51 protein-coding genes (1 of these 51 only partly in view) are annotated in these 57,671 nt (G+C 48.1%); 25 read left to right on the top strand and 26 right to left on the bottom strand.

Going from position 1 to position 57,671, the window contains the following annotated elements:
* Both BZG76_RS07590 and BZG76_RS07585 read right to left on the bottom strand, forming a co-directional pair.
* Positions 1-1,263 carry the 5' portion of a TldD/PmbA family protein gene (locus BZG76_RS07590; RefSeq protein WP_077460785.1) on the bottom strand. Its footprint begins 90 nt before the window's first position, so 1,263 of the gene's 1,353 nt are visible here — the first part of the coding sequence; it begins with the start codon at positions 1,261-1,263; its stop codon lies off the left edge, out of view.
* On the bottom strand, positions 1,260-2,648 hold the full coding sequence (locus BZG76_RS07585) for a TldD/PmbA family protein (protein WP_077460784.1): 1,389 nt from the start codon (positions 2,646-2,648) through the stop codon (positions 1,260-1,262). Before BZG76_RS07585 ends, BZG76_RS07590 begins: the two co-directional genes overlap by 4 nt.
* A 214-nt stretch (positions 2,649-2,862) precedes the next feature.
* Between BZG76_RS07585 and BZG76_RS07580 the strand changes: the two genes are divergently transcribed.
* Positions 2,863-3,840 (top strand): CobW family GTP-binding protein, encoded by a 978-nt coding sequence (locus BZG76_RS07580; RefSeq protein ID WP_077460783.1) that lies wholly within the window; start codon positions 2,863-2,865, stop codon positions 3,838-3,840.
* Between the two features lie 80 nt (positions 3,841-3,920).
* On the opposite strand, the gene BZG76_RS07575 is transcribed toward BZG76_RS07580, so the two are convergent.
* The gene (locus tag BZG76_RS07575) at positions 3,921-5,069 is read right to left on the bottom strand and encodes a fatty acid desaturase (protein WP_077460782.1); all 1,149 of its coding nucleotides are present in this window, start codon (positions 5,067-5,069) and stop codon (positions 3,921-3,923) included.
* A gap of 287 nt (positions 5,070-5,356) precedes the next feature.
* On the opposite strand from BZG76_RS07575, the gene BZG76_RS07570 reads away from it, so the two are divergent.
* From BZG76_RS07570 to BZG76_RS07560, 3 genes are all read left to right on the top strand, one after another.
* Positions 5,357-6,943, top strand: coding sequence for a hypothetical protein (locus BZG76_RS07570; protein WP_077460781.1), 1,587 nt, complete (start codon positions 5,357-5,359; stop codon positions 6,941-6,943).
* 119 nt (positions 6,944-7,062) lie between these two features.
* Positions 7,063-8,064, top strand: coding sequence for a response regulator (locus BZG76_RS07565; protein ID WP_108743658.1), 1,002 nt, complete (start codon positions 7,063-7,065; stop codon positions 8,062-8,064).
* A gap of 4 nt (positions 8,065-8,068) precedes the next feature.
* Positions 8,069-8,518 (top strand): PAS domain-containing protein, encoded by a 450-nt coding sequence (locus BZG76_RS07560; protein ID WP_021023812.1) that lies wholly within the window; start codon positions 8,069-8,071, stop codon positions 8,516-8,518.
* Between the two features lie 98 nt (positions 8,519-8,616).
* Here BZG76_RS07560 and BZG76_RS07555 read toward each other — a convergent pair whose 3' ends face one another.
* Positions 8,617-10,140 carry a sensor domain-containing diguanylate cyclase gene (locus BZG76_RS07555; RefSeq protein ID WP_077460780.1) on the bottom strand — a complete coding sequence of 508 codons (1,524 nt, stop codon included), beginning with the start codon at positions 10,138-10,140 and terminating at the stop codon, positions 8,617-8,619.
* Positions 10,141-10,298: 158 nt separating this feature from the next.
* Positions 10,299-11,099, bottom strand: coding sequence for a M48 family metallopeptidase (locus BZG76_RS07550; RefSeq protein ID WP_077460779.1), 801 nt, complete (start codon positions 11,097-11,099; stop codon positions 10,299-10,301).
* A 193-nt stretch (positions 11,100-11,292) separates the two neighbouring features.
* Here BZG76_RS07550 and BZG76_RS07545 point away from each other — a divergent pair, with 193 nt between their 5' ends.
* Positions 11,293-11,724, top strand: a complete 432-nt coding sequence (locus BZG76_RS07545) for a hotdog fold thioesterase (protein ID WP_025744795.1) — start codon at positions 11,293-11,295, stop codon at positions 11,722-11,724.
* A gap of 63 nt (positions 11,725-11,787) precedes the next feature.
* Here BZG76_RS07545 and BZG76_RS07540 read toward each other — a convergent pair whose 3' ends face one another.
* The 4 genes from BZG76_RS07540 to BZG76_RS07530 all read right to left on the bottom strand — a co-directional run bounded on the left by BZG76_RS07540 (position 11,788) and on the right by BZG76_RS07530 (position 14,315).
* A complete protein-coding gene (locus BZG76_RS07540) occupies positions 11,788-12,582 on the bottom strand; it encodes a DUF2797 domain-containing protein (RefSeq protein ID WP_077460957.1) in 795 nt (264 codons plus the stop codon).
* 132 nt (positions 12,583-12,714) lie between these two features.
* Positions 12,715-13,032, bottom strand: a complete 318-nt coding sequence (locus BZG76_RS07535; RefSeq protein WP_077460778.1) for a hypothetical protein — start codon at positions 13,030-13,032, stop codon at positions 12,715-12,717.
* A 95-nt stretch (positions 13,033-13,127) separates the two neighbouring features.
* Positions 13,128-13,271, bottom strand: a complete 144-nt coding sequence (locus tag BZG76_RS15355; RefSeq protein WP_158009982.1) for a hypothetical protein — start codon at positions 13,269-13,271, stop codon at positions 13,128-13,130.
* A gap of 120 nt (positions 13,272-13,391) precedes the next feature.
* Positions 13,392-14,315, bottom strand: coding sequence for an endonuclease/exonuclease/phosphatase family protein (locus BZG76_RS07530; RefSeq protein WP_158011334.1), 924 nt, complete (start codon positions 14,313-14,315; stop codon positions 13,392-13,394).
* A gap of 284 nt (positions 14,316-14,599) precedes the next feature.
* On the opposite strand from BZG76_RS07530, the gene nrdD reads away from it, so the two are divergent.
* From nrdD to BZG76_RS07510, 4 genes are all read left to right on the top strand, one after another.
* On the top strand, positions 14,600-16,741 hold the full coding sequence (nrdD, locus tag BZG76_RS07525; protein ID WP_077460776.1) for an anaerobic ribonucleoside-triphosphate reductase: 2,142 nt from the start codon (positions 14,600-14,602) through the stop codon (positions 16,739-16,741).
* A gap of 10 nt (positions 16,742-16,751) precedes the next feature.
* Positions 16,752-17,249, top strand: a complete 498-nt coding sequence (nrdG, locus tag BZG76_RS07520) for an anaerobic ribonucleoside-triphosphate reductase-activating protein (protein WP_077460775.1) — start codon at positions 16,752-16,754, stop codon at positions 17,247-17,249.
* A 74-nt stretch (positions 17,250-17,323) separates the two neighbouring features.
* Positions 17,324-18,508, top strand: coding sequence for an amino acid aminotransferase (locus tag BZG76_RS07515; protein ID WP_077460774.1), 1,185 nt, complete (start codon positions 17,324-17,326; stop codon positions 18,506-18,508).
* A gap of 169 nt (positions 18,509-18,677) precedes the next feature.
* Complete coding sequence (locus BZG76_RS07510) at positions 18,678-20,669, top strand: methyl-accepting chemotaxis protein (RefSeq protein ID WP_077460773.1); 1,992 nt, start codon at positions 18,678-18,680, stop codon at positions 20,667-20,669.
* A 67-nt stretch (positions 20,670-20,736) separates the two neighbouring features.
* Here BZG76_RS07510 and ylqF read toward each other — a convergent pair whose 3' ends face one another.
* Both ylqF and BZG76_RS07500 read right to left on the bottom strand, forming a co-directional pair.
* Entirely contained in the window at positions 20,737-21,681 is a 945-nt protein-coding gene (ylqF, locus tag BZG76_RS07505; RefSeq protein WP_025744796.1) for a ribosome biogenesis GTPase YlqF, read from the bottom strand.
* A gap of 330 nt (positions 21,682-22,011) precedes the next feature.
* Positions 22,012-22,908, bottom strand: coding sequence for an NAD(P)-dependent oxidoreductase (locus BZG76_RS07500; protein WP_025744797.1), 897 nt, complete (start codon positions 22,906-22,908; stop codon positions 22,012-22,014).
* Between the two features lie 121 nt (positions 22,909-23,029).
* Here BZG76_RS07500 and BZG76_RS07495 point away from each other — a divergent pair, with 121 nt between their 5' ends.
* Complete coding sequence (locus BZG76_RS07495) at positions 23,030-24,778, top strand: bifunctional metallophosphatase/5'-nucleotidase (protein ID WP_077460772.1); 1,749 nt, start codon at positions 23,030-23,032, stop codon at positions 24,776-24,778.
* A gap of 237 nt (positions 24,779-25,015) precedes the next feature.
* Here BZG76_RS07495 and BZG76_RS07490 read toward each other — a convergent pair whose 3' ends face one another.
* On the bottom strand, positions 25,016-25,945 hold the full coding sequence (locus BZG76_RS07490) for a hypothetical protein (RefSeq protein WP_198532309.1): 930 nt from the start codon (positions 25,943-25,945) through the stop codon (positions 25,016-25,018).
* 349 nt (positions 25,946-26,294) lie between these two features.
* On the opposite strand from BZG76_RS07490, the gene BZG76_RS15425 reads away from it, so the two are divergent.
* From BZG76_RS15425 to BZG76_RS07445, 10 genes are all read left to right on the top strand, one after another.
* The gene (locus BZG76_RS15425) at positions 26,295-26,468 is read left to right on the top strand and encodes a hypothetical protein (protein WP_021023852.1); all 174 of its coding nucleotides are present in this window, start codon (positions 26,295-26,297) and stop codon (positions 26,466-26,468) included.
* Positions 26,469-26,611: 143 nt separating this feature from the next.
* Positions 26,612-26,902 (top strand): HlyU family transcriptional regulator, encoded by a 291-nt coding sequence (locus BZG76_RS07485; protein ID WP_021023851.1) that lies wholly within the window; start codon positions 26,612-26,614, stop codon positions 26,900-26,902.
* Positions 26,903-27,196: 294 nt separating this feature from the next.
* The gene (locus BZG76_RS07480) at positions 27,197-28,750 is read left to right on the top strand and encodes a Re/Si-specific NAD(P)(+) transhydrogenase subunit alpha (RefSeq protein ID WP_077460771.1); all 1,554 of its coding nucleotides are present in this window, start codon (positions 27,197-27,199) and stop codon (positions 28,748-28,750) included.
* Positions 28,751-28,759: 9 nt separating this feature from the next.
* Positions 28,760-30,136: a Re/Si-specific NAD(P)(+) transhydrogenase subunit beta gene (pntB, locus tag BZG76_RS07475; protein WP_077460770.1), complete on the top strand. Its 1,377-nt coding sequence runs from the start codon at positions 28,760-28,762 to the stop codon at positions 30,134-30,136.
* A 251-nt stretch (positions 30,137-30,387) separates the two neighbouring features.
* The gene (locus BZG76_RS07470) at positions 30,388-31,827 is read left to right on the top strand and encodes an ATP-binding protein (protein WP_077460769.1); all 1,440 of its coding nucleotides are present in this window, start codon (positions 30,388-30,390) and stop codon (positions 31,825-31,827) included.
* Complete coding sequence (locus tag BZG76_RS07465; RefSeq protein ID WP_077460768.1) at positions 31,799-32,464, top strand: response regulator transcription factor; 666 nt, start codon at positions 31,799-31,801, stop codon at positions 32,462-32,464. Before BZG76_RS07470 ends, BZG76_RS07465 begins: the two co-directional genes overlap by 29 nt.
* A complete protein-coding gene (locus BZG76_RS07460; protein ID WP_241824060.1) occupies positions 32,464-33,378 on the top strand; it encodes a DUF2861 family protein in 915 nt (304 codons plus the stop codon). The genes BZG76_RS07465 and BZG76_RS07460 overlap by 1 nt, the downstream gene beginning before the upstream one ends.
* A gap of 124 nt (positions 33,379-33,502) precedes the next feature.
* Positions 33,503-34,642: a conjugal transfer protein TraF gene (gene traF, locus BZG76_RS07455; RefSeq protein ID WP_077460766.1), complete on the top strand. Its 1,140-nt coding sequence runs from the start codon at positions 33,503-33,505 to the stop codon at positions 34,640-34,642.
* Between the two features lie 97 nt (positions 34,643-34,739).
* Positions 34,740-34,907 carry a YoaH family protein gene (locus BZG76_RS07450; protein WP_077460953.1) on the top strand — a complete coding sequence of 56 codons (168 nt, stop codon included), beginning with the start codon at positions 34,740-34,742 and terminating at the stop codon, positions 34,905-34,907.
* An 84-nt stretch (positions 34,908-34,991) separates the two neighbouring features.
* Positions 34,992-35,546, top strand: a complete 555-nt coding sequence (locus BZG76_RS07445) for an HD domain-containing protein (RefSeq protein ID WP_021023844.1) — start codon at positions 34,992-34,994, stop codon at positions 35,544-35,546.
* Between the two features lie 35 nt (positions 35,547-35,581).
* Here the strand turns inward: BZG76_RS07445 and nadE are convergent, their stop codons facing one another.
* Positions 35,582-36,421 (bottom strand): ammonia-dependent NAD(+) synthetase, encoded by an 840-nt coding sequence (gene nadE / locus BZG76_RS07440; protein ID WP_077460765.1) that lies wholly within the window; start codon positions 36,419-36,421, stop codon positions 35,582-35,584.
* 215 nt (positions 36,422-36,636) lie between these two features.
* On the opposite strand from nadE, the gene BZG76_RS07435 reads away from it, so the two are divergent.
* Positions 36,637-37,158: a nicotinate-nicotinamide nucleotide adenylyltransferase gene (locus BZG76_RS07435; protein ID WP_021023841.1), complete on the top strand. Its 522-nt coding sequence runs from the start codon at positions 36,637-36,639 to the stop codon at positions 37,156-37,158.
* Between the two features lie 28 nt (positions 37,159-37,186).
* On the opposite strand, the gene BZG76_RS07430 is transcribed toward BZG76_RS07435, so the two are convergent.
* A complete protein-coding gene (locus BZG76_RS07430) occupies positions 37,187-37,858 on the bottom strand; it encodes a hypothetical protein (protein ID WP_077460764.1) in 672 nt (223 codons plus the stop codon).
* 194 nt (positions 37,859-38,052) lie between these two features.
* Between BZG76_RS07430 and BZG76_RS07425 the strand changes: the two genes are divergently transcribed.
* Positions 38,053-39,222, top strand: a complete 1,170-nt coding sequence (locus BZG76_RS07425) for a 1-acyl-sn-glycerol-3-phosphate acyltransferase (protein WP_077460763.1) — start codon at positions 38,053-38,055, stop codon at positions 39,220-39,222.
* A 10-nt stretch (positions 39,223-39,232) separates the two neighbouring features.
* Here BZG76_RS07425 and BZG76_RS07420 read toward each other — a convergent pair whose 3' ends face one another.
* On the bottom strand, positions 39,233-40,147 hold the full coding sequence (locus BZG76_RS07420; protein WP_077460762.1) for a LysR family transcriptional regulator: 915 nt from the start codon (positions 40,145-40,147) through the stop codon (positions 39,233-39,235).
* Positions 40,148-40,494: 347 nt separating this feature from the next.
* On the opposite strand from BZG76_RS07420, the gene chrA reads away from it, so the two are divergent.
* Complete coding sequence (chrA, locus tag BZG76_RS07415) at positions 40,495-41,640, top strand: chromate efflux transporter (RefSeq protein ID WP_077460761.1); 1,146 nt, start codon at positions 40,495-40,497, stop codon at positions 41,638-41,640.
* Between the two features lie 142 nt (positions 41,641-41,782).
* On the opposite strand, the gene BZG76_RS07410 is transcribed toward chrA, so the two are convergent.
* On the bottom strand, positions 41,783-42,811 hold the full coding sequence (locus tag BZG76_RS07410) for a Gfo/Idh/MocA family oxidoreductase (RefSeq protein ID WP_077460760.1): 1,029 nt from the start codon (positions 42,809-42,811) through the stop codon (positions 41,783-41,785).
* Between the two features lie 151 nt (positions 42,812-42,962).
* On the opposite strand from BZG76_RS07410, the gene BZG76_RS07405 reads away from it, so the two are divergent.
* Positions 42,963-43,367, top strand: coding sequence for an antitoxin Xre-like helix-turn-helix domain-containing protein (locus BZG76_RS07405; protein ID WP_025744909.1), 405 nt, complete (start codon positions 42,963-42,965; stop codon positions 43,365-43,367).
* Between the two features lies 1 nt (position 43,368).
* Positions 43,369-44,064 (top strand): RES family NAD+ phosphorylase, encoded by a 696-nt coding sequence (locus BZG76_RS07400; RefSeq protein WP_077460759.1) that lies wholly within the window; start codon positions 43,369-43,371, stop codon positions 44,062-44,064.
* Positions 44,065-44,363: 299 nt separating this feature from the next.
* On the opposite strand, the gene BZG76_RS07395 is transcribed toward BZG76_RS07400, so the two are convergent.
* From BZG76_RS07395 to BZG76_RS07350, 10 genes are all read right to left on the bottom strand, one after another.
* A complete protein-coding gene (locus tag BZG76_RS07395) occupies positions 44,364-44,993 on the bottom strand; it encodes a hypothetical protein (protein ID WP_077460758.1) in 630 nt (209 codons plus the stop codon).
* Positions 44,993-46,084, bottom strand: a complete 1,092-nt coding sequence (locus BZG76_RS07390; RefSeq protein WP_077460757.1) for a ComEC/Rec2 family competence protein — start codon at positions 46,082-46,084, stop codon at positions 44,993-44,995. Before BZG76_RS07390 ends, BZG76_RS07395 begins: the two co-directional genes overlap by 1 nt.
* Positions 46,085-46,292: 208 nt before the next feature.
* Positions 46,293-47,183 carry a hypothetical protein gene (locus BZG76_RS07385; RefSeq protein WP_077460756.1) on the bottom strand — a complete coding sequence of 297 codons (891 nt, stop codon included), beginning with the start codon at positions 47,181-47,183 and terminating at the stop codon, positions 46,293-46,295.
* The gene (locus tag BZG76_RS07380) at positions 47,183-48,649 is read right to left on the bottom strand and encodes an AAA family ATPase (RefSeq protein WP_077460755.1); all 1,467 of its coding nucleotides are present in this window, start codon (positions 48,647-48,649) and stop codon (positions 47,183-47,185) included. The genes BZG76_RS07385 and BZG76_RS07380 overlap by 1 nt, the downstream gene beginning before the upstream one ends.
* Before the next feature lie 50 nt (positions 48,650-48,699).
* The gene (locus BZG76_RS07375) at positions 48,700-49,902 is read right to left on the bottom strand and encodes a restriction endonuclease subunit S (protein WP_077460754.1); all 1,203 of its coding nucleotides are present in this window, start codon (positions 49,900-49,902) and stop codon (positions 48,700-48,702) included.
* Positions 49,899-51,476 (bottom strand): type I restriction-modification system subunit M, encoded by a 1,578-nt coding sequence (locus BZG76_RS07370; RefSeq protein ID WP_077460753.1) that lies wholly within the window; start codon positions 51,474-51,476, stop codon positions 49,899-49,901. The genes BZG76_RS07375 and BZG76_RS07370 overlap by 4 nt, the downstream gene beginning before the upstream one ends.
* A gap of 105 nt (positions 51,477-51,581) precedes the next feature.
* On the bottom strand, positions 51,582-55,031 hold the full coding sequence (locus tag BZG76_RS07365; protein WP_077460752.1) for a DEAD/DEAH box helicase family protein: 3,450 nt from the start codon (positions 55,029-55,031) through the stop codon (positions 51,582-51,584).
* Between the two features lie 61 nt (positions 55,032-55,092).
* Positions 55,093-56,577 (bottom strand): sigma-54 interaction domain-containing protein, encoded by a 1,485-nt coding sequence (locus tag BZG76_RS07360; protein ID WP_077460751.1) that lies wholly within the window; start codon positions 56,575-56,577, stop codon positions 55,093-55,095.
* A 161-nt stretch (positions 56,578-56,738) separates the two neighbouring features.
* Positions 56,739-57,278 (bottom strand): RES family NAD+ phosphorylase, encoded by a 540-nt coding sequence (locus BZG76_RS07355; RefSeq protein WP_077460750.1) that lies wholly within the window; start codon positions 57,276-57,278, stop codon positions 56,739-56,741.
* Positions 57,271-57,633: a hypothetical protein gene (locus tag BZG76_RS07350; RefSeq protein ID WP_077460749.1), complete on the bottom strand. Its 363-nt coding sequence runs from the start codon at positions 57,631-57,633 to the stop codon at positions 57,271-57,273. The genes BZG76_RS07355 and BZG76_RS07350 overlap by 8 nt, the downstream gene beginning before the upstream one ends.
* Positions 57,634-57,671: the final 38 nt, after the last annotated feature.

Genomic DNA, 57,671 nt, shown 5'->3' with positions numbered 1-57,671 from the left:
ATCAATCTCATTGAGCATGGTATAGAAATTACCTGCCACTGTGATGCCACGCACGGGGCGAACACGTTTACCGTCACGGCACAAGAAGCCACTGGCTCCAAACGAGAAGTCGCCACTGATAGCATTCGCGCCAGAATGCACCCCTTGCAGCGAAACCAGTTCGAGATACTCGCCTCCATGCACTTCGGCACCACTTTGTTTGCCGGCGCCAATGAGGTCGTGACGTGAAGTGACATCTAAGCCGCCTTTCGGGCTGCGGCCGGCGTTGGCAGTGTGACGGACGCCAAAATGATGGGCCGTAGCGCTATTATGTAACAACCCAACCAATATGCCATTTTCAATTAGCGGCGTGTCGGTTGTAGCAAAGCCCTCGCTGTCAAAGGCTTTGCTGCGCATCCCGCCATCGATACGTGCGATATCGGTAATGGTCAGGGCTGGATCGGCAATCGGTTTTCCGATTTTTTCGCGCCATGGATTGGTACCCCGTTTGGCCGCATCCCCGGAAAAACAACTGCCAAATGCGCCCAGCAATTCGCTTAAACAATTATGTTCAAACACTACCGCATATTGACCGGTTTTGACTGGCCCACCCTCTAACAATGCATCAGCCGTGTCATAGGCCAAGCGGGTTGCAAATGCTTGGTCGAGATCGGCAAAGCGGCGTGACACTGACGCCCCCAAATGCATCGATTGCTTGCCGTCGTGATTGAGCAGTGCTGCCGTGTAGCAGCTAAAACTCCGTTCGCGATGATAGCAGCGTGTGCCCAGGGTATTAGCCAGCAGCTGATACTGGGTTTGCTCACCGTAGCCATTGTAGGGCGCCCCCGTTGCCCGTGGTTGATTGACCACGTCTTGCTCCATCGCGAGTGCCAATGCAATCTTATCTTCAATCGGCGTATTATCCGCTTGAAACAAAGTGGGATCTTGGCTATCGATCTGCTGCCCTTCGGCGCGAATTTTCTGGTCAGGGTCGGCTTTGGTAAAGCTCGCATTCGTTAGCGCGGCGTTGACCATGCTGGCAAGGCTGTCGCTATCTAGCGATTCGGAATAACTGGTGGCAACTTGGTCACCTTTGATCACACGTACGCCGATCACTTGGCCCGCGGTGACTTTGTGCTCGGACAGATCGCCTTGATCCGCCTTCAATGACAAACTTTCACTGGCGTTGGCAATGACGTCTGCGTGGGCCCCTTTTGCCTGAACGAGTGTTAATACCTGATCGACGGCATCGCTTAGGGTTGCTTTCACGTTTTGCTCACTCATGCGTTACCGCCTCCTACTAGGATGTTGTCGACTTTAAGTGCGGGCTGACCCACAGTCGTCGGTACGGCACCACTCACAGAGCCACACATACCCGCGGCGAGGGCGAGATCCTTACCAACCATGCTAATTTCTTTAAGTACTTTCGGACCGGTGCTGATTAACGTTGCGGACTTGAGTGGTGCGGTGATTTGGCCATCTTCTACCAAATAGGCTTCTTGCACCGCGAAGTTAAACTCGCCGGTGCCGGGCTGTACTGAACCACCACCCATTTTTTTAGCATAAATGCCGCGCTCCATGGAGCCAATCATCTTATCAAGATCATCATTACCCGGCTCGATAAAGGTGTTCCGCATCCGCGAGGTCGGCGCGAACTTGTAAGACTCACGACGGCCTGAGCCGGTGCGTGCATAACCGGTTTTCAGGCTGCCCATATGATCGACCATAAACGAGGTGAGCTTACCGTCTTTGATAAGCTGGGTATGCTGAGTCTCCATACCTTCATCATCGATGTTAATTGAGCCCCATGCGTTGGCTAAGGTGCCATCATCGACGGCGCTAACCACTGGGCTAGCAATCATCTCACCCATTTGATCATGAAACACCGAGGCTTGTTTGGCTACCGAGGTGGTTTCTAGTAAATGGCCACAGGCTTCGTGGAAAATGACCCCACCGAATCCATTTCCAATGACCACGGGCATTTCACCAGAAGGACAGGTTTGGGCGCCGAGTTTGGTTAATGCTTGACGTGCAACGCGTTCGCCCATCGCCACGGGATCAATATCGTGATGAAATTCCCAGCCAGTGAGTGCGCCAGGGGCATCAAAGCCGGTCGATTGCTCTTTTCCATCGGTGGCAACCGCGGTTGCAGCAATCCGAGTGTAATGACGTGTATCGCTAACGTGCAACCCGCGAGAGTTAAAGATCTCAATCTGTTGTTCACGTTGGCCGACGCGACCAATAATTTGTGTGATTTTTTCACTTTCGGCGCGTATACGTTGGTCTACGTGGCGTAAAAAATCGACTTTATCTGCCACATGCTGGTCACGAGATAGAGGTTCAGACACAGGATGTTTGTCATTTAAATGCGACAAATTAAGGGGGCCAGCAGCGGCAATTTGGTCACGCTTATCACGCGCGCAAAGTAAACTGGTCACTTTTTTAAGCTGTTCTTCATCGCGACTATTGGTATAGCCATAAAGGACCTTATGGCCGAAAAACAAACGGATACCAATTCCAAAATCAATCCCTGAACTGACTTTATCCACCTCACCAGACAATAACTCGACGTTGCCCGAGTGGTGGTGCTCGACAAAGAGCTCGGCGAAATCTGCGCCCATAAACATGGCGTGATCAATCACCGATTTTGCCGTTGATGGATTCAGCATACTTCCTCCTAAGAAGTGTGTTAGCGAATCTTTTATTCTACCAAGCTTTTATCAGCAATGATCACCACGTTCAGTGAGTGCATGATATTTCATCACTTTCTGTGTAATTGACTGGATGGGAAATGGGGCTTTTCAGTGCATGATTACCAATAGGCGACGACTTTTTCGCGATCCGTTACACTACGTCGATGCAGATAACGAGCAGGATAAAGCAATGAGTCACGTAGCAGCCAACATCATCACTGGCTTTCTTGGAGTGGGCAAAACGACTGCCATTCGTCATTTGCTGGCGAATAAACCTGAGCAAGAGCGCTGGGCGGTATTGGTCAATGAGTTTGGTGAAGTGGGTGTCGATGGTGCGATCCTCTCTGAGCAAGGTGCGCTGGTGAAGGAAGTGCCGGGGGGATGCATGTGCTGTGTCGCTGGGTTGCCTATGACGGTAGGCTTGAATACGCTATTAGCGCAAAAGCCGGATCGAATTTTAATTGAGCCGACAGGGCTGGGTCATCCTAAGGATATTATCGGTAAGCTTACCCAGCCGCCTTTCGATACCCATTTGTCGCTACGCGCGACGATGACCTTGGTGGACCCGCGTTGCATTGACGATGTGCGTTATCGTGAAAATCAGAATTTTCACGATCAAATCGCGTTAGCGGATGTGGTGGTCGCCAACAAGCTCGATCAGTGTACTGAAGGGCAAATCGCAACGTTTTATGATTATGTCGCGGCGTTTGATGGCAAGAAAAGCTTGGTGACTGGCGTTGAACACGGCGCGCTCGAGACGGCATGGCTTTCGCTACCTCGGCAAGATCGCACAGCGCATTATCACCATCATCACAGCAATGCTGAGCCGATGACCACGCTTGCGTTGGGTCCAGATGACATTTTTACCCGCAAAGAAAATCAGGGGCAGGGCTATGTCAGTTGTGGTTGGTTATTTGCCGCGCACTGTTGTTTTCCCTTTGATGCCTTGTATGGGTTATTTAGCAATCTCAATGCTCAGCGAATCAAGGCGGTGGTAAACACCGAAGAGGGATTTTTTGCGTTTAACGTTGCCAATCAGGTTGTCACCGTCACACCCATGTCGATTGAAACGGCAGAGTCACGGATTGAGGTGATTGATATCCAACCCTTACCGTGGGATGAGTTAGAAACCATCTTGCTTTCGTTTCTCGAGCCGCCGGCCGAATAAATCACGCCGTTATAGAAAATGACAATAAAACCGGTCAGTATCACTGACCGATTTTTATCGACGTTGACGATGACGTTGGGTTAGCTGGCGTATTTCGCTGTGAGTACTTGCCAGCTGCGTTTTTGTTGATGAAAACGCAGTTTCAAATCTTGATATTGCTGACTTAACTCGGCCTTTTCTACTTTTTCGCGGAATTTATCGCGTTCAAATGCCAGTAATTGTTTTTTGAGCGTGTAGTAATCAGCCATCTTCGCCACCAAGGTATCGTATTCTTGTTGTAGAATTTGCAAGCGATGCGCGGCATTGGGCTTATTGCTTAGCTTTTGCGTTGCACGCTGAAGCTGCATTGTCGCCCGTGCTTTTTCTATCTTTTCTTCCGGCGTAACACGCAGCTTTTCAGCCAACCCAAGCCAAGAGGCCGTTTTAATTAACCACTTCGTTGGATCAAATTGCCACCAGCGAATGCCGTTGCGGTAATCATTCTCAAAGATGTGATGGAAATTATGGTACCCCTCACCAAAGGTCATAAAGGCTAAAACACCATTATCGCGGGCTGTATTCTTCTCGGTGTACGGTTGACTTCCCCATACGTGGGCCAAGGAGTTAATGAAAAACGTTGTATGGTGGCTGAGCACTAATCGTGTGAAGCCGACCAGTAAAATGGCCCCCCACACATCGCCGTGAATCACGCCAAACGCGATAGGAAAACCAAAGTTGGTTGCCAGTGTCAGGGCCAAGTAGTGCTTGTGCTGCCACATCACGATCTTGTCTTTTTGCAAGTCACGACAATTGCTGTAATCACCATAACGGTCGGGATGATATTCACGTAACATCCAGCCTAGGTGTGAGAACCAAAAGCCGCGTTTCGCCGAGTAAGGGTCGACATCGTTGTCATCTACGTGACGATGGTGAATACGGTGATCGGATGACCAATGAAGGGCACTGTTTTGGAGTGCAAACGCGCCCCCAATGGCAAAAATAAACCGCAGGACCGGATGGGCTTGATAAGTTTTGTGGGCCCATAAGCGGTGATAGCCTGCCGTTATCGACAGCCCACAAAAACTAAAGGCGACAATCAGTGCGGTGATCTGCATCCAATCGAAACCATGGTGCCAAGCCCAAAGCGGGGTGCCAATGACTGCGATGAAAAACGTGAGCGTAAATACGCTGATATTTAGCCAAATCAAACGTGGTTTTTGTGGCGGTGAGGTTGTCGTTTTGGTTTCCATAACTCTTATCTTTATTTAAGCGTACACTTGTACGCTAGAATAGATGGGGGTCATCAATTGGTCAAGGCCTCGTCATCCCCTTTGTGCGCAAAATTGTTTCTGGGTTTGTCATCGAAAGATTAATGATTGAAATGGCTATACTTAGGTAAACATGGGAAAGCGTTGGGAGGATGCCATAGCCTATTCGCTCGTTGGCGTTGTTGGTTTGACGCCTTTTTGATTTTTATAGTTTTGAGGATGTGTGCCGATATGTATACGTGTTCCTTATTCACGAAAGGTTAGGAAGTATGATGTCCTATCCGGCCATACCGCACTTTGTGAAGGCGATGGGCCACCGTGTGGTGAGTTACATCTTGAATGTCACAGAGGCCGAAGGCCGCTTAATTTTAATGCAGAAACTCGGACTAAGCCGGATCCAGCGAGACACGCTGAACCAGTATATCGAGCTGTGCCGTCAGCTACGGGTATCCGCGGTTGACCAGGGAGAGAGTGAACAATCTTTTTTTTATCGCCTCCCCCATGTGATGCAAAATGGTCGTCATGTCTTTAATGTGTGGCGGGCACAACAAGGGGGAGAGCTCGCCACGCGGATCACCACCGCCGACCCCTTGACCAGTGCATTTTGCCAACTGGCCGGTGAGTTGTATCCCTTGTTTCTGATTAAGGCGGGACAACGCCCGCACCTTTTTTATCGGGGAGCAGGTTACCTGACCGCAGCTATTGAGCAATTCCCTATTAGTAAGTTGGTGCAAAAGCGGATGGCGGCCGATCCTGCCTTATCAAGATTATTCACCACCACTGGCAAAGAGCCACAACAAACGTGTGGTGACTATAAAGATGCCACCGGACATCGCGGCATGGTGAGTTTAGCCAGTCTCCCTGTCTCCATTTTGGTCAATAGTTATGACTTAATGCGGATACGTGGCGTGGTCAGTGCTGACCGTTTCGTGACTACCGTCCAAGAGATGTTAGACATGGCACGCAGCCTTGCCGATGGTGAGATCGCGCATATTCCCATGTTTGTAGGATTTCGTAATGCGGCGCTCACGAATTTGGCCGAACTCGATACCAAATGGGGCAGTGTACGGCGCTACACCCCGGGTATTGCTGAATATGTCTTACAAGCGGCGGGGCTGATGGCGAAGCGCCGGAATAATGGCTTTATGTTAGAGTCTGGCTACGCATTTGCGATCAACTTTGGCGACTTTCTTGAAGACGATGATTGGCCCGAGGAGGTTCTGGATGCTGAGGGCGAGCAGCAAACTACCGAGCTGAATATCATTTTATGCATGGCGCTTTGTTATCTTGGCCAACATAAGGCATTTGTCGCGCCAGAGTGGGTGTGGCGTATTGATCCCTTTTCATTGGACAACCGACGACAAGATTTTAGCACCGTAGCGGAAACCAGCGATCCTGTGGCAATTGGTGATGAAGACTTAGTGGATATTGAGCGTTGGAGCATGCTGGTGGATGATACCGATTCCAGCGGGATTCGATTGGCCATGTCTCGCCTCTATGCGGCAGCAAAAAAACCGGTCACACAAGATGCCTTGATGGATGTGATTATTGCGTTACGCAATATATTTGCTGCCAGTGAAGACATTGTCCCGATAAAAGCGGCGCTGACGCATATTATCGAGCAAGAGACGGACCTTGCTATGATTGATCAGCTTGCCGAGGATTGGCGTGCCTTGTTAACTGGGGAGTTTGATGACGATCCTGAGACCATCCGTGAAAAAGTCTATCAATGCGTCCAGCTGTGTTTAATCTGTTTACGTCATTTCTACGTGCATGCCCCGATGCTGATGACTCGCCCCGACCGGCTGAGCTATCTGTGCGAACACGATGTCACGCAATCAAAGGTGAATCCTTAGCGACCTCAAATAATCTCAGTGATTTTTACGGGTTCGACCTCATACCCGGCGAACTTGGTTTATGCTTACAGTGATCACGCTGCCATACTCTCAGCTAAGAAGTCGAAAAGGAGAGGCTTTTGACCAAACAAATACTGATCACCGATGATTCTGCCCTGGCGCGCAAACAGCTATCTCGAACCTTGCCTCAAGACCTCGATGCTGACGTGCACTTTGCTGAAAACGGTAAAGTGGCACTCGAGGTGCTCAACAGTCAGCCGATCGACATCATGTTTCTAGACTTGACCATGCCAGAATTAGACGGTTATCAAACGTTAGAGGCTATGCAAAAAGCGGGCATGACCACTCCGGTTGTGGTGGTGTCGGGTGATATTCAGCCATTAGCACAGCAGCAAGTGTTGGAGCGAGGCGCGAAAGACTTTGTTAAAAAGCCGATTAGTCGCGAGCGGGTCGATGCGTTAATCAAAGCCTATTTGCCTAATACATCCACTTTAGATACCCAGCGTGCGCAAACGTCGCACGAAAAACTGAGCCGTCGTGATATTTATATGGAAGTCGTGAACATTGCCATGGGCCAGGCGGCGGATAAACTCGCCCGGCACTGCGGTGTGTTTGTCCATATGCCTTTGCCGCAAGTAAATGTGTTTGAGGTGACTGAATTAACCATGACGATTCGCCATCTGGCCCAGTCCAACACCATGAATGGAGTGTGCCAAGGCTTTAGTGGTGAAGGGATCGCTGGTGAAGCGCTGATGTTGATCAGTGACTCGAGTATTACTGAAATGATCCAACTGCTCGACTACCCAGACGACGGATCGGTGGATAATGAATTAGAGCTCCTTGTGGATGTGAGCAACATTTTAATCAGCGCTTTTCTCCGCGGACTGGGCGATCAGGCGGCGTTAGAGTTTTCGCAAAGCTATCCGGCCTTACTTGGACAACATGCTGACGTTGACCAATTGATCTCGGCGATGAAGGGTTCATGGAAGCGAACAGTGACCATTGAGGTCAGTTATCAGATTGATGGTACCGAGATAAAATGCGATCTTCTATTGCTGCTGTTGGATGAATCACTACCGCTACTGGATGCCAAGTTAGCGTACCTGATGGATGAGGAGTAATGGAATGAGCACACAAGATTTTGATCAATTCCATTGGATGCTAGATATGGTGCAGCATATCGATATGGGATTAATCGTACTCGATCGCGATTTTCACATCCAAATGTGGAACGGATTTATGATCCACCATAGCGGCAAACATGCGAAAGATGTACAAGGTCGTTCGCTGTTCGACGTGTTTCCCGAGATCAATGCGTCCTGGTTTCGCGCCAAGTCTCAGCCGGTTTTCGAATTACGGTGTCGCAGTTTCATTGTTTGGCAACAGCGACCTTATTTGTTTCGCTGCCGTCATGTGCGCCCGATTACCGGACAGTTACCGTTTATGTACCAAAATATCACCATGCATCCGATGGCCAATACGCGTGGTGAAGTGAATCATATGTTTATTTCGATTCAAGATGTGACCAATGAGGCATTAGCGAGTCAAAGCCCTAAAGCTATAGCGTCATCATAGAGTAAGTACTGCGCGTCATCATAGCGAAATTACTGGTTGCGACTCGATTTTTTAGATAAGGCTTATTTTTGTTTTTGAGGTGGAGCGAGCTTTTAAGGTCAAATCGTGTCTCGTTTGGGATCACAGTACGCAAAAATGCCGCCGTTTAATGTCCTTTTTGCATAATACATGGCGGCGTCCGAGCAACTTAATAACGACTCAAACGATTCACCATGTTCAGGGTAACAGGCAATACCTATGCTCGCTGAGAGTGTGACTTCTTGATTGTTATTGACATGAAAGGGCTGGCTTAAACCGGCAATTATTTTTTCAGCCACGCGCCCCGCGTCATCTGGATGGCTGGTGTATTCGAGCAATACGGCAAATTCATCGCCACCAAGGCGAGCAAGCGTATCAGAATTGCGAATACTACTACTCATGCGTTTTGTGGTTTCCACGAGTACGCTGTCACCTGCGTCATGGCCGTAGGTATCGTTAATTGCTTTAAAGCCGTCTAAATCAATAAAAAGTAAAGAAAAGTGCGCACCTTGCTGCCGAGCTTGGACCAGTGCTTGGTCGGCGCGTTGTTTGAATGCCATTCGATTGAGGGCACCTGTTAAGGTATCTGTATGGGCCATGTGTTCAAACTGCAGGTACAAACGCTTGGTTTCGTTAATATCCTGGTGTGTACCAACCATCCGGACTGGATTATGGCTCCGATCCCACTCCATCACCTTGCCTTTCGATAATATCCAGACCCAGAAACCCTCTTTATGCAGCATTCTGAACTCACATTCATAGTTTGGCGTTAAGTCACCAAAGGCTGAATGTATTTTCTCTTGAGCATGGACATAGTCTTCGCTGTGACAGAGTGACTTCCATGTTTCTATCGTGATCGGAGCAAGCGCTTTTTGGCTGTATCCGATGATTTCGGCCCAGCGATCATTCACTACCAGCTGACCACTCGGGACGTGCCACTCCCACGTGCCTACATGTGTACCACGGATAATTTCATCGAGACGACCACGTTCAAGTTGTAACTCATATTCTGTGCGGCGTTTTTTGCGTAACACCAGCCACATCGTGGTCAACATCACACCGAGAAAGATAATAACCAGTGAAGTCGCAATCAGTTGGTGGTCTGTGCGTTTTTCAAGCTGTTGAGTTTGTTCATCAACCATGTGCTCTAGACGATTTTGGTAATGCCACAAGGATTCTTGTGTGGCGCGAAATTCACTGATGTCGGTGACGATAGAAAAAAGCACTGGACTGCCGCGATAAGAAACCGGAACCGATGAGACTTTAACGGTACGGGTTGAGCCATCGGCTAACTGGTGACGGAACACAAAATAACGACGTTTTTCTAATGCTGCCAGCTTTCGTTCTTCTGCAACCGATTGAGGGGATAAATCGTTAATCTCTTTGATGTTCATTTGCGCCAGCGTATCACGCGAATACCCATAAAATTCGCTGGCAGCTGTGTTAGCAGCAAGAATATCGCCTTTATCAGGATCGATTAGCATCATGACCAGTGCATGTTTTTCAAACATCTGATTAAATAAATCTGCATGGGGTTGTGACGTTGCTAACGTAAACGGCGCCCATAGCATGCAAATCAAAAAGATGAAAGACTGCTTAATCACACAGAATCACTACCCACTAAAACCTAGGCTAAGCGTAACACAAAGGTTAATGATTTGTGTGACAAGGGTAGGGGTTACTGTGCTTCATCGATTATCAGTCACGATAGATAGTGCCTTTGTGAGTGAATTCACTTTGTTAATACAATGTTTGCATATGATTAGTTTGTACGCGGGCGTTGGCACTGGGCTGTCATACGGTGAGGGACGTTAGGCAAGCGAGACACACCTGACTCGAGTGCTTTTATGCGAGTGTTGGGAGACGGATGCGTCGAGAGCAGTTCGGGTGGCGCGCCATCAGACGCTTTGGCCATATTGCGCCATAGGTCGACACTGGCACTCGGATTGAAACCGGCTTGATGCATCAGCTGTAGGCCAATTTTATCCGATTCTGATTCTTGCGCGCGGTTATAGGGCAGCAAAATACCGACTTGCACGCCAAGTCCTAAACCGGCCATTGCCATGGCGGCATGAGGGCTATCTGATAGAGACATACCGGTAACTGTTAGGCCCAGTGCGGCAAGTTGAGAGCGAGAAAGACGTTCATTACTATGATCGGCTAACACATGACCAATTTCATGACCAATAACCGCTGCTAATTGATCGGGCGTCTCTGCGACATTGAGTAGGCCGGTATAGACGCCTACTTTTCCGCCTGGTAAAGCAAACGCATTCACTTGCTCACTGTCGAACACCACCACTTCCCATTCGGAAAAATTTGATTGAGGCGGAACCACTTTTAAAATCGCTTGAGCCACGCACTGTACGTACGTATTCACGGCTTTGTCCTGACTGATTGGCTGGGATTGCTTCATTTCCTCAAATGAACGCTGGCCTAGGTCAGCCATTTGATTGCCAGAAAAGAGCAAAAGCTGATTCCGGCCTGTGGGTGAATTTGAGCAGGCTGTAAGTGTGAGAATGAAGCAGATAGACAGAATGACTGTGTGGGCCGTGCGTCGCATGATTGTTTCCTGTATCGTTTTACCTAACATGGGCGTGACCGAAGCATGCCGTGAACGGCGCTCAGTTAGTACAGGTAATGTACTGTCTTATCGCCCCGGCGTCTACGGTGCTGCTTTCTTCGTGTTGCGCTAGTCGACGTTGATCATCAGGGCAACCGTTAGCGGTTATTGAATGAATAATAGGTGAGACATGGTGAGCATTTGGAAAAAAGACATGTCGCTCGCGGGGCTAAATGCCTCATCGGCGAATACCTTGGTTGAGCATTTAGGGATTATTTATACGGCGTTTGATGACAACAGCTTAACAGGCACCATGCCGGTTGCCGCGCATACGCATCAACCGCTGGGCATGTTGCACGGCGGTGCGTCGGTGGTGTTGGCTGAAACTTTGGGATCACTCGCCGCTAATATGTGTGTGCCTGAAGGGAAATACTGCGTCGGCCTCGATATTAACGCCAATCATTTACGCGCGATGCGACAAGGCACAGTGACCGGGGTCGCACGCCCGATTCATCTTGGGGCAACCACGCAAGTTTGGAGTATTACCCTCCAAGATGAACGCGGCCGCGATATATGCGTGAGCCGTCTTACGATGGCGGTGCTGACTGATAAAGCACACCGATAAAAGCAGACACCGTGCAAGTCTGTGGGTAGCCTTGCACGGTTATAGGGGAACCCCAAGTGTCAGTTACTCGTGCGAAGCCGTGACTTCATAGCTGGTAAATTTACGCACATTGATCACGCCAGTATCGAAAATCAAATATTGGCCCTTTATTCCTTTCAATATACCGCTTACGTGCGGATTTTTATCAAAGTTGTGGGAGCTTATCTTGGTTGGATGCTCAGTGACAGGGTAACTAAATGTCAGAGCGCCTTGCTCAGCCGGCACAATGGCATCTTGACCAAATTGTAAACGGATATCAGCAAGCTCGGATGCAATGGCCTGGGTGAGGCGTTCCGCTTCTGTTGGTAAATCAAGTACGTCGTTGTCCCCCTTGAGAATCGCACGCCAGTTAGTCTTGTCGGCAACGTGTTTAGCGATTGCCACCTCAACCAGGCCAGATACATGGCGGGTTTTCACACGGAAGATTGGCAGGGCCTGCGTTGCGCCTTGATCATGCCAGCGGGTTGGCATTTGGTTCGCGCGTGTGATCCCGACTTTTAGCCCAGACGTGTTGGCGAGATACACGATGTGGTCGGTCATGCAAAACTGCTCGCCCCATTCAGGCTCCCGGCATGTCCCTTGTGCATAATGACAGGTTTCAGGCTTCATAATACACATGTCACAGCGCGCTAGCTTCTTCATGCAGGGATAACAGTGACCTTGTGAATAGCTTTTTTTGGTTTTTCGACCGCACGCATCACAAAAGATATTGCCAGTGTGTGTCAGGGTGAGCGTGTGGCCCAGTAGCGGGTTAAGGTGTAGTTCTTGCTGACCGACACGGAGAAAATACTGCACGGATGCGCCTGCTTCGGTGCGCATTTTATTTAAGGTTCCAATCACAACATTGCTCTTATCGTTATAAAGTGCAGAAGTGTAACAAAGGAAAGCCTAAAGCGTTAGGTAGGTCGACGCTGGGACGCACTCGTACCTACCTCTCTTATCATTCCATGCTTATCCGAGCCGATTCTCAAAGCGTTTTTGATTGTCAGTAGTGAACTCACGGTAGAGGGTCACCGACACGATCAATACCTCTTTGTGGGTATCTTCACTGACTTGGTTAATCACAAAGTAGTCAGCTTCTTCTTCTTTGACTCCACGCTCAACAAGACGAAGTACATCGTCTTGAATATTGCCCTCGATCTCGACATTCGCTGTTTTTTCGAAGTCACCAAAATCAAGGGTTGATTTGGCTATCAGTTCGGGGGCCGCAAGGGCTTGAAAAGACAGAAAAGAGGCGCATAACAGCACCGCAGAGAGAGCTTTTTTCATAATATATCGACACGTCGGTGGATTTGCTGACAACGTAACAAGGGTAGGATGACGCGTTGTCAGCGTGAAGTTAAATTAACGCTGAGGCAATCAGATTAGCGTGTGGCGTCTTCAATATCATCACTAAAGACATCATTGTGGCCCGCTATGTTGGGGCGATGATGCGCCGATGTATCATCAAGATAATCGGCTAGCAGGTCATCATCTGTTGGGATAACCTGATGCTGTAAACTGTTCATTTTTTCTCCTTGAGTGATCGTTAACCCATCACATATAGCAAGGCTAACGGCTCACTGTATCAATACCATGACATTCCTAGCGGCATTAAGACCTTCTCAACCTTTTGCGATTGGGTCAATCTATTTCGACGCCGACTCAATGTCGAAGCGCGCAACAATCGGGCAGTGGTCGCTGAGCCGGTATGTCATTACCTTGTGGTAGTCAAACTGATACTGAAAACTGTACTGCCATTGATTGGCAAGAGGCTCAGAGACCAAAACATGATCCACTAAGCGGCTGTACATCACCTGGTTCCAAGTTTGAGTGCGCCAATTGTAACGCCGTGCTTTACAGCGTGCTCGCACGTTTTTGGTGACGTTGACGATGTTGGGGGGATTGGCATCGATTTCAAGGCGATGAGCGTTAAATGTATGCCAAAATGGATCATTATTTTCTCCGATATAGCGATTAAAGTCGCCGGCAATGATAACGTTTTTATCATCACGAACCGCGAGCCATTCCGCGAGCGCTCTGAATTGTTGACTCAGTTTTTTACAGCTGCTTGTGCCTTGGCGTTGGTGAAAACATCCCGACTTGAGATGAACGGATAACAAGTGAATAGGTGCATGGCCAGGAGGCGTGATCACCACATAGGCGCCATAACGCAAAGAAGGGAGGCCAAACAGTCCGGGTAAGGCAATCTCACGAAAATCCTTCCGATCGTCCACCTGCCAACCTTTGCGCACGGCGATGCCAGTCAGCTGCTGACTGTGAGAAGAGGATTTGAGTTCTGCGTAACGGTCGGAAAAGTAATAGTTATATTTTTCTTTTGGTATCACACGGGCTAACGCCTCAGGGCTATCGACCTCCTGAAATGCCAACACGTCTGGAGAGATCTGCGCCAATATGGCCGCGAGTTGTAGGTAATCCTCTTCATGGCGAATACCAGCCCGTTGATCGGTCTTTAAGGTTAGCCATTCAAAATTCCATGTTGCTACCGTGAGTGCATAGCTTGGGGCAACATATAGCCCTAGCAGCACCCACAGTCCGACGCGTCGAAGCACGATTGCCCCTTACCTTAATCATTTGCTTTTCACCGTGATCCTACTGCAAATATTCAACGTGTAGGTGAGTTCGCGATCAAATTGCGGACAAGGTTTGATTTTCGCTAACAATTGCAACAAGACAGATCAGCAAATTGGAGAACAGATAGGCGTTTGAACGGCCGACTTTGGTTATTCGAAAGTTCGATGATCTGAGTCAACACAATCGATCCCGCATTTGCTATCTAATGCCACATCTTGTGTTTATGATGTTTTTATAATCCTATATATGGTGTGGAGGGCATATGCCAGCGGTAATTAAGCGCGACGGAACACGCGTCCCATTTGATGCAGATCGTATCGTTCAGGCGGTGACGTGTGCGCGAGAATCAGCGCAGTCGCTGCGTGACGTTGAATCATGCCCATTGACTGATGAGGTGATTCGTCGTTTAGCGGATACCATTGCGACGCAATTTGCTGGCGATGCCGAAGTAGATATCGATCACATCCAATATGCGGTAGAAGATGTGCTTATGGCTGGCCCGCATAAAGCGGTCGCGCGCGCGTACATTGAATACCGCCACGATAGAGACATTGCACGAGAGCGCCGAGGGCGATTGAATCATGAGGTACAAGGGTTGGTCGGTCAAACGAACACCGAGTTGCTGCATGAAAACGCCAATAAAGACAGCAAAGTTATTCCGACGCAACGCGATCTACTCGCGGGCATCGTGGCGAAGCATTACGCCAAACAGCACATGCTACCGAGCGCCGTTGTCCGCGCCCATGAATCCGGCGAAATTCATTACCACGATTTAGACTATGCGCCTTTCTTCCCCATGTTTAATTGCATGTTGATTGACTTAGCCGGCATGTTGCAAAAAGGCTTTAAAATGGGGAACGCAGAAATTGCCCCGCCTAAGTCGATTTCGACCGCCACAGCGGTGACGGCACAAATTATCGCGCAAGTGGCGAGTCATATATACGGTGGCACCACCATCAATCGTATTGATGAGGTGTTAGCGCCTTACGTTGAAGCAAGCTACCAAAAACATTTACTTGTGGCGCGAGAGTGGGCCATTGCTGAGCCCGAGGCATATGCGCGAGCAAGAACCGATAAAGAGTGCTTTGATGCGTTTCAATCGTTGGAGTATGAGGTAAACACCTTACATACGGCCAATGGGCAAACCCCGTTTGTTACGTTTGGGTTAGGGCTCGGTGAATCATGGTCTGCGCGTGCAGTACAACGTGCTATTTTAGCCAACCGTATTGCCGGTTTGGGCGAAAATCGCAAAACCGCTGTGTTCCCTAAATTGGTCTTTTGCATTCGCGAGGGCTTAAACCGACAGCCTGACGATCCGAACTATGACATCAAGCAACTTGCGCTTGAATGCGCCTCAAAACGAATGTATCCCGATATTCTCAATTATGACCAAGTTGTATCGGTCACCGGTTCGTTTAAAACCCCGATGGGCTGCCGAAGCTTCTTAAGTGACTATGAAGAAAACGGCGAATTGATCCATGAAGGGCGGAATAACTTGGGCGTGGTCAGTGTCAATTTACCCAGATTGGCGATTGAAGCAGAAGGGGATGAAGACGCCTTTTATGCGCGCCTCGATGCAACGTTAAATATTGCTCGTCAGGCACTCGATACCCGAATTGCGCGTTTTAAAGGGGTAAAAGCCCGCGTGGCGCCCATTTTATACATGGAAGGTGCATGTGGGATCCGCCTTAACCCAGATGATGAAGTCAGTGAGATTTTCAAACATGGCCGAGCATCGATTTCGCTAGGGTATATTGGCCTACACGAAACAATTAATGCCCTTTATGGCAGCACGCCGCATCTTTACGACAGCGTGGTCAAGCAAAAGAAAGCGAAAGCGATTGTCGCCTACTTGCATGATGCGACCGAGCGCTGGAAAGAAGAAACAGGCTATGGCTTTAGTTTGTATAGCACCCCGAGTGAGAACCTCTGTAGTCGTTTTTGCCAGCTTGATACGCAAGCCTTTGGTGTGCTTGAAGGGGTGACGGATAAGGGCTATTACACCAATAGCTTCCACCTCGACGTGGAAAAACAAGTCACACCTTACGATAAAATCGATTTCGAAATGGACTATCCACGCTTAGCCAATGGTGGCTTTATTTGCTATGGCGAGTACCCCAACATCCAGCACAATTTAGAAGCGTTGGAGAACGTCTGGGATTATAGCTACGATCGCGTGCCGTACTATGGCACCAATACGCCGATCGATGAATGCTATGAATGTGGGTTTACCGGCGAATTTGATTGCACCAGCAAAGGCTTTACCTGTCCGGCATGTGGTAATCACGACCCAGCGCGCGTGTCGGTGACTCGTCGCGTCTGTGGCTATTTGGGTAGCCCGGATACACGTCCATTTAACCCAGGTAAGCAGCAAGAAGTAATCCGCCGCGTTAAACATATGTAGGGAGTATATCGTGCATTATCACCAATATATCCCGGTCGATATTGTCAATGGGCCTGGGACGCGCTGCACTTTGTTTGTCTCAGGTTGTGAGCATCAATGTCGAGGCTGTTATAACAAAGCCACATGGCCGCTGAAAAGTGGCCACCTTTTCACTGATGTGATTAAAGATCAGATCATTCGTGATCTTCTCGATACAAGGATCCCGCGGCGCGGTTTATCGTTAAGTGGTGGCGATCCTTTGCATCCTGCTAACCTCGACGGTGTAAAAGAATTGTTACAAGAAGTGGTGTTAAGTGCCCCGGATAAAGACATTTGGTTGTGGACAGGCTACACGCTGGAACAATTATCCTCTGAGCAGCAAGAGGTGGTGGCGTTAATTGATGTGTTGATCGACGGCAAATTTATCCAAGCAGAGGCCGATCCAAACCTCGTATGGCGGGGGAGTGCCAACCAATGCGTACACTTTCTGTCCGAGCGTGCGCAACATCGACAAGAGAATCGCGGGTAAGAGGTTGCCAATTTTCCCGCATGGGGTAGGGTATAGCGTATCTTGAGCATCCAGGCTTAAAAGGACGTATTACTATGTTAGATCTGCTCTCGCCTGCCCAGCAGGATCCCATTCTCTCTTTGTCACTGGCTTATCGTGACGATCCGCGTGAGCATAAAATGGACTTAGGCATTGGCGTTTACCGTGATAGTCATGGTCAAACGCCAATTATGCAAGCCGTTAAAGCGGCACAACAATCCCTCGCGCAAACTCAGCAAACGAAAGCCTATGTTGGTCTGGCCGGCAATGAAAACTTCAATCAAGCTATGGTCGATCTCTTACTCAAAGGGACGGACGCATATGACCGTTGTGCCGCCGTGCAAACACCAGGTGCAAGTGGGGCGCTGCGTATGCTGGCCGATCTGATGAATCTCGCGAAGCCGGTGACTACCGTATGGTTGACAGACCCCAGCTATGTGAATCACAAGCCGGTGATGGAAGCGGCAGGCCTGACGGTGAAATTCTATCCGTATTTTAATCGTGAGACCAAAATGGTGGATGCCGATGCCATGCTGAATGCCTTATCACAGGCGGGCGCCGACGATGTGGTATTGTTACACGGTTGTTGTCATAACCCCACAGGTGCTGATATAAGCCTGAAGGAATGGGAAGCGATCACAGAGCTTGCGAATCGCAACGGATTTACCCCCTTTGTCGATATTGCCTATCAAGGCTTTGGTGATGGGGTAGAAGAAGATGCTCGGGGTTTGCGTCTTTTAGCCGATAATGTTGAAGAGCTATTAATTGCGACATCTTGCTCCAAGAGTTTTGGTTTGTATCGAGAGCGTACAGGCGCGGCGATTGTGGTGGGTAAATCTGCCCAAGAAGCGCAGAATGCGAAAGGGCGCATCATGCAACTGGCGCGCAGCACCTATACCATGCCACCGGATCACGGTGCCGCAATTGTCGAAACCATTTTGACGGATGATGCGCTTACGCAGCAATGGCGCAATGAAATTAAAGCCATGAACACCCGCATTAATGCCTTACGAGAAGGCTTGACGTCAGCCCTTCGCGATCGCACAGGTGACGGTTATTTTGATTTTATCCAACACCATCGTGGCATGTTTTCCGTACTTGGTTTGACTGGTGAGCAGATCCATCAGTTGCGAGACAAACACGGCGTCTATGCGGTAGGAGATAGCCGGATCAACATTGCTGGCCTGGCAGAGCGACACATCGATAGGTTGGCCGATGCGCTGGTGGATGTGACGTCATAAACAGTGATAATCACATAAAGGCATTAGCATACGCCCGTCGTACTTCGGTACGACGGGTTTTTTATAACTGCGTACACATAATGTGATGTCCCCCCACGCTTTTTTTACAACACAAGAATTTGGTGTCTTATACTCATACCTCTAAGCTGTAATTAAATAGGGAATGTTCATGCAACCGACTCGATCACCGTTTGCCACCATACAAGGTCGATACAGTATCGGATTGATCGTCTTTTTACTGATCGCGACGATCCTGACTGTTTTTAGCATACAGACATGGATTGCACCGACGCTAAAAAAAGAGGGAGAAGAAAGACTTAAGCTTAACCTGAATGAAGTGGGTCGCGATATTACCTTCGCTCTTCGTGAAGTAAAAGCGCAGCAGCGCGCCATTACGCAACTTATCCCAACCTTAACCAGCGCCCAAATCGATACCCAACTACCGCACCTTATTGATCAGTACGGCAACCCTCTGGTATTTGGAGGCGGTATATGGCCACTACCTAATAAACGCCTCGCGGGCGTTGATCGTGCCTCTACCTTTTATCACCGTGATGACAGCGGACAATTGGTTGAAAATACTTACTGGAATAGCGACGAGGCCCCAAATTATTACACCCAACCTTGGCATCGTGCGGGTCAAAATGCGCCTCGGGGAGCATGCGTTTGGGCCAATGCTTATAAAGATGGTGCCAGCGCTCAGCCTCGTACCAATTGTGCCATGGGGATTTATCAGCAAGGCAGCTTATATGGTGTAGCAACCATTGATGTCACCCTTGGCTTTTTTAACCAACTGGTCGCGGAAAAGCAAAAAGCCTTAGATGCCAACATTGCCATTGTGGAATCCGATGGCAAGATCCTTAGCCAAAGCCGTGGTGGTTTCACGCGTGACGATGTACTTAAATCGGTCTCACGTTTCAACACGCCTTTTGCCAAGGCTATTGATACGGCTCTAAATCAACAGACGCAGCGTTTGATCTTTGAAGGTAAAGACCAGGAGCAAACTTTATTGCTGTCGCCAGTCTCTGGTACGCCATGGACGCTGGTCGTCGCCAAGCCAACCTCGGCACTCACGGCGCTGAGCGATAAAATTCTCACCACCCTTGCTTGGATCCAGTTACCTCTGATCGGCTTATTGCTCGTGGTCATGCTCATTGCCTTTAAGCGACTTCATGGCCGATTTGCGACATTTAAGCAAAATGTGGATAGCTTATCTTCAGGCGATGCGGATCTCACACTACGATTGCCGACAAAAGGTAATGATGAGCTGGATAGCATCTCTCATTCAGTGAATGACTTCATCGCGTACTTGCAAGACTTAGTACAGAAAGTGATGAGCGCAAATCAAACCTGTTCGAACTATGTTGAGCAAATCAGTCATGATGCTAGCCAAACCTTATCGACATTAGATGCCCATGTAAGAGAAACAGAAGGCGTTGCTACCGCGATTAATCAGCTAAGTGCCTCTGCTTCTGATGTCGCGGAAAACGTTAATCAAAGCCATGATGTCACGCGTCAGATGCAATCAGAAGCCCAGCAAGCGCGTGAAGAGACGCAGGCATCGACACGCAGTGTCTTAGCCCTCGTCGATAACGTGGAAACCAGTGAGCAAAAAGTCGCGCAAATGCGAGAGCATACTAAAGCAATTGAATCGATTCTCGGCGTGATTGGTGATATTGCAGAACAGACTAACTTACTGGCCTTGAATGCGGCGATTGAAGCGGCTCGGGCGGGCGACCAGGGACGCGGTTTTGCGGTTGTCGCGGATGAAGTGAGAAACCTCGCCTCGCGGACGCAACAGAGCACCGGTGAAGTCGATAAGATGTTGGCACAGGTCAGTGACGCTGTGACACAGGCTAGTCAATCCATGCAGGAGACGAGAGAGCAGTGTGTCTCATCTTCAGAGAGTAGCCAACAGGTTGAGCAGCGGATTGAAACCATGACCCAATCAGTGACGCAGGTTGACGAGCTAAGCACGCAAATCGCCACGGCTGCCACCGAGCAAAGCCAGGTCACTGAAGATATTAGTCAAACCATGACGTCTATCCGTGATATCGTCGCCAAGCTGCATCAAAATGGGAAAACTACCGAGCAGCGAGCACATGATTTACAAGCGGCAAATACGGCGTTGCAACAATTAGTGGGGCAATTTAAAGTCTAGCTGCATCCTTGCCAAAGGGGCCGAATGCCCCTTTGGCATGTGACTTGTTGTTATGTCACGAATTGTATTAACGTTTGTTTTTGAGGTAACGCTTACGGCGGGCCTCTTTTTTAGCGGCTTTTTCTTCCTCTCGGCGGGCGTTGTCTTCTTCAACTTGCACCAGTTCGGTTTCAATCATGTCCGGTTTCTCTAACGTGAGGCCACCTAGCGCACCGGCGCGTAAATCATGCAACAGCACTTCCGAGGCTTTGTGCAAGTCAACCCGCCCTCCCGCGCGCAGACAACCGCGCTTGGCACCAATCGCTTCCATCAACTCAATGTCTGTGTCGGGTAATACATCAAGCTGATAGCGTTCTTGTAGCCGCTCGGGGTAGGCACTCGCCAAGTACTCCACGGTATAAAAAGCCACTTCGTCGTAGTCCATTGCTGTATCTTTCACAGCGCCGGTTGCCGCGAGACGAAAACCGCTATGTGGGTTCTCAACCTTTGGCCATAAAATTCCCGGTGTATCAGAGAGCACTACGCCGTTTTGCAAGTTAATCCGTTGCTGCTGGCGCGTCACAGCGGGCTGGTTACCTGTTTTTGCAATCACTCGACCAGCAAGGCTGTTAATGATGGTGGACTTGCCTACGTTAGGGATCCCCATGATCATTGAGCGAATATTTTTACCCATGGCTTCGCGATGAGGGGCCAGTGCGCGGCACCGTTCCATGATTCGATTGACTTCACTTTGCTGCTGCGTGGTGATCGCCATTGCTGAAACGCCTTGCTCTTGCTCCAAGTGGGCCATCCAAATATCTGTCATAGCCGGATCGGCAAGATCGCGTTTGTTCAGTACTTTGATCACTGGCTTGTCGCCACGCAGTGTGCGGATCAGAGGGTTTTCGCTACTAAAGGGGATGCGTGCGTCGAGCACTTCGATGATCACATCGATCTTAGGGACGACTTCTTCGATTTCCTTTCGAGCCTTGTGCATATGGCCCGGAAACCACTGGATCTTGTTGTTAACCATGTTTGTACAACCTTGCTGATGCGAATGCGCCAACGTCATACAAGTCAGTGGCGCGACAATGGCGCGCATCATACCACTTAACGGTATCGATGAGAAAAGCTGGGGTGTGCTACTAAATAATAACTACTTATCTTTCTTGCTCGGGCTCAACTGCTTATCACACCATTTTTCAATAGAGGGTGCGTATAAGGTGAACAGGCCAATGATCATGGCGATGGCGCAGATTACATAGATAGCTGTCATTACACCCCTCCTTATTGGTTAACTTTAGTATACACCTTGTTTAGCCTTTCCTCGGCCTCAAGTGCCGAGGATGGCCGTATTTTTAGGTTAGGTTGATGAAGATGGTTTGGTATCTGTATCAAACTGCTTGATCAGGACTGAGGTATCACTTCGACCGTATCCGCGTTGTTGCAGCTGCCTGTACTGTTGATCCACTTGCTCGGTTAAGGGAAGGTTCACGCCTAATTTGGCGGCTTCTTCTAAACAAAAGCCAAGATCTTTACGCATCCAATCAATCGCAAAACCAAAATCAAACTGATCCTGTGCCATGGTCGATGCGCGATTGTCCATTTGCCAGGAGCCCGCGGCACCGTGCTTAATGGCATTGATCATTTTTTCGATATCGAGATCAGCGGATTGCGCGAAGGTGAGTGCCTCGGATAAGCCTTGTAAGACGCCGGCAATACATATTTGGTTGGCCATTTTACAGCGCTGGCCGCTACCATTTGGCCCAATATGCTCAATCGCACTGGCGTAAACAGTCATCACAGGTTCAGCATGACGAAATACAGCAGGATCGCCACCCGCCATAATAGTAAGTTTGCCGTTTTCGGCGCCCGCTTGACCTCCGGAGACAGGCGCATCCAAAAAGTGAATACCTTGTCGGTTACACACGTCGGCAAGTTCAGTCGCCAGCTCTGCAGAGGTGGTAGTGTGATCCACCAAGGTACTGCCTTTTTTCATATTGGCCAGCACACCAATGTCGCCATAGACCACACTGCGTACGTCATCATCGTTACCTACGCACATAAAGACAATGTCAGCGTCAGTGACTGCCTCAGCAGGGGTACATCCACTCTGTCCTTGATAGGTTGTACACCAGCTTTCGGCCTTGCCGGGGGTTCGGTTGTAAACCCGGGTTGGGTAGCCGTTACGTTGCAGGTGGCCGGCCATCGAAAATCCCATCACGCCGAGGCCAATAAAAGCCACTTTGGTCTTGTTCACTTGCATATCGTCACGCTTCCCTGTTGTGGATTAGGTAGTAATCTATCAAAAACTTAACCTTTCTTGTATATGTCAATGTTAAGCTTGTATCATCTTCTTTTGTGTTGTGGCACGGATTATTATGACAGCACGACAACCATTCTCATTAACCATCGCGCATATTAACGATACGCACTCACACTTTGAGTCTACGCCTGTCTCGCTCAGCTTAGATAGCGAAGACACACGGGTATATGCCAATTGCGGTGGATTCGCACGCATTGCATCGGCGGTGAAGCACTTTCGTCATCAGGCTGAACAAAATCAGCACGGCTTTCTGTTTCTGCACGCCGGTGATTGCTTCCAGGGCTCGCTGTATTATTCCTTGTTTAAAGGAAAAGCAAATGCCGACATGCTTAATCGCCTTGGGATCGACGCGATGGCCATCGGTAATCATGAACTGGATCAAGGCAATGGGCCCGTTGCCGATTTTCTCGATGATATTAAGTTTCCTTTACTTGCCGGTAATTGGCATGTGGATGATGAAGCAAAAGACAAGCAAAAACGGGTAAGCGATAAGCCTAGCTTGATGCCATACCTGCCAGAGCACGCACGTGCGAGCACCCTGATCAAAACCTACGCGGGCCATCAGGTTGGTCTGTTTAGCTTGGCGGTTGAGCAAATGGCGGCACTGGCACATCCCGATCACGATACGCCGTTTTTGCCTGCCACCCAGATAGCTAAAAATACGGTGGCGTATTTGCGTGCTCAAGGGGTCAACACCATTATTTTGTTAAGCCACCTTGGTTATGACAAAGACAAGGCACTCGCAGCAGCAGTCAAAGGCATTGATGTGATTGTGGGAGGGCACACACATGTCTTACAAGGCGATTTTCAAAATATTGGTCTCGAGGCCCAAGATCCATACGGGTATCAAGTTAATGATACTTGGATTGTGCAAGCCGGGTGCCATGCGCAATCTATTGGCCGTTTTACGTTATCCATCGATGAAAAAGGTCGGCCAACAGCCTTTAATGGTCAAAATTACGTGCTGCTTGGACGCAGTTTGGCGATGGATGCGTCGCGCGAGCAGCAATTAACCGCCACTTCTTATCAAGCGGCGCGCGACTATCTGAATAGTCAGTCGAATGTACTCATTTTGCCGAGTGATTTAGATCTAAAACACCACTTGCAACAGACGTATCGTCCACAAGTGGCACAATTAGAGCGTGATATTGTCACGCATGTGCCTGAGCGTTTACGCCATGTTCGCGTCCCTGACGGCGAAGGCAGTAGCGACGTGGCTCCTTTGGTCACCGAGAGTTTTCTTTGGGCGGCGCGTGAGCAAGGGATTGATGCGGAGTTTGCGATACATAATGCGGGAGGGGTTCGAGTTGGATTGAACGCTGGCCCGCTTTCTGCTGCATTAATTGCCGGTACACTGCTGCCGTTTGCGATCGACGTGATCGCGTATCGAGTGACAGGCGAACAAATCCGCAGCGCGTTAGAAGGGGCAATCAACAACGCGACCAACAATGGCGTTGCTGGCCTTGGGACCGGCAGTTTCCCGTATTGTGCCGCTATCCGTTATCGTTATGAAGCGTGGCGCCCGATGGGGCAGCGCATCACCCAATTAGAAATCAAACGGGGTGAGCATTGGGTGGCGATGGACGATGCGCACCGATATACCGGTGTGTCCTCATCTTATACGGCACAAGGTAAAGAGGGCTATGACGCACTGCAGACAGGCCGTCGTCGCTCAATTGGTTTATCAATGGCGGAGTGTTTTATTCGGTATGCACGGCAGCAAAACGCACTCGCGCTCCCGAGCCAGCCTTTAGTGTGTTATTTGAGTACACCCGATCAGACACAAACCTGTTGGGGTCAATAACTTGGCCCATCCTTTGCTTATTCATCGATAGGTTGCACGTTCGGCATAACGTTGCCGTTAGATTAAGTTTGGGTCGTTATTGTCGATAACAGTAATAGGTGACCTGAATGTAGCCATACTATCGAAAGGTGAAGGTGATGGAAAAACGTGATTGGTTTGATGTGGGGTTGATTAGCTTTTGGCTGATAGCTTGGGCATCTTTGGTTTATTTTGTACCGGTTGTATAAACGAGCCGCGCTAGGGCACCTGCGTGTCAGCGCGATGCGCGTGACGTATGGCCCAGCGAACCAAAAGAGGCTGTAGGTAAATGGGTAACTGAATGGCACCGATTAAGGGTAAAAATACCGGGCCAAGTGCGACGCCGGCAACGGTATAGGTCAGTAATACATTGCGATTTACGGCGGTCACCGCGGCGATCATACTGGCTGCTTGTCCTTGTCGCCGGTATAAACCGAAGGCAATGGTAAAAAAAAGCATGCAAATTGCGACTGAAATTGCTAACAGTTCTAGGGCATACGCTTGATCGTTTTGCCAGGTTTCTCCAAATGGCCCCACCAGCCCCAAAGGAAAGCTAAACACCAGCACAATAGTAAACTGTGCGAGCTTGCCGTGAATGCGTTTGAGTTTTTCGGGCTTGACCAGCGCGTGAAAAATCGCGGCGAACGCCATGGGCCCGAAAATAAATACCGCTAATCGAATCACGTAGCTTTGTAAATCCAGTGAAAAAGCATCACCACTGAATATTGTTAAATTGACGAATAAGACAACTGGCATCAGCAACGTTGAAGCGATGGTGTAGGCCATGGCGATCAGCGCGTCCATGCCTAACGAACGGATAATGGCGGGTGTGGCAAACAAGGAGCCGGTTGCGCAGATCCCACTAATCGCGAGTAATAACCCTGTCGATGCGCCCAATAACCAAGCGATCGAACAGGTTATCAGCGTTAATACCACCGCATGAATAAATGCATATACCCACACTTGCCACTGGCCGAGTGCTTTTACCAGTAAACCTTGGTGGATGCCAAGCAGTGTAAATAGCATCAGCGCAAATAAAACATAGGGAAGAAAAGGAAACAACGCTAGCGATACCGCTGGAAATGCAAAGCCAATCAGCGCAGCAATAAAAAGAAAGATCGCAGAGTGTCGGGCTAGAAACGCAAGCATGGTCAACACCTTAGTGACATGTGTAACATTGATGTTATCAGGTTTTAATCGATAATCGAGCGATAAATCGCCATTCTTAATAAGTAAGACACGGCTATGTGCAAGTGACAAGGTATCGCATGGGTGTGGAGACGGCTTTCAAACAAAATAAATATAATAACAGCTCAGAGGCACGTAAAAGCAAATAGTCGCTTTTTTAACCGTAAGTTAACATGATTTTCTGATTAGCGATTGCTTGCTTTTCGGATTACAAAAACTAATCCTATGCTTTAATTTTCATCAATTTATCATTGTGGGTTAGCCACCTATACTACGCGCCGAGTGATTCAGAAAATAAAGCGAGGATCGTATGACGACTGCAACGGTTAATATGACACGTTCACGTCGATCTTACGCGGTAACTATCAAAGGACTGATCGCTCATGCCATGGATGTGTTGTTTACCCGCAGCACGCAAGCACCTGCTTATGATGCAAGCCGTTTACCGGCGCATTTGCAGCGTGATATCGGCATAAACCGATAAGACGACAAAACGTAGACAGAACGCGAAACGCCACATCATCGAGATGTGGCGTTTTTTTATTTGTGGTTTAATCACCCTTGGCATTAACCAATCATATATTGCTTGATTTGTCCGAGCTGAAAGATAAAAAGGAGTAAAGAAAGATGGGATGGTTTTCCGCACTTTTTTCTGGTGGTCAATCGAAACAAGCTAAAGCGACTGTGACCCCAACAGATTACAAAGGCTATTTGATTTACCCCGAAGCGACCGCAGAAAGCGGCCAGTACCGTGTATGCGGGCGTATTTGCAAAGAAATCGATGAACAGGTGATGACCCATCACTTTATCCGTTCTGATCTATTGGGAAATCAAGACGATGCAAATAGCTTGATGATCACAAAGGCCAAAATGATGATTGACCAGAATGGCGACAAGATTTTTGCGCGTGGCGGTTAGGCGATGCTGAGCGATACCAAAATTAATGCATAACTATGAACAATAAAAACAGATAAAGTGTCGATTGGATCACATTTATACCCTAATGGCGATCCTCGCCCTGTGGTGATTAAGGAATAAACTCGTTAAGTTAAGGCTGTTGCGTTGCTAAGCACAAAATTACTGACCCCCGCAACTGAGTGAATAATGGGTAAAACCGTTTTCAATACGAATTTAGTCAGTGAATGTCTCTCAGGTGGTACTCACCTGTGACGATTAAAAAATTTTTTATAATCCAACATTCAGGGAATAGCTATGCAGATTGGTGTTCCAAAAGAGAGGCTCGTTAATGAAACGAGGGTAGCTGCGACGCCAAAGTCGGTGGAACAGCTTATCAAACTCGGTTTTGACGTAGTGGTAGAAAAGGGAGCGGGCGAAAAAGCAAGCTTCGAAGATACTGCGTACGAACTTGCCGGGGCGACCATTGTTGATACGGATGCCGTTTGGCAGTCTGAGGTCATATTTAAAGTCAACGCACCGGGTGTGATTGAACAAACCGGTCAAGATGAAGTGGAACGACTACAAGCAGGCACCACGCTTGTCAGCTTTATCTGGCCTGCCCAAAACGAAGAGCTGCTTGAGCGATTATCGGCGCGCAATGTTAATGTGATGGCGATGGATGCCGTGCCGCGGATTTCTCGTGCACAATCTTTAGACGCGCTAAGCTCGATGGCAAACATTGCGGGCTATCGCGCTATTGTCGAAGCGGCCCACGAATTTGGCCGTTTCTTTACCGGGCAAATCACCGCGGCCGGTAAAGTACCGCCTGCCAAGGTATTTGTTGCCGGTGCCGGGGTGGCAGGTCTGGCTGCGATTGGCGCTGCCGGGAGCCTAGGTGCCATTGTTCGTGCCTTTGATGTTCGCCCAGAGGTGAAAGAACAAGTTGAAAGCATGGGCGCTGACTTTCTTGAAGTGGACTTCAAACAAGACAGTGCAGGCAGCAGTGATGGCTATGCCAAAGAGATGTCGGATGAATTCAATCAGGCTGCGCAAAAGCTCTATGCGCAACAAGCAGAAGATGTCGATATTATCGTCACCACGGCGCTGATCCCTGGTAAACCTGCGCCAACGCTGATTACCAAAGAGATGGTAGACAGCATGAAATCCGGGAGTGTGATTGTTGATTTGGCAGCCGCCAATGGTGGCAACTGTGAGTACACCGAAAAAGACCAAGTCATCACCACGCCAAATGGGGTCAAAGTGATTGGCTATACCGATATGGTAGGGCGCTTGCCGACTCAGTCATCACAACTGTATGCCACTAACTTGGTTAACCTCACCAAACTGCTTTGCAAAGAAAAAGACGGCAATATTGCCATTGATTTTGACGATGTAGTCGTACGTGGCGTCACCGTTATTAAAGAAGGCGAAGTGACGTGGCCTGCACCGCCGATTCAAGTGTCGGCACAACCGAAAGCGGAACCTAAACCCGAACCTGCACCGAAAGCAGAGGCGAAAAAAACGTCACGGGCAACCAAGTATGGCTTAATGGCCGCCGGGTTGGGGGCGTTTGGCTGGGTAGCCAACTACGCCCCAAGTGAGTTCCTTTCTCATTTGACCGTGTTTGTGCTTGCCTGTGTTGTAGGCTACTACGTGGTCTGGAATGTAACCCATGCGCTACACACGCCACTGATGTCCGTCACCAATGCGATTTCAGGCATCATTATCGTCGGGGCGCTATTGCAAGTAGGACAAGGGATCGGTTTTGTTACCTTCCTCTCCTTCATTGCCGTGTTGATCGCCAGTATCAATATTTTTGGCGGCTTTACTGTTACAAAGCGCATGCTTGAAATGTTCCGTAAAGGGTAAGGAGAAAGAATGTCTGAAGGATTGGTACAAGCTGCGTATATTGTTGCCGCACTCTGTTTCATTCTGAGTTTGGCTGGGCTCTCAAAGCAAGAGTCTGCGCGTGCCGGCAACTACTACGGGATTACCGGGATGGCCATCGCGCTGGTGGCGACGATTTGGGGTCCCGATGTTCAAGGCGTTGGTTGGATTATACTCGCGATGGTCATTGGCGGCGCGATTGGTATTTACTACGCCAAACGGGTTGAGATGACCGAAATGCCGGAGCTGGTGGCGATGCTGCACAGTTTTGTCGGCCTGGCGGCGGTATTAGTCGGTTTTAACACCTATATTGATCATCCACCGCTGACTGGTGCGATGCTTAATATTCACTTAGTTGAGATCTTCTTAGGCGTGTTTATCGGTGCAGTGACTTTCACCGGGTCGATTGTCGCCTTTGGTAAACTGCGTGGCGTGATCTCATCGAAAGCGCTGGCGTTACCGCATCGTCATAAGCTTAACCTTGCCGCCGTCGTGGTTTCCTTTTTGCTGTTGATCAACTTCGTCAATGCCGAAGGCTCCACGTTCGCACTCATTGTGGTGACGCTCATCGCGCTAGCCTTTGGTTATCACCTTGTTGCCTCGATTGGCGGTGCAGACATGCCGGTTGTGGTGTCTATGCTGAACTCGTATTCCGGTTGGGCAGCGGCAGCGGCAGGCTTTATGCTGGCGAACGATCTACTGATCGTCACGGGGGCATTGGTTGGCTCATCGGGTGCCATTTTGTCTTACATCATGTGTAAGGCCATGAACCGCTCATTCATTAGTGTGATTGCTGGTGGCTTTGGTTCAGATGGCACCGCGTCATCGGGTGATGAAGAGGTCGGTGAATACCGCGAGAGTACCGCTGAAGAAGTCGCAGAAATGCTAAAAGACTCCAACAGTGTTGTGATCGCACCCGGCTATGGTATGGCCGTTGCGCAAGCGCAATATCCTGTTTACGAAGTAACAGAAAAACTGCGTAATATGGGCATTGACGTGCGATTCGCGATTCACCCCGTTGCAGGGCGTTTGCCTGGGCATATGAATGTGTTGCTCGCAGAAGCGAAAGTCCCCTATGACATCGTATTAGAGATGGATGAAATTAATGATGATTTCCCAGATACGGATACGGTACTGGTGATCGGAGCCAACGATACGGTTAACCCCGCCGCAATGGATGACCCGTCTAGTCCCATTGCGGGGATGCCCGTACTTGAAGTCTGGAATGCTAAAAATGTAGTGGTCTTTAAACGCTCAATGAATACCGGCTATGCTGGGGTGCAAAACCCATTGTTCTTTAAAGACAACAGCACCATGCTCTTTGGCGATGCGAAACAAAGTGTCGAGGCTATTTCTAAAGCGCTATAGTTAAATTCAAAGGCACTATAGTTGAACTCTGGGACGCTATTATTTTAAAGAGCTCGTCCTTCAAAAGAGCCAGTGATTCAGCTGGCTCTTTTTTTGTGCACGATCGCCGGCGCTGGATGTGAGTAAAAGCTATCTTGCCTAATAGCTATCTTGCTTAAAAGGCCATCTTGCGTAATAGCTATCTTGCATCCTGACAGTCTGAACTTACAATGCACTGACATTATTTATAGGTTTGGTGGTAAGCTGTCACTATGCGAATTCTGCTGCTAATTATTTTTACGTTGACAGCTTGGCCAGCGATGGCGGCGAGTACATTTTCAGAGCAAATGACTGCGTTCCGTGCTCAGTTACTGTTGGCGGATCCTGTTGCTCGTTATAACCTCATCGGTATTAACCGTGCTTTTCCACGTGTGTTGCTCAGTCCAGAGAGCCTATTGCCACAGACGGCGCGCTACCCGTTAAAAGATATTCGCCGCTTGTATCAGGCTGCGCAAAAGTGTCAAGGACCTTGGCCAGTGAATCCGCAAGTGACAGAGCCTTTGGTGTTTACTCGTGCCATGTGTAATAACACCCAGCTTCCGGTTGCTTGGTTTTCTCGCTCTGGGTTTATTCATCCAGGTGGCGGGAGCTATGCGGCCAAATACGCGGAGAAATATCCAGCGCGACGCAGCGAGCTTGTGCGCTTTTTTCATATCCAAGAGCGACCCAAAGCCGAACCTGACAGTTTACTCGGTCGACTGCAAAGAATGGATTCATCAGCCGTCGAGGCATTGAATAGCGGCGCTAAAACCTTGGTCAGTCAAAATGAAATGTGGATCCGTGTGGGCAGCTATTACCATTTGTATGCCGCGCAGCAATGGCAACCTCTTGTTGCTGAATTTGATTTACACCTTAGGCCTCGGGGGGAGCAAGATTTTTGTTTGGCCCGTGTGGGGAACATTTGTTGGAATGAAGAAAAAGCGCCTAGCTATTGGCCTTATCTTGTCGGCGCGCTGATTATCATCAACCTGGTTGCCCTCGGTGGTTGGGGATTTAACCGATGGACGGTACAGCGTCGGTTGATGCAAGAGCGTATGCTGGTATTACAAATATTGACGCACGAGTTACGTACCCCCATTGCCAGCTTGTCGATGACGGTTGAGGGGTTTCGGCGTAAATTCGATACGTTACCAGAGCCCTTTTATGATGAGTTTCGTCGTTTGTGTGAAGATTCAAGGCGTCTAAAACAGCTGGCGGAAGCGAGTAAGGATTACTTGCAGTCGAATCAAAAGCCATTGGGCAAAGAAACGATTCCGTCTATCGAAGAATGGTTAGGATACATTTGTGAAGAACATCAAGTGACGCTTCAGGTGAGTCAAGATGGCGCGGTGCGGGCCAATGTCTATTGGTTGACGACATCATTGAACAATTTGATTGCCAATGCGGTCAAATATGGTGTCGCCCCGGTTGAAGTGCATGCAAAGGTATCAGCGGATCGTTTCACCATTGCAATATGCGACCAAGGCGATCTGACCGCCAAGGATTGGAAGCACATACGTAAACCCTTTGTCAGCCAAAGCGGTCTTGGGCTCGGGCTGACGATCGTAGAATCGATGATTGAGAGAATGGGGGGCAAGTTAATCCTTTCTGGTCCACCCACCACATTTACTTTGGAGATTCATTGTGACGCAACCGACGTTACTTCTGGTTGAAGATGATGCCAATCTAGCAGACGGCTTATTGGCAAGTTTGGAGCAAGCGGGCTACCAGTGTTTATATGCTGATAGTGCGACGAAAGTTGCTGAGTTATGGCGTGATGCGGATCTTGTCATCTTGGACCGCCAACTGCCTGAAGGCGACTCAATCGAATGGCTCGCGGATTGGAATAAACTCAAAACCGTGCCAGTGATCTTGTTGACAGCCATGGTGTCCGTGCGTGATCGCGTTGGCGGGTTAGACTCGGGCGCTACCGATTATATCACTAAACCCTTTGCCGAAGCAGAGCTGCTCGCGCGCGTGCGTGTCCATCTTCGTCACCCTGTCGGAGAAGCGGAAATATCGAGTGACGATCTCGTGATCAATGAGGTGAGAATCGATACCGCGAGTCGTGCAGTCTTTTGTGGTGACCAAGAGATGACATTGACACGCACTGAGTTTGACTTGTTGCATTTCCTCGCCAAAAACGCAGGGCGTGTATTTACGCGTGATGAATTGCTCGATCAAGTGTGGGGGTATAACCATTATCCTACCACGCGTACGGTTGACACCCATATATTACAACTACGCCAGAAGCTGCCCTCGGTGAATATCGAGACGCTACGTGGCGTCGGCTATCGCATGAAGGCATGATGAAAACGCGCGCTCTCTTTGGACTATTAGCAACTATGCTGGGTGCTGGTGGCGCGCAGGCCGCGTGGTTTAACGGCAATGACGCGTTAACCAGTGCCCATCAGCGCCTATTAAATGGAAAAACCGCAGCCAGTGTAGAGGCCATGATTGAAGCCTGGCAGCAACCCAATCTTTCTGCTGCCAAGCAGGATCATCTCGCTCAGCTGCTTGCGCTCGCGATCACGGAGGACTGTGGGCGCAGTTTAAGCCAAAAGACATTGCCTGATTGGTTGAGCAATATATCTGTGCGTCGCGAAACGGTCCAAACCACGAGTCGGGTGTATTATCGGCTCCAAGTGTCAGGGGAGTCGCAAACGGGGGTGAATGCACTCACGTTAAAAAAATGGCCGGATAAAACGGTGATGCATGGTGAGTTCTCTCCGGCGCAGCAACACGGTTGGCGTTTGATCAAAGATGGCCTTTCCGATCCTATTTCCCAAGGTCTTTATCAACTCACAGCAGAGTCAGTATCAGGCCATACGTGGTCGAGTTGGTTGCTTCTGACCCAGCCTCAGCCACGTCAAACATTGAGCTGGAAAGATACCCGAAGCTGGCACATTGCCCCTTTTGATGATTTTAACTCAACCTGTCAACGGCCCTTTCTGAGCCTTAACCTGTATCCGCACAATCAACCGGATGGTGCCCCGATCTGGTCTGCTGAAAAGCATAAGCGGCTTCCTACTCAGCTGCCAATGTTAGATGTGCCTAATGGTCAATACTGGTTTAGTGTTGCCCTGATTGAACGGCGCTGGCAGGGCGCGCTGTCAATTGAAGAAGTTCAGCGTATCGGCCGGGCGATTGATTTACCGGATTTGGATCCTGACGCTTTAAATAGAATGGCGCCGAGCCGCTCGGACAAACAAAGTGACGAATAAATAGACATTTGCGTTATGGTCAAGTTGATAAAGTTCACACCTTTTTAGTGAGATCGGTCCAATTTTTCACTTTTACCTCTATGCTTGCCTTTTAAATAGCAAATCAAAACATAGGGGTAACGCAATGACCTTTAAAACAAAAGCGCTTGTGGTGGCACTGGCCGCCTGCTCAACCAGTGCGTTGGCGGCGACTAATCCAACCGATGCCCGTGCCAATGCGATGGGTGGGGTAGGCGTGGCATCGGGGGATTATCTTTCCGCAGGCTTTCATAACCCAGCTTTGGCTGCACTTGATCCTGATAGCGCCTTTGGGGTGCTTATCCCGTATATTGGTGCCGAAGCGCGAGATCCCGATGAGCTTATTGACGGCCTCGATGATGTCGCCGATGCGTTTGACCAACAAGATGCAACAAAAATTGAATCTTCACTGAGAGCGGTGCAAGGCGATAAAGCCTACGTCAATGCGGGTGTTGGTGCTGCGGTGGGGATTCCCACAGGCTCTATCTCGGCGACACTCTATACATCTGGGTTAATTGAGGGAGCAGTCTTAACAGATATCGATTCCGATGACTTTAATCAATCAACTGGTAACTTTACACCAGAATCCTCAGCAACCATTCTTGCCGCTGGGGTTGGTGAGTTAGGGGTCGCACTGGCAACCAACCTTGATATTGCCGGCCAGCGCGTCGCGGTGGGGGTAACGCCTAAACTGCAACGGATCACTACCTATAACTATGGCGTCTCGGTTGATGCTTATGATACCGACGACTGGGATGATAGCCGCTACCGCGAAGAAGAAAATGCTTTCAATCTTGATTTGGGCGCCGTGTGGCAATCGGGCCCTTACCGGGTTGGCCTTGCCGGCAAGAATTTGATTAGCCAAGATGTCGATACGGTTTACATTCCAAGAACGGGTAACCGTTTCACTTATGAGCTTGAGCCGCAATTTACCCTGGGCTCGGCGTTTGTGTCTGACTTTGTGACCGTTGCTGCCGATTTAGATCTCAACAAGAAAAGCGGCTTTAAAGGTACGCTTAATGTGGATGATGACACTCAGTTTTTCCGAGTCGGGGCAGAGTTTGACGCCTTTGGCCATGCGCAACTACGCACCGGCTATCGTGCGGATCTAGAAGACAATGTTGATAATGCCTTTACCCTCGGTCTTGGTTTATCCCCCTTTGGTGTCGCCAATCTTGATATCGCCGCGAGTATCATCGATAGCAACAGCTATGGTGGTTCCGCTCAGCTGGCCTTTACGTTTTAAATCAGTTACTGCATGACAAATGATTGGGCAGGCCCTAAAATGGCCTGCCTTTTTTAATCATCACTTACCAATCATTGATCACCAAGAGAGTAACCGAATGTTTGACGGCGTTACGCTAAACCACGAGCAACAACAAGAAGCGGCAGAGCGCATTCACGCGCTGATGGCAAAAGGCATGAGCAGCGGTGAGGCGATTATGCAGGTTGCCAATGAAATACGTTCGCAAGCAGCGCAAGCAGCTCAAGCCTCTTCGTCTGAAGAGTGAGACACACTGCAAACATATTGTGTTTTTATTTACAATTCCAACAATCCCTGATTAATTTAAAGTAGGTCAGTAAAGGAGTGTTGGATGGGTAGTCGGCTGGAACAAGCGCGAGAGTGGGCGAGGGTGCGACATGCCCTCCAGCGGTATGGCGCTCAGCCCTATCGTTGTCACCTGGATCATGTCGAGCGGATTGCCACGCCTTTTGGTGAACAAGCACGTATTGTGGCGCAACTGCACGATATTTTGGAAGACACCGCGACGCGTGTGGATGAGATCTCTGCGCTTTTCGGCCCCACGGTAGCCCGCGCTGTGATGCTGGTGACCGATCCGCGCCGACCCAATCGCGAAGAGCGAAAACGCGCGTTAAACCAGCGTTTGATTGTGCTTGATGTCACGGATGAGGCGGCTTGGCTTGCCTTGGTGGTAAAAACCTGTGATCGACTCGCGAACGTCATTGCCAGTAGTGAACACAGCCCAAAACGGTTTGAGCAATATCAACGCGAACACGGCGGCTTTCGCGTTGCTGTATATCGCCCCGGTTTGTGTGACAACTTATGGCAAGAGCTAGATGGCTTGATTGATGCCGGCCAACACGCAGACCGACATCCTGATCATCAGCTCCACGCGTCGATCTCTTAACCGCTGTTTTCGACGACGCTGTTAATGCTTAGTCGTTAGTTATCTAAGTCATACACAGTCGGGACGGGCTGTCGTTTGTGCTGCGTTGCCTGGTACACCTTAATAATCTTCTCTTTCACCGCATTATCGACTGGCTTACCTTCAAGAAAATCATCAATTTGCTCATACGTGAGTTGTAATGCGTCTTCGTCGGCTTTTTGTGGCGATAAGTCTTCCAAATCCGCGGTAGGGACTTTATGAACTAACACATCCGGCGCCTCTAAGTGGGCGGCAAGTTGACGCACTTGGCGTTTATTGAGACCAAATAAAGGGGCAAGATCGCAGGCGCCATCGCCGAACTTGGTATAAAAGCCGGTGATGTTCTCTGCTGAGTGATCGGTGCCGAGGACCAAACCTTGGGTTAAACCGGCAATTTCATACTGTGCAACCATTCGGGCGCGTGCTTTAACATTGCCTTTGGCAAAATCAATCCGCCCTTCGTTTGCTGGCAATAGGCCGACTTCCGACACTGCATCGAGTACCGATTGATGTGTACCGTCGACACCGGGTTTCACATTGACGGTCACGGTTTTACTTGGTTGGATAAATGATAGCGCGAGTTGGGCTTCATCCTCATCTTTTTGCTCACCGTAGGGTAGGCGTACCGCGATAAACTGATATTGCTCGGTGCCTGCGGCTTGATTAAGTTCGTCAACGGCTAATTGTGCCAGTTTTCCACATGTTGAAGAATCGACGCCTCCACTAATGCCTAATACAAGGCTACGGGTCCCTGAACGTTGTAGCATGGCTTTGATAAACGCAATGCGACGGCGTACTTCGAGCGCTGGGTCAATCGTGGGTTGCACGCGCATTTCTTCGCGGATCGGGTGTTCCATGTTGTGTTCCTCTTTTTAACTCTGGCATGCGACTTTAATGAAGGTTTGGCTGCGTATTATTGTGCATGATCTCTGGCGCGTTGGGTATAGCCAAATCAATCCCTTCGCGTTGCTGGTTACGTGTTAGGTTTTTGATTGGTTTCATGGCATCATTGTGCGCGATATCCACCGCATCCAGAATGGTTCGGCCAGAATAGTTTGGCTAAGAGAATACGATGACAGAGCAAATTGCAGTGTTTGGTAGCGCTTTTAATCCGCCGACGCAAGGCCATGCGTCGGTATTAGCGCAACTGAACCACTTTGATCAGGTATTGCTGGTCCCTAGCTACAAGCATGCTTGGGGAAAAGCGATGGCGCCTTATGACACTCGCTGTGCGTGGGTGCGGACGTTTATCGATGATGTCGCGCTCTCGAACCTGACACTATGTCAACGCGAGGCATCGCTTGGCGCTGAAGGTGACCCTGTCACAACATTTATGCTGCTGAGTGCGTTACAGCAAGATTATCCAGAGGCCGCGTTAACTTTTGTTGTTGGACCAGACAACTTGGTTAAGTTTGGTCAATTCGCGAACAGTGACGAGATCCTTGCGCGCTGGTCTGTATTAGGGATGCCAGAAAAAGTGGTGGTCCGAAGTACCCACATACGTGAACGACTCCAGCAGGGACTACCCATTAGTGAGTTAACCACCCCGAACGTCGCGGCACAGCTAACCGATTCAGCGTTCAGGGCGTATTAGCATATGATAGATTGATTCGTCTTTTGTATCACACCTCGAAGGTGTCGGTATAACGCGCATACAGTGATTCTGCTTGCGCGTGCGCGATGCCGATATTTGTCGCCGCCTTGGTTAATGTTTGCCCCGATTTAAGGGCTGCACGGAGTTGTCTCACGATAAAATATTCGTGTAAATCTTCCATGGTCAGTTGCGTGAGTGCTTGTAATTGATAGTGTTGTTCAGCGTTTGCGGGTGGTTGACCTGTTTGCGCTCGTGTCACACAATCTGCCAAGCTTTGGGTTTGTCGGTCGAGTGTTTGTGACGGTGTCATGAGTGAAACCTGATCTAATGCGACAGCTTGAAGCCGGCGTGCTTGCGCTGATGATGACGGCTGATATCCTGACGTAAGCAGTGCACAAAGGCTGGCAACAAGCAGGGGGGACACCTCGACATGGCCAACTTGTGTAGGCAGCTTCTGCGTGACACGTGGCGATATGGCCAGTTGATGTACTCGAGTGTTTGGCGTGATGGTCAGGGCATGCAAACACTCAAATGGAAGCCAAAACCCTTGACCACTATGCACAGGGATGTCGGCTTTCCCTAAGCGAACAAATACAACGCCGTCTTCAACAAACAGCAAATTGGCCGTGTAACGACGCTTACGAGGCGTGAAAGTCAGTGATGATGATTGGTAAAACGTATGTTCGCTGGTGTACTTCATAATGGCGTCTCAATGTAACAAGGCGGCAATGGTGAGCACTTTTGCTGTTAAGGTCAAGTACACACCCCGAAAGGGAACCCTTTTGGTGCAATAAGGTCTGACCTCCAACCTGTGGAAAATATCGGTGGATTCACTTTGAATCCTTGTTTGGCTGCGTAAAATAGCGCGGTTTTTATTAGCTATAATGGAAGAACGTGCAGACAGTTAACGATCCCTATCAAGAGATTCGTCCTTATTATGACGAAGAAGTTCCAGGTGCGATTCAGCGTCTTATTCAAGATGATGAATTTATCAATGCGATTCTGTCTTATCGCTATCCACACGCATCCGGCCCGCTCGGTTGGTTACTCAAGCCTGCGCTAAAACTGTATCTGACCAAAAAGTGGAATAACATCAGAACCGTACAGGATGTGCAGCTACATGTTGCCAGCTATATGCGCAAGATGATCAAAACAAGCTGCGATAAAGTCACGGTCTCCGGTGTTGAAAATCTCGACCCAAGCCAAGCGTACCTCTTTGTCTCGAATCATCGGGATATTGCCATGGATCCCGCCTTAGTGAATTGGTGTTTGCATCAGCGCGGATTAGATACGGTAAGAATCGCCATTGGTGATAACTTGTTGCGTAAGCCGTGTGCAACGGAGCTGATGAAACTGAATAAAAGTTTTATTGTTAAGCGCTCTGCTAAAGCCCCCCGTGAAATGATGAAATCGCTATCACAATTATCCGCTTACTTACGTGTTTCTCTCGATGAAGGGCAGTCTATATGGATTGCGCAACGAGAAGGGCGAGCAAAAACCGGCGAAGACATCACTGATCCTGCGATCTTAAAAATGTTCTTTATGGAAGGCCGAAAACGTAAGCAAGATTTTGATACGTACATGGGCAACTTAAACGTGGTTCCTGTAGCAATATCGTATCAAAACGACCCTTGCGATCTGGACAAAGCGACGGAATTGGATGCGGTTAAGCGATTAGGGGCGTACGAAAAGAGTGAGTTTGAAGACATTCAGACCATCGTCAAAGGTATCGTCGGCAACAAGCGCCATGTTCATGTCGCCTTTGGTGAGCCAGTGACACTGTCACAAGATACGCCTGACTCCATGGCGGCGAAGATCGATAGCCAAATTCATCAGCTGTATCGGCTGTATCCGGCCAACTATATTGCGGCTGGAGTAGAACATGACAGTGTCACACCAGCCGAACGCCGTCTTTACGAGCAAAAAATTGCTCAAGCGCCTGAAGCGGCGCGTGAATATTTGCAACAAATGTACGCCAATCCAGTCCTCAACCAACAGACAGTAGGTGCTGTTCTGTCAGATGACGACGTCGTCGACGTTGTAGGAGAACAAAACGCCGAGTGACCTTGTCACTTTATTGGCGATCCCAAGGCGGTGGATCGCCAATTTCATCACGCATGAAATCGACAAACTCTCTTACCTTGGGCGCAAGATGCTTACGCCGTGGGTAAACGATATAAATTGGCAGTTCGAGACAAGGCTGCCAGTCGGGAAGTACCTCAACCAGCTCACCCGTGTCTAACTCATCGTTTAATAGATAGGTCGCGAGATAGGCGATCCCCAATCCCGCTTTGACTGCTTCGAGCACCGCTGGGGCATTATTGATTGTGTATTGGCCGCTGATATGAACCACTTGTTCCGTGCTGGCCTTGGTGAAGGGCCATTGGTCATAACGACGTTCACGGCTTTGATAAGTAATACAGTCATGATGACGTAATTCATTAAGTTGTTGCGGGGTGCCGTTATTCGCAAGGTAGGTTGGGGCAGCAACCAGTTTGAACTGACAGTCTGCTAATTTTCTCGCCACCATCCCCTCAGGAGGGTGCTCATGAATCGCTACCCAACAGTCATAGCCTTCTTCGACCAGGTTAGGTCGATGGTCGAACAAACTAATGTCGAGATTAAGATCAGGGTACAGCTGTCGGAATTTGGCAAAATGGCGCGTCATTATAGTATTACCGAATGACTGCGCGACGCCGATTTTTAGCTTACCGGTTACCTCATTCCGATAACCTGCGACCATGGCTTCGGCTTCATCTAAGGTTGCCATTAACTGGCTACCATAATCCGCATATCGAGTTCCCACTTCGGTCAACGATACCGAGCGGGTGTTACGCTGTACCAGTTGGACGCCCAAACGATCCTCGAGGTAACGAACCTGTTTACTCACTTGTGATTTGGAAATACCAAGTCGTTCAGCGGCGCGCGTAAAATGCTGCTCTTGTGCAACGGCAGCCAACACCACAATTTGTTGGAGATGTTCGAGCATAGTCTGTGCTTCCATGTTCTCAGTAGGGTGAGACTACCACATATTTCCCTGCCTCTGGAATTAATAGTGACAACGTCACACTAAGCTATCAGAGAAGCACCGTAAAACCCCCTTCCTTTTCTTTTTTCTATCTTATTGTTTTTTAATGTCAATATATTATTGTTTCCTGTGAGATACACTGAAAACATTAAATGTAAGTGCTCACTTTTAAAACGGTTATAAAATTTCACACTATCTTTCATTTATTCTTATATCGGCTTATTTATTGTTTATATCGACAATGAAAACTGGAATGGCTGTTTTTATTCATGATTGATATCGCATAAAATTTAGCGAGGAGGTGATAGATGATTGAATTAATCAAACAGTTTTTCTTATTAGGGTGCATGTCGTTTGGTGGGCCGGCCGCGCATGTCGGCTATTTTGAGCGTGTGTTCGTCAAAGAAAAGCGGTGGCTGAGTGCGGATACCTTTGCTTCTGGTTTAGCCATCAGCCAGTTTCTACCTGGCCCAGGAAGCAGTCAGCTCGGTATGTATATTGGCTATCAACGCGCGGGTTATTTAGGTGCGTTTGGCGCATTTGTCGCGTTTACCTTGCCTTCTTTTGTTTTGTTGACAGCGGCGGCGGTATTAAACAGCAGTGCGCAAGCTTCTGATTGGGTCGCAAGCATCATTAGCGCAGCCAAATTATTAGCGGTGGTGGTAGTGATTGATGCTACTGTCTCAATGGGCCGAAAATTTATCGGCTCGTTAGCGACTGGGACAATGGCGGTGGCAACAACGTTATGGCTATTGCTAACGCCATCAGGCGTATTATATCAAGTACTTCCCATTGTCATTGCAGGCATTGTAGGAGCTATTGGGTTTGCGAAGCCCCAATCACATCATGCACCAGTTAACATTGCGTGGCGCCGCAGTAGCGTGATCCTGGGTCTCTTTTTACTATTGCTCACAGTACCTTGGCTGTTTAATCAAACCTTATGGGTACAGGTGTTTAATCTGTTCTACCAAGCGGGCAGTTTTGTCTTTGGTGGCGGGCATGTGGTTTTACCATTGCTCGAGCCTATTGTCGGTGACGTTGTCACTGATTCGGCGTTAATTGAAGGTTATGCGGCGGCTCAGCTAGTGCCGGGGCCGATGTTCACCATGGCGAGTTATCTGGGTGCCAGTGTTGAAGGGTTAGCTCCCATTTGGGGCAGTATCATTGCAACGATTGCGATTTTCTTGCCTGGTGCATTACTTATGTTCGGTGTTTTGCCGATTTGGGAGGCGGTTAAAACTCAGCCTCGCTTGGCCGGGGCTATCAGTCTCATTAACGCAAGTGTGGTAGGGCTTCTTGCCGCCGCGCTTTATCAACCCGTATGGGTTTCCGCCTACACAAAACCTTTGGATTTAGTGCCCATCGCGCTTGGCTTAGTGGCATTAACTCAATGGCGAATTTCGGTGTTTTGGTTACTCCTATTAATGATGGTGTACCAGTTTACTCTCGCTTAATACGCGCCATACTTTGTGGCCCAGCTGTGTCTGGGCTACTTTTTATCACTTAGCGCACTATAACTTTATATGTTGTAAAGCAAAAAGCTAAGTCACATCGCTCATGTGGCTCAGCTTTTTAATTAATTTATAAACTGCAGCCTTAGAACTGCCAAGGTTGACGAGTACCTGTATCAGAGGCTGTTTGTGCCAGCTCAATAGCATAGATGACTTTGCTTGCAGAAATTGGGCAAACAGGCGAGGGTTGGTTATCGGTAATTGCCTTTGCTAATCCATCGAACAGGCGGTGATATTGGCCGTTTTCAAGGGTGAGAGGATCAGGAGTGACGCTGTCACCAACTTCGAGCATCCCTTGATACGCTTGCTCACCAAAACCAGAGACAGTTACCATCAAACCCGCGCGTAGTTGCTCTTCTTGAATATCTAACCCTACGGTACTGAAGGTCGCTTTTTCACCCTGGACGACAAAGCGTTCGGTGGTACCTGAACGGTAAGGGCTGGAGGATAAAATTACTTCTGTGTTTGGGTAATGCAGCGTCACTTGAAAATAGTCGGTCGTTTCGCTGCTAGGGCGTAGCGCACGACAGGTGCCGGATACCGCATCCGGTTCCCCTAAAAGATGGAGGGCTTGGTCAATTAAATGAGAGCCGAGGTCATAGAGAATTCCGCTGCCTTCACCTGGCAATTCGCGCCAACGTTGGCGGACTTCTGGGCGGTAGCGATTAAAGCTGGAATGCATGACTTTGATGTCGCCAAGCTCACCTGCTAGGTGTAACCCTTTTAGGGTGAGAAAATCCCCATCCCAACGTCGATTGTGGTAAGGACACAACACCAAGCCTTTTTGCTTGGCCAGCGCCGCTAGCTCGAGACCATCACGGCTATTGGTCACAAAAGGCTTTTCTACCAAGACATGGCAACCGGCTTCTAATGCTTGTTTAACGTGTTGGTAATGGAGGTGGTTGGGGGTAGTAATCACCACCAAATCTGGGGTTTGTTGAGTGAGTAAAGTGTTGAGGTCGTCAAAGCAAGCCGCTTTAGGCAATCGCTGTGCAACTTGTTCGGGTTTACTGGACACAACAGCTGAAATAGCGAACTCAGAGATTGCACTCAAAAAAGGAACGTGAAATGTATTGGCAGAAAAGCCAAAACCGACCAAAGCTGTTTTTATCATAAAGCGTACTCGCATTGACGATGTATTATCCGCACTTTATCGGACATCGACACGCCAATCAATCTAAGTGCAAGATCTCTCTGTCTCAATATGGATATAATTATAGATTAAGTCCATAATGAGAGTGTGTGAGCATGAAATGGTGAATGATATGACAGCAGCACAAGCACCAAAGGCGGCAGACAAGAAGAGAATGGCTCAGGTCGGCTTCAAAGCTGCTGTAAAAATAATGGAAGGATGGGGCTGTACCGGCGCAGACATGCAGCGAATTCTTCGCATGCCAAGGTCTACATTCCAAAAGTACAAGGCGAACCCAGACACTATATCTATGGATGATGATCAGCTTGAGCGCTTAAGCTATATCGCAAACATTCACAGTAGCCTTCGAATCATCTTCGATAACCAAGAGAACGTTCAGGGTTTCATGTCGATGGAGAACAAAAACGCTTACTTCGAAGGGCAGACGCCTTTATCTATTATTAGTAGCGGCAAATTCGCTGATCTTTACGAAGTGTTCTGTCGTGTCGACGCGTTACGTTCAGGTCAATGGGGGTAGCATGCCGAATGCGAGAGAAAATCAAGCGGTAGGTTATAGGCTCATTCCGTCTAAGTACCCGACGATTGATTTGTTTGATGATGTCCTTAATCCGGAAGACTTTGAGGTGATGTATCAACTGCAAGCATTGACGAATCCACGTATTCTCGATGAAGTGGGTGATGTTTCCCTGATTAAGCCGGAGGAAATCCCGTACCACTGTGAACGTGGTCGTAGCTATGCGGTAGCCGCCTTTACGCACATTAACCGTGATGGCTCACGCTTTGCTGATGGCAGCTTTGGGATGCTTTATATTGGTGACACCGAACAAACCGCTGTAAAGGAGGTCATGTATCACCAGCGCAAGTATTGGGCTGGCGTTAATGGGCTTCACTATGATCGTTTAGTGTTTAGGGCGCTTCGTTTCACATTTGATGATAATAAGGTGATTGATGTGTGCGACAAGCCAATGACAGATCCAATTTACGACCTGATTGATTACTCTGCGGCACAGATGCTTGGCCGCCAGGTACGGCAAAATGATACATTATCAGGGATCCGCTACCACTCAGTGCGAAATGAAGGGAGGATTTGCTGGGCGATGTCTACGCCACAGGTGGTTAGCGATGTCATCCAATGCTTCCACGCAGAAATGATTTGGAACGGGAAAGAAATCAGCCAGGTTGAGAAGATTTACTTACTGGATGAATCGATATAGCGGTATGTTAATAAACCAATTTTAAGTGCGCATTATGTATGTTATGTTAAATAAAGTATTTAACAGGTGAATATTGGCATTGATAAGACAAGCACCTTGACTCCTCACCTCCATTTTTCTCCCTCTTGAGTATTCTGACGCGACGATTCAACATAAGCGCCCATTTACCATAAAATAGCTAATCACCACTTTCTTTAATCAACTCAGCTCAAGTGTCCCGCTTTAGCTAAGGTGCTTCAATCACGCGGTGATAAGCCAAAAAGATCTGCGTTATCTTATACTTTTACCGCATTGAAGCGTCAGCTCGTCAAAGTCACGGCAATTGCTGTCGTGACCAGCCTGTTCCCCGCATTTCTTGCGGCGATAGAAAAACCTGTGATTGTCAAAGCAAATACCCACAAAGATTGATAGCTTACTTCTGTAAGGAACTCACCGAAGTATTGCTTCGCGACCAGCAAGGCAAAAGCAGTGACAAAAGACACTGCCGCTGCATCCCGATACAGCAAATAAGCTCTGTGAGTTGAAATCACTTCATCCTGCTTATTGGATGGACGATAAAATACCTTGTACCAATAACTGTTCTGCTCACTACTATTTTGCTTTAAAGAATCAAATTCGGCCACGTGGGCTCTCAGGGACTCGGTATCAATACGCTGGTCTTTCTCTGCCAACGGTATAAAACGATGCCCAGGTAATACATCGTGCCATCGCCAAAATACTAAGACGCTTTTCAGGTCAGCAGGTATGAGGTGGCTAAGCCACCCCGAAACCGCACCTATTGCTAACATCGAACCACTCGTGTCTCTTAGTATATCGACATAGCTGATATCAAAAACATTTTGATTAACCAGTGATATTACGGCGAATTGAAGAACCATCAGTACTGAAAGCGGGACAATGTTATTAGCTTTTATAGAGATTCCTGCCATTATGCGACCTCTTCTTCATAGTCGAAGTGATATGGCTCAGGATCCATACTACTCCACCCATTTCGGCTAGGCGCATTGAAATTGTGGCAAATACCGGTACCTCTCGTTGCTAGAGCTTTGACTCCTCGGTGTGTGAAAGCATTCATCACGGCTTTTCGTGGGTGCTTAGGCTCGCCGTATTTAGCTGTGGAGGCGATTGCCGTGATATTTCGAGAAGTTCCTTGGCTAATCGGCTCACCAACCAAACGATTTAGCACTGTCGTGCCGATATTACGTTTACTCCCATGATGCGGGATCTGTATAAATCGAAGGTCTGCTCCACTGGTACACTGCTCGATTATATCTGCCGCGTGTTCCAGACCCTGGATGCCAGCATCACCTGTAAAAACCGAGCGTCTTCCCTCGACTATCAATTGGGTGATCACACTGGAGTTGTTCTTCGCTGATGTGATCCCTTCATCATCAATCTGATCTTCGCCCCAAGTAGCGAAGAAACGACGAATAGATGCAGCTGCTTTGTCAAAAAAACTTTCTAATGCACTTGTTGCACTCGCTTTCTCTGGCATACCATCGAAATTAGGAATGAGAGATTCGTAGTATTCGACGGAAGGGCCTAGCACCTTAATCCCGCCGCCTGTATCCGTTACGCCTGTGAAAGGCTCACGTACGTTAACCCCTTTCGACTCAGCCAGCTCAACCAATGACCAAGCTTTTTCAAGGTTTTTCTTAAGGCGCTCCCCTAAGCTTTTGTCCGTTACGCGCCCGTCTATGAATTTGCTAGCAAGCCCTTGGTTATGCAGCCACGGCTGATGAATCCAAAGTTCTTTTACTTCGAGTTCATTGAGTACGGGTTCTAACCCGTTGATGTGGTCTTGATCAGCATGAGTATTAATAACCAAATCCACTCTGGACGTCCCGAAACAAGTTGTGATGTGATCAATAATCTTTGAACCTGTGCTTTGAAAGCCACCGTCAATCACTACTACCGTTTGTTCGTCACGGTGCCCGTATAGATTCCCGTAGCGAAGTACAATCGCGTCACCACTCTTCGACTCTTCCCCAACACCTAAAAAATCAATTTCGTAACCCATCACTTTTCCTCTTTCTATAAAAGTTAAGAGTTACTAATCAACTAGCATGCCAACTTTTAAAGTATTGTTTTATAAGGGTTTCAAGGCGGACTGAGAACAGGGGGTTGTGATTTTTATTACTAATGGTAATTTTTATTACTATCAGTGACTTAAAATTAACTAGTAGCGAAACTAAGCATAACGCATAAGATTGCATACCTTGTGCTAATTAGGGATGCGACGTCCAAACTCCCCTTACAAGATTAAAGTCCTCATACTGAAGCGATGTGTTGTACGATTTAGCGTTCACTTGTAATAAGTCGTTTGGCATTGGAATGATGTCCGTGAGCTCTTGACGTTGTTCTATTGCCGCTGGCTCTGAGAATCCTCTGTCGTAAATCAGCCCACCTTTGGCTGTAAATAAACCTCGAGAATGCAAGAACCCCGATCCCCCATCATCGGCGCAGTACCAATACAGCTTAATGTTTTCAGGCATCTGCCCCTTAAGCGCGACTAAAGCTTGCTCTGTTTGTACCCAAGGTGGTTTCCTATCTTCTTCCGAGAAGACATGAAATTCTACTTCACCTTTCTCGCATACCTTCATCAACTCTAGAAGAGTCTTGCGACTTCCTGGTTTGGTGGCGCAAATATATGGGTCGTAGATTGTTACCTTTTCTGCACCAAAGAGAAGCCCCGATGCTGCACTCGCTAAAGATTCGGCTTCACGGTTATAACGAGACGCATACATAAAATCAGCATCGCTTAAATCCATCAGCGATGAAACAAATACCGGCGACTCATCGAGGGACTCTTCAACCAAACGATGGAATTGACTGACATCATGGCTCTTTTTAGCCGCCTCGACCCACGCATCTCCTTCATAATCTCTTCCAAATGAGACCAATTTGCTTGATTGTAAATCTCTTAGTTTTTCAATTGCTCTGGTTAGTGTAGTGCCATCAAGTTCAGAGTTAAGCCGCTGAGAGACTTCCTTGAACCAGCTTTTGGGAAAACGTGATAGCACCGCTCCTTTCTCGTAGCCCATTCTTGCTTCAAGAACCATGAGATCAGTTAAAGAATTAATTTGACTTGGCGCTATCGCAAACTCCAAATGCAACATCAGAATAGTTCCTCTCTTCTTTCTTCGAAGAAGCCGTTTGGCCACGGCGCATCAAACTCACCCTCATCGGTTGTTTTGATGGGAATTAAACGCGTTTTACCGTCAGATTGCTCGCAGAAAACTATCTGTACATCGTTTTTCTCACAACCAAATGGTTCGTATTCGATCGCTTCATCGGCGGTTTCTCGCCGACGTTTTAACAGCCTCAACATCAAGTGCTCACTATGCGTCTCGATGAGAAACATTCTATCTGGATTGTTCTTGATCGATTCCAGCATCATATCCCCTAATGCTAACTGCCATTTTGGGTGAATATGCAGCTCAGGCTGTTCACAAGACACAATAAGATCTTGCTCTAGTGATGTAGCAACCACAAACGGAAACACTTGAGATACCCCTATCCCGACGCTGGATGGCAATAAAGGAATATCGGTATGAGCATCTTTCAGGATGACTGACTTTTCGCTCATACTGGCCTCACCGTAAGACGGGGATTCGAAGCAGTAGTTAGTGCCAAAAAACTGACTACTCTCAAACTTTTCGTTCGTTTTTGCTTTGACCCTGCCATTAGCAAAGGCAAAGGACTCCCAACCTGCTGTACCATCATACCAACGCTGTGAGATCGTCTTTTTGTTTAAAACGGTCGCTCGGCTTGGCACCATCCGCAATGGTCCAATATGGATAAAGTCTTCGAGTTTATTGACTAATAGCTTTAAAGGGGCGAATGCAGCCTGCGATAAAGCGGCCTCAGCAAACAGCTGAGCAGCTAAAGGGTGACTTTCATAAACATCGGCCCAGTCGACATGGAAGTTTGAGAGATCTAGCCTTTGCTGAATATTCGGCAGCGCATCTTGGCCATGAATCGAGACATCTTCCCATTGGCCGGAATCAAAAATATTGTCGACTTTGAATAATTCCGCCACGTCCCAGTGTGGTAATGGCTGATAGTGAACAATTTGACATTCTGGACGGCCTGCTTGGGCGGTTGTTTTGAAGTATTCGATGCCCTGGCTACGACACGCATATCGGCTTATATAGGCTCGGTTTTTAGTGGCATCCCATCGCACATCGATTTCAAACGAGATGGTGTCAGCGTCTGACTCTGGCGTAAAGCCTAAATGAGTTTCTAGCAACCACCTCTCAGAATCTGACAAGTAGTCATCCCAGATATCCGCTGCGCTATCGCGAAAGTCCAGGGTGGCGCCCAGCGTGATCACGCTATTTAAGTCTTTGCCATAAACAAGATTCTGAAACCCACCAAAATAAAGTGACTCACCAGCGATTGAACTGTACTGTGCATCAAAATTACGTTTAGCGATCACTTCATACAAATACAGTAGTGCATGCAATACTGTGCTTTTACCAGTGCTGTTTGCACCAAAGAACAACGTGATGGGTGCCAATGGAATTGTGGCTTTATTCTTAATACCTTTGAATCCACTAACGGTAAGTGATGTTATTTTCATTTTACCTAACCTTTGAACAAAAAAGAGGCATCCGAAGATACCTCTAATATTTATAGTTGGCCTGAGAAGGCTTTTTGGGAAAGAGCTAAGGAGGAATTCACACTTTCACTTGAAAATAAAACCATTGATGAGGTTGTTTCTTTACTCTTATTCATAATCTCAACAAATTTTTTCTGTAAATCTATTGAGGGCAACAAAATTTTTAGCTGCTTTAGATCTCTAACATTTATATGCTTAGACGTAGAGCCTGCCATCAATCTCGTAATTCGTTTTGGCTCTAATTCGAATAATAATAAATACAGGAGATATTCGGGTAGGACAAACTCTCTGTTTGCTCTAACTTGTACTAATCGCTGACCCATACACATTTCTACACTCTCCGGGACAAGTGCTGCAATACCTACTGTACCTTCTCGACTAAGTATAATATCGCCCTGTTCTAGCTTTCCTCTTTTAGTCCTTTCATTGTAGGTTTCATCACTTACATAACGAGTATCTTCCCAATTCCAGCCACCTTTGGTTAGATTGCTAGTGCGTAAACAAATAACTCCAGCATCAGTCCACTTTGGCGTAGAATGAGGACAATCATTGATATGCTCGCTTACTTCTTTCAGTGACTTGGTCTCCCAGCCCTTCGGGTTCGTCACCGGATCACCAAACATATCCAAAAACACGCTGCGTAAGAACTCGTCTGCAAGGTCAATGGCTTGTTTGCGTTTCTGGCGAATGGCATCGGCTTTATCCAAAATGGCAGCGATGCGTTTTTGTTCTTCTAGTGGTGGGAGTGGGATTTGCAAAGCTCGTATGTTTCCCAATGAAACAAACTTTTGAGTCCCCCCTCTAGCATTTTTTTCGAACTGCTGAGTTACAAGAGAACTACCTAGCAAATGATAAAAATATCTATTGAATGCTTGGGATTTTGAAAACTTAAACAGTGCAACATTCTTAATAGAAAAGTCTCTATCGCCTTGAACAATTACCGGATTACCAATAGTTCCAATCATGGCGTATAAAATATCGCCATCATCAACGGCCGAACGTTTACTTATCTGCTCATGGTCTTCCGCTGAAATATTTGTACATGTCGAAAAATCAATCTTCCCATTTTTTAAGTTTTTTGACGTAACTAGTGGAATCCCGTCCTCAACCGGTTTGGGTGAATCATGTGTACCATCCCGAATATCAATCACTTTGCCAGCTTCAGCCCATTGCCATCCTGATGGTAATGACGTGTTGCATCCAAGTTTGATCATAACATCGACTCCAGCTCATTTAAGTCAACCAGAATCTCATTCTCTAGTACTTTGAGTTTACCTAGAATCACCTTTGGTTCTTCATAGCTTTCTTGCTCATAGACGACTTCTTTATAGCGGTTGATCGACAGATCATATTTGTTCGACTTAATATCATCTTTCGCTACCAAGAAGGCTTTTTGAGTTTTGTCTGTCCATTGCTCAGTTGACTGGCCTTCGGTTACCGAAACTTGGTACGCTTTGTACTGCTTGACCAAATCTGGCAAGTCGTTGTCTTTGATTGGGATGCGCTTATCATCGAGCGACTTACCATCGGCCTGCACGTCGTAGAACCAAACGTTATCGGTGCTACCACCTTTGGTGAAAATTAATATAGCAGTTGAAACGCCCGCATAAGGCTTAAACACGCCACTAGGTAGCGAGATCACCGCTTCCAACTGGTTATCTTCCACTAGGTGTTTACGTAGAGTTTGGTGCGCTTTGGAGCTGCCAAATAATACCCCATCAGGGACGATGGTGGCAGTGCGGCCGCCCACTTTGAGCATACGTTGGATCAGTGCGACAAACAGCAGTTCAGTTTTTTTGGTTTTGACGACTTTGAGTAATGCTGGATCGACATCTTCTTGGTCCAAACTGCCCTTAAAAGGTGGGTTAGCCAGGATAATATCAAAGCCATTTTTCGCTTCATTCGGTGAGTGTTCGATAAAACTTTGGCTTAACGTATCTTGATAGATAATGTTTGGCTGCTTCACACCGTGCATTAAAAGATTCATGGCCGCCACACGCAGCATGGTGGAGTCAAAGTCAAAACCGTGGAACATGTCTTCGTCAATGTGCCAACGTTTGGTGAGCAAATCCCCTGCATATAAGTAGTTGAATTCTGGGTTTCCATGCACATCTAAAACAGGATTGCCCTCGGCATCTAAAACTGGCTCTTTTTCAGTTCCCTCTGAGGATGAGTACTTCTCTAGCAAGTAGTCGTAGGTGTCTGATAAAAAGCCCCCGGTGCCGCATGCTGGATCGCAAACGCGATGGGTTTCATCGATGTCGAGCATTTCAATCATGGCGCGGATAATGTGTCGCGGCGTGCGGAACTGGCCATTAATACCGGCGGTGGTTAGCTTAGAGAGCAGATACTCGTACAAATCCCCTTTTATGTCCTTGTTTGCTAGCGGAAGTGCGCTTACCAATTCAATCGCTTTAACAAGCAGCGATTGCTTTTGAATCATCAGTTGGGCGTCTTTCATAAACTCCGCAAACAAGGCGTCGTCATCGGTGAGCTGCTTGAAATATGGAAACAGCTCGTCTTTCACCAGTGGATAGAGCTGCTCAGCACTCAGGTGGCGAAAGTTCTCCCAGCGGATGTGCTGTTTGTCATCTGGAAAACGACGATTAAAGGGTTGACCTGTACGCTCGCTTCGCTTTTCGTCAATACGCTCGTTCATGTCTAGCATGCGGGCGTAGATTAAATAGGTAATCTGCTCAATAACGGTTAACGGGTTAGTAATGCCCCCGGTCCAAAACTCTTCCCACAGTTTGTCAATTTGGCTTTTTAACGCGCCTGATGTAATCATTTTATGGTCTCTTTTGTTCTACTTGGGCCGATTGCTAACAATACGGCACGCGAAAGACGGCTTAGATGGCTGTAGTGTACTTAGTACCGTGCGTTAGCCAAAAGGTTAATTAATCACTTTTTCAATGCTTGGCTGTTTCTTACCCAAATGGACGCTGAAACGACGCACAAACTGTTCCACCACATCCGCTTGAGCAGGGATGGGGAATACGCCATCTAATCCAGCATCATCAATTTGATTGAAAGGCGCGTCGTACAACTGTTCAATATCAACGCTACCGTAGCGACAAAGGTGATTTTTGAGCATACCGATAAAGCGTTGCTGCCTTGAATTAAGTTGTGTATGTACTCGCTGAACAAACACGGTGAATTCGCCTTCAATGGCTTTGGCGTCCATGCCGACGATAGTCCGCAAGATTTGATCCAGCCCAGCGGTGGACTCGGGAAAGAATGCCTTCAAAGTAGATAAATCGACACTGGGGTTTTGGGTATGAACAAGCGCATTGAGCGTGTCCAAATCTGCTTGTGTTACCGGTTGCCCCGCACGAATTTTCTGTAACACCTCGTTTGATTCAAAAAGTGGCGTGAGCGTTTTTTCGACTTCTTGTTTGTAGATCTGGTAGTCGACGGTAACAATATCGGTCTTCAATGCTTCGGTACGATATTCGCCGACATCCTCTTTGACATCCAAAATGGGTGTTTGCATCGGTGGCGGTATCGCCCCTTTATCGCGTAAATGGATGATACTGCGAAGTTCGTTTCTGCACACTTCTAAGGTGTGGTGGTTAGCATCGTCCCAGAAGTTGGCCTCCTGCACCTGCTTGATAGTCTTGGCTTTACTGCGCACTTCGTTAAGGTGCATGGAAAGTGTGGTTACCTTATCCATAATGGGCATGGCAGCAATGCCGGCTTTCGAAGGCTGTTTTAGCTTAATCAGTTCGAGCTCTAGGAATAGAAGGTCAAGACGCAGCGCCTCACTTTCACCGGCAGTGGGTTTCCATTGCATCAAAGGGGCCATTGTTGACCACAGTAACGCTTTGGTTGCTGGCGCCATCTGATGTAGCGTTTTCTCGTTGCTCAACTGTGCTTTGACCTGCCAATTTTCGCGAATCGCAATGGTTTTGTCGTTAAGTGCATCAATATCAGCTTTAATTTGTGACACCACGCTATCGAAGATATCCATCTCTGCTCGTTTTAGAGCCTCTTCCGCCAAGGTTAGCCGTGCCTCAAACACTTTCTGCGCGAGCGATTTGCCTTGCGAACCATCATCTTCGTCTGGGTTCATTTTGAAGTACTCAAAGTTGCTCCAGTGATCGAAAATCAAGAAGTGCTGTTTATGCTCACCTTGGCCAAATAAATTTTCACATAGGCGAGTTCCTCGCCCAACCATCTGCCAAAACTTCACCTTTGACTTGATTGGTTTCGCAAACACGAGGTTGATGCATTCTGGCACATCAATACCTGTGTCAAGCATATCTACAGACACGGCGATGGTAATGTCGTTTTTGCTGCCTTCGGCGCTTTTGAAGTTGTCGATAAGCTCATCAGCGCGTTCGTATTTCGAGTGGATCACTCGACAAAAATTACCACCGAGATCGGGGTACATTTCCGCAAATAATTCGGCGATGAGTTCAGCGTGTTTGATGTTGCGGGCAAAAATGATGGTTTTACCCGGCAATTGGTTGTCGACATCTTTGAGACCACGTTCCATCAGGTTGCGGATAATCGCGCGGTTCGTATCTTTGTTAAAAATCGCTTTATCGATTAGCTTAGAATCAAAATCGAGCTCGTTAGGGTCGATGCCCTGCTCTTCTAACTCAGCGATTTGTTCATCAGTGAGCTCATGGCCTTTGATGCCATCGCGTAAAAACTTGGTGGTATGAGAAACGACTTTGAAGGGAACAAGATTACCCTCTTCAATAGCTTGCTCTAATGGGTAGTTCGCGGTTGGCATTTTGTAATCACAACCGAATAACTGGCTGGTTGAGCGAGAAATCATCTCAACGGGGGTGGCGGTTAAGCCAACTTGTAACGCATCAAAATACTTAAAAAGCTCACCGTATTTGTTGTAAATTGAACGGTGTGATTCGTCGGCAATGATGAGATCAAAATGGCCAACGTCGTACTCTTCGTAGGTTTGCATCATCCCTGGATAAGTCGCAATGACAATGCGCGCTTTACTCGCAAGGTCTTTACTGCTTTTGCCTTTTTCGAATAATGGCTCTCTTGTGAATTCGTTGAATGCATTGGCGGCCTGTTTACGCAGTTCTTTACGATCACATAAGAATAGTATCCGTTTCGCCCAGCCGGCGTTGAGTAAGCGTTTTGTCAACGCAATAGAAACACGGGTTTTGCCTGTCCCCGTTGCTTGCACAATGAGTGCTTTACGGTGCTTATCGCTAAAGCGCTCACACACTCGAGTAATCGACTCTATTTGGTATAGACGACCGGCAACGTCGGTATCGATCGGTGTGTTATTCAGGTTGGTCTTTAAAGAACGTTGCTGGATAAGGTATTGCAGGCTGTCTTTAGAGTAGTAACCAAACAGTTTACGTGGTACATAGCCCTGAGAATCATCCCATAGCCAGATATCATAGCCATTAGTGTAAAAGATAACTGGCCGTTGACCCGTTTTTCTCTCTAGCGCGTCGGCGTAGATTTTGGCTTGTTCTTGCCCTGCTCGCGCATCGACGCGTGTTTTCTTTGCTTCTATAACAGCCAGTGGTTTGCCGTTGTCGTCCCACAATACATAATCGCAACGGCCTTTGCCTGATGGCGTTGGTTGACCATCAACTTCATACTCTTTTGCGACTTGCTCGGTACTCACTTCTGCTAGCGCAACATCCCATCCTTGGCTGCGTAACTCGGCGTCAATTAGGCGCTTTCTCGTCTCAGCTTCGTTAAAATCAAAGCTGTTTTTCAACCTAAGCGTATTGCGTTTTAGCTTATCCGCTTTGGTTTGATCCACTGCCAATGTGCTTTTACTCGCTGCTTGCTGAGCGAGCCGTTGCGCTTCTTTAGCCTCTTCAAGCTCTTTTAACGCCTGCGTAAGTTGCTCATTGTTCTGAGCAAGCTTTTGCTGTAGCTGTTTGTTTTTACGCTTGAATTCAGCTTTTGACTCTCCGTCTAGCGGTGCATTGTCCGGCTGCGTGTAGCGAGGACATTCTTGTTGTGAACCATCTCCATAAGCGACGAAAAGCCAGCAACCAATAAGGTAGGACTCCTTGAGCAGCCACAGCGCGTCATGTTGATTGACATACCCATCATGTGCGGCTTTGTTGCCACCTTTACGTATGGCGTGAAACTTGTCGAGAATGTCTTTGTGGATAATTGCCGTAAACGATGCGCCGGTTAGCTTGTCGTAGATAGAAGCGTTGGGCAACACCGGCAGGCGCAACTCTCGATAAAGATAGCCAACTATTTTTTCGACATAGCAGCGCAGCTTAACCATCGCACTTTGAGGATCAGTTACCGCATAGTTTTCAGCAAATGCGCCTAATTCAGCCAACTCGGGCCAGTCTTTTCTGAGATGTTCAAAGTTCACTGACGTTTTCACTCTTATTGTACTCCTGACCTCAATCAGCAATTGGCATGCCACTCGGGTGTCATTTGCTCGCCTATTCTTCGATGCCTAGCTTCGTCATCCAGCCGCTTAACGTCTGGTGACTCTTCAGTCCTAGAGCTTCCGCCGCTTTCGATTTATTACCACGACTATACTCCAAAGCCGAATGAACTGCATTTTTTCTTATACTATCAATATGTTGCTGAATGTCTCCCGGGACGGTAAATGCGCTCGAGCCAGCCCGGCTCTTACACGCACTCAATACCGAAGATTGGAGATCTTGAGCTGAAATAGAGTTAGACTCTGACCACAAAACAGCTCTGTTTAAGGTATTCCAAAGCTCCCTGATATTGCCAGGCCATTGGTAAGACTGTGCAAACTTTATTGCATCATCGGAAATTTTTTTACTATCAAACAGTGGATGCTTTTCAGTTTGTTGATTGATTTCGGTCATCAGGACATCGATGAGTGAAGGAATGTCCTCAACTCTCGATCTCAGTGGCGGCATTTCAATAACACCTACTGCGAGTCGATAAAACAGATCTTCGCGAAATGTCCCCTCTGATATCATCTGAAAAAGGTCTTGATGTGTTGCCGCAATAATGCGCACGTCGATCGTCTTCGTTTTAACGTCACCTACCCGAGTGATTTCTCTTTGTTGTAGCGCTCGGAGCAATTTAACTTGAACGTTCAGTGGAAGCTCTCCAACTTCATCAAGAAACAAGGTACCGCCATCCGCTTGTTCAAAAAGCCCTGCGTGATCGCTACCTGCCCCAGTAAACGCTCCTTTTACGTGGCCAAACAAAACAGAGTCAACCAAGCTTTCTGGTAATGCGCCACAATTAACCGCTCTAAATGCCTTGTCGGCTCGAGAGCTGGCATTGTGAATGGCTGTCGCCATCACTTCTTTGCCTGACCCACTCTCGCCTAGAACAAGGGCTGGTAAATCCGATAACGCAAGGCGTTGAGCTTTTTTAACCAAATGTCGCATGGTGGTTGACTTAGCAGTAATTGAGCCAAATGCCGGATCTAATTTAGGGTTATCGGAAGTAAGTTCCTGCAAGGCGTCGGTGGAAGTTTTGGTGTATTCAGTGGCGAAATCGACTGGGATCTCAACTTCAATTAAGTCGCCCTTGGGAGAGGTTTGTATTAACTGACATTTTCCAATACTCTTACCAAGCAATACAGAAATGACAGCCATGGTTGGTGACCCAGAAGTGAGGTTGAGATAGATCTGATCTGCATCAACAGAAATTGCATGAAGTTGTTTCTGCATCACCTTTGTTATCGATGAATAGTCAATCGGGGATGTTATGCGAACACGTTGAATCGTTACTGTGGTTCTAGAGCGTCCCGCGCAAGCGAGCTTTTTCATCAACCAATCTTGATAGTCATGCCACTCATCATCCCATGCATTGGCAAGGATAATGATACGGTCAAGCACTTTACCCTTAAGCGCAATCGTGGCGATAGAAGCGGGCTTATCCGCTTTCATATGATCGAGGTCTTTCCTTCCCAGCCAACTAAGCAACGTTGCCATTTTAACGTCCGTAACTATTTTTACCTTTAGAGAGAAAGTTTACAGTAAGTGGCTGAGAGTTGATATTACCTTGACCAGATAGATAGCCATCTGTCACACATCGTACTGCGGTATAAGTGCACTCGGCTTATGAGGTGTATTTCTTACCTCGGCGGACGGCGCTAATAAGGTGATGGCGGCAGGCGTTCAAAGTCATCAATCACTTTAACCATGTTGGGTGGCGTATCACACCATCGCCAAAATACGATATTTTTCATGTCCTGAGTGGCTCCACGCGCAAAACTTGGCACAATAATGGCGTTGACCTTTGCGTTGATGAGCTGCGTCGATAAGTGCCAACTATCGGGCGTTTGCTGCTGGGTCACTTGATCTAACCAAGCACAGCTTAGTGTCGAGGGCTTGATACCACAGTTTAGAAGCACCGTTTCATCGGTCAGATCGAGTACATTGTCACAGTCGACATCATATTGACATATTGTCAGAGGCTGAGCTTTAAAACGAAACCCCTGCTGAGCCTCTACCCATGCACCTGATTGAGACAGTGAGGTGTATAAGGCGCCAACACCTTTTGGGTTAAACCGACCACCGTTGCGTCTTGCCCCTTCACCACTGTTAGGCGCGTATAACCAGCGAGGGTTATGGCCACGAAATACCGCACCTTCAAATTTAAACAAATGGTCCTTTAGCTTCTCTTCACGCATAACCGCCTTCGCTCGTATGATTGAGGTAGGCTCTGACCGCATCCATTCGATCGTGCTTAACCAGTTGTTCTGCGGTTAATCCGCCAAACTCTGGTAGCCCTTCGCTCCGATACCACGCGTAGGCATGAAATTCATTCCCCGTCCACGGAAGGATTCGGTTGATCACTTCTGTGCAGTTACGTAGTTGTTGCTGCGCCTTGATTGTTGAATATCGTTCGGTGCGACTCAGCGTGGAATAAGGTAACCCAGACAATGACGCAATTTCTTTCAAATTTGTATGGAAAAACGCGGCCATTTTGCTCGGTTCAACGATACCTTCTGCGTTCATGACTACATCTAAAATAGATCGGTTCATCGTAACCACCATGTCATTTAAATTTGACTTATATACGT

Origin of the sequence: Salinivibrio sp. AR647 (assembly GCF_001995415.1) — a bacterium.
Taxonomy (GTDB): Bacteria; Pseudomonadota; Gammaproteobacteria; order Enterobacterales; family Vibrionaceae; genus Salinivibrio; species Salinivibrio costicola.
The sequence above is the reverse complement of the archived record's forward strand: the minus strand, read 5'-3'. Positions and strand labels throughout refer to the sequence as shown.

Coding starts and splice junctions, on each gene's coding strand:
- BZG76_RS07585 (WP_077460784.1), bottom strand. CDS start 2,648: ATGCTGAATCCATCAACGGCAAAATCGGTGATTGATCACGCCATGTTT.
- BZG76_RS07580 (WP_077460783.1), top strand. CDS start 2,863: ATGAGTCACGTAGCAGCCAACATCATCACTGGCTTTCTTGGAGTGGGC.
- BZG76_RS07575 (WP_077460782.1), bottom strand. CDS start 5,069: ATGGAAACCAAAACGACAACCTCACCGCCACAAAAACCACGTTTGATT.
- BZG76_RS07570 (WP_077460781.1), top strand. CDS start 5,357: ATGATGTCCTATCCGGCCATACCGCACTTTGTGAAGGCGATGGGCCAC.
- BZG76_RS07560 (WP_021023812.1), top strand. CDS start 8,069: ATGAGCACACAAGATTTTGATCAATTCCATTGGATGCTAGATATGGTG.
- BZG76_RS07550 (WP_077460779.1), bottom strand. CDS start 11,099: ATGCGACGCACGGCCCACACAGTCATTCTGTCTATCTGCTTCATTCTC.
- BZG76_RS07540 (WP_077460957.1), bottom strand. CDS start 12,582: ATGCGCACCGAAGCAGGCGCATCCGTGCAGTATTTTCTCCGTGTCGGT.
- BZG76_RS07535 (WP_077460778.1), bottom strand. CDS start 13,032: ATGAAAAAAGCTCTCTCTGCGGTGCTGTTATGCGCCTCTTTTCTGTCT.
- BZG76_RS15355 (WP_158009982.1), bottom strand. CDS start 13,271: ATGAACAGTTTACAGCATCAGGTTATCCCAACAGATGATGACCTGCTA.
- nrdD (WP_077460776.1), top strand. CDS start 14,600: ATGCCAGCGGTAATTAAGCGCGACGGAACACGCGTCCCATTTGATGCA.
- BZG76_RS07515 (WP_077460774.1), top strand. CDS start 17,324: ATGTTAGATCTGCTCTCGCCTGCCCAGCAGGATCCCATTCTCTCTTTG.
- BZG76_RS07510 (WP_077460773.1), top strand. CDS start 18,678: ATGCAACCGACTCGATCACCGTTTGCCACCATACAAGGTCGATACAGT.
- ylqF (WP_025744796.1), bottom strand. CDS start 21,681: ATGGTTAACAACAAGATCCAGTGGTTTCCGGGCCATATGCACAAGGCT.
- BZG76_RS07495 (WP_077460772.1), top strand. CDS start 23,030: ATGACAGCACGACAACCATTCTCATTAACCATCGCGCATATTAACGAT.
- BZG76_RS07490 (WP_198532309.1), bottom strand. CDS start 25,945: ATGCTTGCGTTTCTAGCCCGACACTCTGCGATCTTTCTTTTTATTGCT.
- BZG76_RS15425 (WP_021023852.1), top strand. CDS start 26,295: ATGACGACTGCAACGGTTAATATGACACGTTCACGTCGATCTTACGCG.
- BZG76_RS07485 (WP_021023851.1), top strand. CDS start 26,612: ATGGGATGGTTTTCCGCACTTTTTTCTGGTGGTCAATCGAAACAAGCT.
- BZG76_RS07480 (WP_077460771.1), top strand. CDS start 27,197: ATGCAGATTGGTGTTCCAAAAGAGAGGCTCGTTAATGAAACGAGGGTA.
- pntB (WP_077460770.1), top strand. CDS start 28,760: ATGTCTGAAGGATTGGTACAAGCTGCGTATATTGTTGCCGCACTCTGT.
- BZG76_RS07470 (WP_077460769.1), top strand. CDS start 30,388: ATGCGAATTCTGCTGCTAATTATTTTTACGTTGACAGCTTGGCCAGCG.
- BZG76_RS07460 (WP_241824060.1), top strand. CDS start 32,464: ATGAAAACGCGCGCTCTCTTTGGACTATTAGCAACTATGCTGGGTGCT.
- traF (WP_077460766.1), top strand. CDS start 33,503: ATGACCTTTAAAACAAAAGCGCTTGTGGTGGCACTGGCCGCCTGCTCA.
- BZG76_RS07450 (WP_077460953.1), top strand. CDS start 34,740: ATGTTTGACGGCGTTACGCTAAACCACGAGCAACAACAAGAAGCGGCA.
- BZG76_RS07445 (WP_021023844.1), top strand. CDS start 34,992: ATGGGTAGTCGGCTGGAACAAGCGCGAGAGTGGGCGAGGGTGCGACAT.
- nadE (WP_077460765.1), bottom strand. CDS start 36,421: ATGGAACACCCGATCCGCGAAGAAATGCGCGTGCAACCCACGATTGAC.
- BZG76_RS07435 (WP_021023841.1), top strand. CDS start 36,637: ATGACAGAGCAAATTGCAGTGTTTGGTAGCGCTTTTAATCCGCCGACG.
- BZG76_RS07430 (WP_077460764.1), bottom strand. CDS start 37,858: ATGAAGTACACCAGCGAACATACGTTTTACCAATCATCATCACTGACT.
- BZG76_RS07420 (WP_077460762.1), bottom strand. CDS start 40,147: ATGCTCGAACATCTCCAACAAATTGTGGTGTTGGCTGCCGTTGCACAA.
- chrA (WP_077460761.1), top strand. CDS start 40,495: ATGATTGAATTAATCAAACAGTTTTTCTTATTAGGGTGCATGTCGTTT.
- BZG76_RS07410 (WP_077460760.1), bottom strand. CDS start 42,811: ATGATAAAAACAGCTTTGGTCGGTTTTGGCTTTTCTGCCAATACATTT.
- BZG76_RS07405 (WP_025744909.1), top strand. CDS start 42,963: ATGACAGCAGCACAAGCACCAAAGGCGGCAGACAAGAAGAGAATGGCT.
- BZG76_RS07400 (WP_077460759.1), top strand. CDS start 43,369: ATGCCGAATGCGAGAGAAAATCAAGCGGTAGGTTATAGGCTCATTCCG.
- BZG76_RS07395 (WP_077460758.1), bottom strand. CDS start 44,993: ATGGCAGGAATCTCTATAAAAGCTAATAACATTGTCCCGCTTTCAGTA.
- BZG76_RS07390 (WP_077460757.1), bottom strand. CDS start 46,084: ATGGGTTACGAAATTGATTTTTTAGGTGTTGGGGAAGAGTCGAAGAGT.
- BZG76_RS07385 (WP_077460756.1), bottom strand. CDS start 47,183: ATGTTGCATTTGGAGTTTGCGATAGCGCCAAGTCAAATTAATTCTTTA.
- BZG76_RS07380 (WP_077460755.1), bottom strand. CDS start 48,649: ATGAAAATAACATCACTTACCGTTAGTGGATTCAAAGGTATTAAGAAT.
- BZG76_RS07375 (WP_077460754.1), bottom strand. CDS start 49,902: ATGATCAAACTTGGATGCAACACGTCATTACCATCAGGATGGCAATGG.
- BZG76_RS07370 (WP_077460753.1), bottom strand. CDS start 51,476: ATGATTACATCAGGCGCGTTAAAAAGCCAAATTGACAAACTGTGGGAA.
- BZG76_RS07360 (WP_077460751.1), bottom strand. CDS start 56,577: ATGGCAACGTTGCTTAGTTGGCTGGGAAGGAAAGACCTCGATCATATG.
- BZG76_RS07355 (WP_077460750.1), bottom strand. CDS start 57,278: ATGCGTGAAGAGAAGCTAAAGGACCATTTGTTTAAATTTGAAGGTGCG.
- BZG76_RS07350 (WP_077460749.1), bottom strand. CDS start 57,633: ATGAACCGATCTATTTTAGATGTAGTCATGAACGCAGAAGGTATCGTT.